This is a genomic window from Allobosea sp. 10N428 (assembly GCF_056394545.1).
Map to the genome: position 1 here is coordinate 113,643 of NZ_JBFTIC010000002.1, position 57,671 is coordinate 171,313.

Consider the following 57,671-nt stretch of genomic DNA (forward strand, 5'->3'; position numbering starts at 1 on the left):
TCGCCAACCCGGCATAGAGCCATTGGCAGAGCGGGCCAGCTTCCAGCCCAACCCGCGAATAGCGGTCGCTACAGAAGGATAGGAACGCGGCGATCGCCTCAGGCGAACTCTCCGCCTTGCCTTCACGGATGATCGTTCCGCCTGCGTCCATCACGCAGACACTCGTCGTCTTCACCGAACCGTCCAAGCCGACAAAGCACTCCATCGCTCTTCTCCCTGATCCGCTGGGCTGGATCGGTGGAGCCTAGATCGCTTCGGCCACCGCCGCATCGCATCCGCGACGCGAGCCCAATGGCCCAACCTTCTTCTTTTCGGTTCAACGCTTCAGCCCCTGGACAGGGCGCGGAGCAATGGCGGGATCGCCTCCGGCAGATCATCCGCGATCAAACCCATGCCGAGCGTTTCTCCAGCGCGGCCATGCAGCCAGACGGCAGCACAAGCCGCCTCGAAGGCGCTCATCCCCTGCGCCAGCAGGCCGGTGATGAGCCCGGCCAGCACATCGCCTGAGCCGGCGGTCGCCAGTGCGGCCGAGCCGGTGGAATTGATCGCCGCCCGCCCGTCAGGCGCGGCGATAACCGTATCCGCTCCCTTGTAGACGAGGATCGCGCCCGAGCGAGCGGCGGCCCTGCGCGCCCGCTCCAGCTTCGAGGCTTCCGTCGCGATCGCAGGTTCACCGCCGAAGAGGCGCTGGAACTCCCCTTCATGCGGCGTGAACACGCGCGCACAGGCGGAGTTCCGGGTCGAGACGTCCTCGCGCAACGAGGTCGCAAGCAAGGTCAGGGCGTCGGCATCGAGCACGACCGGCCTGTCGCTCGCGAGGGCCGAGCGGACCAACGCGACCGCGCGCTCGTCAAGCCCCAGGGCCGGCCCTGCCGCAATCGCAGAGATTCGCCGGTCCAGGAGGAATTCCGAGAACGCCTCGCCATCCGCGACCGGGCGCTGCATCAGCGCATCCGGGCCGCGCGACGCATGGGCTGCCAGAGCCCCGGGAGCGCACAGGATCGTCGCAAGGCCGGCGCCGATCCGCAACGCAGCCCGCGCGCTCAAACGCGGCGCGCCGACACCCGCGACACCGCCTGCGACGACGGCGACCGCTCCGCGCCGGAACTTGTGCGTGTCGAGGCCGTGATGCGGCAAGGCAGCTAGCCACAGCGCCGGCTCATTGTGGAAAGCTCTGGGTGCGATCTCGGACAATGCCGTCGCGGCCGGGATTCCAATATCGGCCACGACGATCCTTCCGCAAAGGGAACGCCCCGGCAGCAGGAGGTGACCCGGTTTGAGCCGAAAGAACGTCACGGTTTCAGTCGCGCGAACAGCGGGGCCTTCGGCCAGGCCGGTATCCCCGGACACGCCGCTGGGGACATCGACGGCGATCACCGGGCGGCCTGCGCGATTCATGAGTGCGACGGCTTCGGCGGCTTCGCCGGCGAGCGGCCGTGCGAGGCCCGCGCCGAACAGCGCGTCGATATAGAGATCGACGGCCCCGTTGGCGAGCGATGCCAGCGGCAGAGCCGGCCCGCTCCATTGCGCGAAGGCGAGCGCGGCGTCGCCCTGGAGGGCGTCCGGCGAGCCCAGCAGCGCGACTTTCACAGTGAGCCCGCGCGCCTGCAGAAGCCGGGCTGCAACGAATCCGTCACCGCCATTGTTGCCAGGACCGCAGGCGATCGCGACCGTGGCGCCCTTCTCGACGCGCCGCAGCGCCGCCTCGGCAACGGCGCTTCCCGCGCGCTCCATCAGAGTGATGCCCGCCATACCGGCGCCAATCGCAACGCCGTCCGCTCGCCGCATCTCGCCGGTCGAAAGCAGGGCGAGATCCGATGGCTGCGTCGCTTCGGCTTGAGAGATCGTCATGCCGCATGATGGGACCGTCTGGCCCTATATCGCAAGACGATGCGGATCAGGTCGATTGCTGCTGAATTAATCATATGACCGATTTTTGTGCTGTTTTTTGCCTCCTACACAGGCGAAGGAATGGGGCCTGCCGCATGGCGGGGCGTTTGCGCCAATGCTATGAGCAGACGTACGGTCGCAATCATCCGAAAGCCGAGGGGCTCCCAGCCCGCGCCGACGGATTTTTGCAGTTCTTTTCCGGCACGCGCCGGAGCCTGAAGCGCAGTGGAGGTCGATCGGCGCATGAAGAAGATCGAAGCGATCATCAAGCCCTTCAAGCTGGACGAGGTGAAGGAGGCGCTTCAGGAGGTCGGTCTGCAGGGGATCACGGTGCTCGAAGCCAAGGGCTTCGGACGCCAGAAGGGCCATACCGAACTCTATCGCGGCGCCGAATACGTCGTCGACTTCCTGCCGAAGGTGAAGATCGAGATCGTCCTGAGCGACGACATGGTCGACCGCGCCATCGAGGCCATCGTCAAGGCTGCCCAGACCGGCCGCATCGGCGATGGCAAGATTTTTGTATCAACGGTCGAGGGGGCGATCCGCATCCGGACCGGCGAGACCGGCGCGGACGCGATCTGAGATCTTTCCCCCGCATCACGGAATCAAAGGCCGCGGCTGGATTGGAGCCAGCGACGGCCCACGAGTTTGAAAACTGCTGGCAAGAGGAATGCTGAAATGAAAAGCGCCAAGGATGTCCTCAAGGCGATCAAGGACAATGACGTCAAATACGTCGACTTCCGCTTCACCGACCCGCGCGGCAAGTGGCAGCACGTGACGTTCGACGTCGGCATGATCGACGAGGACATCTTCGCCGAGGGCACGATGTTCGACGGCTCCTCGATCGCCGGCTGGAAGGCCATCAACGAGTCCGACATGCTGCTGATGCCGGATCCGACGACCGCGACGATGGATCCGTTCTTCTCGGCCGCCACGATGGTCATCAACTGCGACGTGCTCGAGCCCGGCACCGGCGAGCCCTATGGCCGCGACCCGCGCGGCATCGCCAAGAAGGCCGAGGCCTATCTGAAGTCGACCGGCATCGGCGACACCGTCTATGTCGGACCCGAGGCCGAGTTCTTCGTCTTCGACGACGTCAAGATCGCCGCCGACCCGTACCATACCGGCTTCAAGCTCGATAACGTCGAGCTGCCGACCAACGGCTACGCCGATTACGAGGGCGGCAATCTCGGCCACCGCATCGCCACCAAGGGCGGCTACTTCCCGGTCCCGCCGCAGGATTCGGCGCAGGACATGCGCGGCGAGATGCTTGCGGCCATGCAGTCCATGGGCGTGGTCGTCGAGAAGCACCACCACGAGGTCGCTTCGGCCCAGCATGAGCTCGGCATGAAGTTCGACACGCTGACGCACACCGCCGATCTCATGCAGATCTACAAGTACGCGATCCACAACGTGGCCCAGAGCTACGGCAAGACCGCGACCTTCATGCCGAAGCCGATCTATGGCGACAACGGCTCGGGCATGCATGTCCACCAGTCGATCTGGAAGAACGGCAAGCCGGTCTTCGCCGGCAACAAATACGCCGACCTGTCGCAGGAGTGCCTGTGGTACATCGGCGGCATCATCAAGCACGCCAAGTCGCTGAACGCCTTCACCAATCCCTCGACCAACTCCTACAAGCGCCTCGTCCCGGGCTATGAGGCTCCGGTGCTGCTCGCCTACTCGGCGCGCAACCGCTCGGCTTCCTGCCGTATTCCGTGGACGACCTCGCCGAAGGCCAAGCGCGTCGAGGTCCGCTTCCCCGATCCGATGGCGAACCCCTATCTCGCCTTCGCGGCCATGCTGATGGCCGGCCTCGACGGCATCGTGAACAAGATCGATCCCGGCCCGGCGATGGACAAGGACCTCTACGACCTGCCGCCGCGCGAGCTGAAGAAGATCCCGACCGTCTGCGGCTCGCTGCGCGAGGCGCTGGAGTCGCTCAAGAAGGACAACGCCTATCTCAAGGCCGGCGGCGTCTTCAACGACGACTTCATCGAGAGCTATATCGAGCTCAAGATGCAGGATGTGGCGCGCTTCGAGATGACGCCGCACCCGGTCGAGTTCGCGATGTACTACTCGTATTGAGGATTTCGGCCGGCTTCGCAGGGAACCGGCCGCGCGCTTCCTCCCGGCCGCGCTTTGTGGCCAACCTTTGTGAACCGGGGCGGAAACGCCCCGGTTTTTTGTCGGAAACCGCTCGCGCTCAGGCGAGCCGGTTGTGACCGAACGTCACGCTGCCCGCCGTGGTCGCCAGCACGTTGCCATATTCAGCAGTGCCCACACGGTTGAAAGTCGTGCCCGTGAACGAACTGGGCACGATTCCTCCGACGCTGCAGGCTCGGACGACGTTCCCCGAGACGACGATCGACCTGTCAGAGCCAGTGACCGCATCGTTCGATACGCCGATGCCGATCGCCGCGTTGCGCACGAGATTGCCCGTCAGAACTAGGTCACGCGCTCCCGTATTCACACCGGCCTGAATGCCAACGCGGGAAACAGCTTCGATCAGGTTGCCGGACACGACGCAATCCTGCTCGACGGTAATACCGTTGCCGATCGTCGAGGGCGGATAGTAGCCCGCATCCGGAATGGGATTGTTCAGAACGTTCGATATTCTGTTGCCCTCGATCACCACACTTCGTGCGGTTCCGTCGCTGAACTGGCCGGAATTGGCAACATTGATACCGTTTCCTACCGTATCGAGACAGTTGTTCGAGACGACGCAACCTGTCAGATCGATTCCGGCCCCCGGCGCCTCGACGAATATCGCTACCTCACGGGTATTATAGATGTTGTTATTGCAGATATTGTAGAGACCACCACCGTTGCACCGCACGGCCGAATACTTGGTGGCGAAAATCTTGTTGTCCGTCACCGTCACCCCGACCGCCCTGAAAATACTCACGCCATTGCCGTTCTGGCCGGTCCCTCCCGCGGCCGTTTCGATGCCATTGATCAGATTGCCGGAGATCGTTGAACTGTCACCGGTAATAGAATCGCGCCAGACAGCGATGCCGTTGTTCGACATGTTGGCAAGCGAACTCGCAAGGACGCTGATTTTTGCGTTTTCGCTCCAGATTCCGACCGAGTGCGCGGAGAGGCCGCTGCCGCGGACGAGGGCTTCGGCGCCGCTGGAGACGTAGATTCCGATGCCCGGCGAATTGATGATGGTGCAGTTCTCGAACGCCACGTTCCTCGCGTTCGCCGCGACGGCGATCAACGCGGGCCTCTGCGAGACATAGTCGGTCAGAGGCTGGTTCTGACCGTCAAAGATCAATCCGTCAAAACGAACATCGCTTTGCCCTTCGATCCTGAGGAAAATATTGGAGCCGGCAAACCGCAAGGTCACGGACCCCGGCACCGCACGGGCCAGAAGCGGCTTGCCGCCTCCGTTGGTCGCTAGAACGGTCGTCGTTCCAGAGTCATAGATTCCCGGCTGAAAGAACAAGGGGCGCCCCTGGCTTCGCGCTGCATCGAGCACTGTCTGAAGGCTCGTGAAAGCCGTCCAGCCAGCGCTGGCAGCACCGGCGCGGGCGACGACGACATCATCGAAAACGGCATAGGAAGGCATCAGTTCGTTCTCCAAAGGAACATAACATGAACATTCCTAATATAGGCATATCTTCCTGTCAAGCACACTGCCTCCCTTCACCGATTGCTGAGGTTTGGTCGCTAGCCTCTGCGTCGCACAAGGAGCAGCCAGTGAACCTGCAAGCGAACCGACAGCCGTCGCTCTTCATCGACCGAGTGACTGGGCAAGTTACTGCCGGGCGCACCATCGACCGCAGGCTGATAGCCCTTCTGAATCTCTATGCTGCCACCTCCCAGCCGATACGGCAGCGGGGCCTCTACAAGCTCTGCCGCATGATCGGATCGACGGTATGGCGCGGGGGAATGGCGCGGATCGAAATTGACCCGGATGCAGCAGTGACTTTCCCAGCCGACGACCCCTACTGGAACCGGATGTTGCTGACGCGTTACGATCACGAACCGGAACTCGCCCGCTTCCTGAGCGGCATCGCGGCTCAGGACTACAGCTTCGTCGATTGTGGGGCCAATATCGGCTACTGGTCGGTCTTTGCTGCATCCGACCGCGGAGGCCGAAAGCAGGTTCTCGCAGTCGAGGCCTCCAAGTCCACCTATGATATTCTGGCTCGCAACATTGCGCCATACGCGGACCGCGTCATCGGCCTGCACCGGGCTATTCTCGATCGCTCGGGAATCGATGTCGGTCTCACGGATGCAGTTCACGAGGCGCGCGGCATCGCCGAGGACGGTGCCGCGTCGCTAGGCGAGACCGTGGAATCGATCTCGATCGACGATCTGCTGGATATGCACGGCTGGCGCGAGCGCCGCCTGTTGGTCAAGCTCGACGTCGAAGGCGTCGAACGCCAGGCCTTGTTCGGAATGGAGCGAGCGCTGAATCATGATGCTCTCGTGATCTATGAGGATCACGGTGCAGATGCGTCCCACGAACTCACGCGGCACGTGCTCGTCGACCGGGGCCTCCAGGTCCATCTGCTGCTGGAGCATGGGGCAGTGCCGATCACGGATGTTGGACAACTGCACGAGCACAAGCGCGACCGTACAAAAGGCTACAACCTCATTGCCATAAGAAATAATTCTTACTGGCAAGGTACATTCAAGAGCTGACCGCCGCGACGCGTACGGGCTTTTCGAGCAAGCCCGCATAGGCGGAGATGCTGCGCTCGATATGTCGGCTCGTGGTCAGCGGATCGGCCCAGTAGCGGCGGTAGGCGGCGGCCCCCATTGCACGTGCCACGGCATCGTCCTTCAGGCGGCGGAGCGCCGCGGTCAGCCCTCCGGTATCTCCTCCCTCCACCAGGATTCCGTCTTCTCCATCGATGATCCAGCTCGCTGGACCGGTGGTGCGCGACAGGATGACCGGCACACCGAGTGAACGCGCCTCCGCGATCACCAGCGGGCCAGGCTCGTACCAGAGCGAGGGCAGTACGAGACAGCGCGCCTGCGCGATCTCGTCGAAGACCCGCGACGCCGGCACCCAGCCGCGAAACTCGGCATCCTGATTGATGCCTGCGATCTCGGCCGCCAGTGGTCCGTCGCCTACGAAGCGGACCGGAATCTGCGCTTCGCGGGCGGCTCGGGCCAAGAGATCGCCCGCCTTTTCCTGCGTGAAGCGGCCGAGGAACAGCGCATGCCGGCTTTTCGCCACATCGGCCGGCCCGCGCTTTTCCGCCTCCATCATATTTTCGACCACGGCATGCCTTGCCCCGCTCGGCAGGAAGGGTTCGGCGAACCGGCGGGCGAAGTCCGAAACATGGATGAAGAGCGGGGCCTCCAGGGTCCGCAGCGCCTTGTCCGAACGCCATTGCCGGGCGACGCGGACCAGCTTGTGGATATAGGAGGCGCGATCGCAATTGGCGGTGACGCAACCGATCGACATCGGCCTCTTCCGACAGGGCGCTCGGGCCTTGAAGTCGAAATAGCCGCCGACCGGACAGAACGAGAAGTAGTCATGCATCGTGATCGCGACCGGCATCCCGCTCTCGCCTGCGGCTGCGATGGCAGCTGGGCTGAAGGCCTTGGTCCATTGGTGGAGATGGACGAGGGTCTCGCCGCGGGGCTGCTTCGCAAGCAGTTCGCTCAGGAAGGCATGCGCCCGGGCGTTCCAGATGCCCTGACGCGCGGCTGCCACCTTGCTGCCGACCTGCCAGACCTCCTCACCGGCGAAATGCGCGACATCGATCAGCGGGTGATCGAGACGGTCTGAAACCGGACCGATCGCGTAGGCGAAGACGACTTCGACGCCGGCCTCGGCCAAGCCGCGGGCGCTCTCGATCGCCACCTTGGCGGCGCCGCCGTTGATCGAGCCGAAATCGCTGACGATGACCACGCGCATGAAGAACTCCAGAGATCATTCCAGCGGCAAGGATGGCGGGAGCCTCGACGTGGCGCGAGCAGGCTTGTGCGGCCAGGCGGTCTCAACGAGCGATCCAGCGGACAAGGATGAGCAAGGGGTAGGCGCTCATGACGAGCGCGATGGCGAGCGCGGCACCGGTCGCGAGCATGAGGTTGCCCGCGAACCAGATCGTGCAGAGCCAGGACAGTGCGAGCGCGGTGCCCGACAGGGCGATCGGCGGCCAAGGCATGGCGAAGGACTCCAGGCGCAGCATGAACCATCCGAGCGCCAGCGCGGCCGCCGCGCCGGCCGCGGCGCCGGCGACGATCGCCGTGTCGGTGCCGGCAAAGAACCACATCGCGACGAGCGCACCCGCACAGGTCAAAACGCAGTCGAGAGCTGCGAGCCCCAGGATGGCGGTCAAGCGGCGTTGCAGATGCACGGGCGCCGGCAGCACGGTCTGGGCGAGTGCCCGCAGCATCGCCATCAGCATGACGAACGGCGCGGTCCGCAGGAAGGCCTCGCGCAGCCCCACGGGAATGACGAGCTGGGTGGCGAAGCCGAGCACGGCGATGATTCCAGCGGCTCCGATCAGCGAGAGGCCCACCAGCAGCGCGTAATAGCGGCCCAGTTCGGCCTGCATCGCCTTGGGATCGCCCTTGCGATCGAACTGGGCGACCAGTTCGGGAAAGCGGATCGCCTGAAGCGACGAGGTGATCATGATGAAGGGCCGCTGCAACAGATCGAGCGCCAACATGGGCCCCGCAGCGGCCTGGCCGAGCGAGCCGAGCAAGACGGTCTTGAGAGCGAGCGGCATGAGCAGGGTCGCGACGCCGGCGCCGGCCGTGATCCCGCCATAGACCAGATGCCGCGTGGCGATATCGGCCTGCCAATGCATGGCAAGAGGCATCACCCGGCGCGACCGGGCCCAGGCGATGACGCAGTAGATGATGTTGCCGGCCAGCACCCCGGCCAGCACATGGGCGAAATCGGGGCTGATCGCAGCGCCGGCGATCGTTGCCGCGGCCAGGATCGTCGCGCGTGCACCCTGGAGCCAGGAGAACAGCCTGAACTCCTGCCGGAAACGCAGCATGGTCAGATGCAGTTCGCCCGCACCCTGCAGGATCGCCGCCATCGCGCCGAGCAATCCCAGCCAGACCGGAGCGCCGAGGAGCGGGGCAAGGAAGGCTGCGAGCAGGCAGAGGCCCGCGCTTCCCGCGAGCTCGACCATGATGACTCCACGCTCGGCCTGTTCGCTGGTCTTGTCCGGGCCCGGATAGAAGCGGCTGGAGGCGGCGCGGATCCAGTGGAAAAACGCGATATCGGCAAACTGCACGATGGAGGCGAAGAGCGAGTAGGCAGCGTAGTCCGACGCCGGCAGCAGATTGGAGACGACGATGAGAAGGCCGAAAGCCAGGAGCGATTGATAGAAATACGCGCCCAATGCGGTGATCTTGGCCATCAGGCGGCAACTCCGCCTGCGATGCGCGCGGCGGAGCCATCTCGAGTCCCGCCGAAACCGATACCGGAAGCCATGGAAATTCAACCCTCCGGCCAAAGGCCTTAGGGCAAAAAGGTTGATACTTCCGCGCTGTCCGCCTGAAGGATCAGTAGAAATGCAGGGCCGTCAGGCCGGCCGATGCAGCAATCGCAGCGAGCCACCACAACCAGCGGCCCGCATGGCTTTCGGCCTGCGTCAGCGGCGCGCCGATGACGTCCTCATGTCCGAAGCTCTCTCCCGCAAGCCGCGCGGCACGCTGCAGCCCTGCGATTCCCGTAACCGGCACTGAGCGACGCGACACCACGGCCATTTCTTCCCCCTGCCCCGATCATAGCTCATTGCGGCTGTCCGCATAGGCCCGATCTGTTTCCGATCCTCGACGGCGATGGTTAACGCAGACTGAACGCGCCAGTTCCGATGCCCCTTATGCCAGGGCAACGTCACATGCCGATGACGACCGGTGCACCGTTCCAACGAGAGAGTTCCGATGTCTCGGGGGACTGTCTATAAGCGGAGCGACGAGGCGCGACGCCCGACGCCGCTACCGAGCCGGATCGGACTCCGGATGAAACAAGCACATCGCAAAATCCGTCCTTCATGCACTAGAATTGGACGGAACGAATCAGGAAACGTTAGGCAGTGATGGACGAGAACGGCGATCTTTTCGGCGGGGAGCCGGAGCGGCCTCGCGCGGCTGATCCCAAGCCGGAAGCGCGCTCGCCGGCCGCGGCTCCGAAGGCGCCCGCGCCCGCAGGAAACGGCGCGCGCAACGGCACGCTTTCCGAGACCGGCTATGACGCTTCCGCGATCGAAGTGCTCGAGGGGCTGGAACCGGTCCGGCGCCGGCCCGGCATGTATATCGGCGGCACCGATGAGCGCGCACTGCACCACCTCTTCGCCGAGGTGATCGACAACGCCATGGACGAGGCGGTGGCGGGACACGCCACCTTCATCGATGTCGAGTTGTTCGAGGACGGCTCCATCGCGGTGACGGACAATGGCCGCGGCATTCCGGTCGATCCCCATCCGAAATTCCCGGGCAAGTCCGCGCTCGAAGTCATCATGACGATACTGCATGCCGGCGGAAAATTCGATTCCAAGGCCTATGAGACTTCGGGCGGCCTGCACGGCGTCGGCGTCTCCGTCGTCAATGCCCTGTCCGACCGGCTCGAGGTCGAGGTCGCGCGCGGCAAGACGCTCTACCGCCAGATCTTCTCGCGCGGCCTGCCGCAGGGCCCGCTGGAGACCGTCGGCGCCGTCGCCAACCGGCGCGGCACCAAGGTGCGCTTCCATCCCGATCCTCAGATTTTCGGCGAGGGCGCGCATTTCTCGCCCGCTCGCCTGTTCCGCATGGCGCGTTCCAAAGCCTATCTCTTCGGTGGCGTCGAGATCCGCTGGACCTGCGCGCCGTCGCTGCTGAAGCCGGAAGGCGATGTCGCGGCGGAGGCCGTGTTTCGTTTCCCCGGGGGCCTGCGCGACTATCTCGGCCGCGAGATCGAGGGTAAGGACCTCGTCGCCGAGCCGATTTTCTCCGGCAAGATCACCAAGGAAGGCGGCCACGGCTCGCTTGAATGGGCGGTGGCCTGGCTCGCGACCGGCGAGGACGGCTTCTCCTCCTCCTATTGCAACACGATCCCGACGCCCGAGGGCGGCACCCATGAGCAAGGCCTGCGCATCGCCTTGCTGCGCGGACTGCGGGACCATGCCGAGCGCATCGGCCAGTCCAAGCGCATGGCGCAGGTCACCTCCGACGACGTGATGGCAACCTGCGCGGCCATGCTTTCGGTCTTCATCCGCGAGCCGGAATTCCAGGGCCAGACCAAGGACAAGCTGGCGACGCTCGAAGCCTCCCGCATCGTAGAGGGCGCCGTTCGCGACGCTTTCGACCACTGGCTTGCGGCCGCGCCGCAGCAGGCGCTGCGCCTGCTGGACTGGTCGGTGGACCGTGCCGAGGAGCGTCTGCGCCGGCGCCTCGAAAAAGAGGTCTCGCGCAAGACCGCTACGCGCAAGCTGCGCCTGCCCGGCAAGCTCGCCGATTGCTCCAATGCCGGCGCGGCTGGTTCCGAACTCTTCATCGTCGAGGGCGACTCGGCCGGCGGCTCAGCCAAGCAGGCGCGCAACCGTTCCAACCAGGCGATCCTGCCGCTGCGCGGCAAAATCCTCAACGTTGCCAATGCGACGCGCGAGAAGCTTCACGCAAACCAGCAACTCGCCGACCTGATCCTGGCGCTGGGATGCGGTATCGGCGCGCAATTCCGCGAGGACGATCTTCGCTACGAGAAGGTCATCGTGATGACAGACGCGGACGTCGACGGCGCTCATATCGCCTCGCTGCTCGTCACCTTCTTCTGGCGCCAGATGCCGCGCCTGATCGAGAAGGGCCATCTCTACCTCGCCGTCCCGCCGCTCTACCGGCTCCAGCATGGCGGCAAGAGCATCTATGCCCGCAACGATGCTCATAAGGACGAGCTGCTGGAGACGGCGTTCAAAGGCAAGAAGCCGGAGATCTCGCGATTCAAGGGCCTCGGCGAGATGATGCCGGCCCAGCTCAAGGAAACCACCATGGATCCGAGCAAGCGCATCCTGCTCAAGGTCATGGTGGACCATGAGGCGAAGGAAGAAACCTCCGATACGGTCGAGCGGCTGATGGGCAACAAGCCGGAAGCACGCTTCACCTTCATCCAGGAGCGGGCTGCCTTCGCCGGGGAGCTGATCGACCTGTGAGGAGCGAGCCCAGCAACTCTGGGGGGCTGGGCTTCACGGCCGCCGGGCTGTCCGACGCGGCCGTTGCAGGCAGGGTTCGCGCATGCCGAACCCGCCTCACCCAACCGAATGCCATGACCGCAAGCACCGGACCGCGCCCGGCGACTGGCCGCTGACCCTATGGCCGAGCCTTCTCCATCTCCATCTCGACGCGACGGCGATCTGGCGGCAGCCGCCGGGAGCGCCTCCTGGGACGACATCCGGATCTTTCACGCCATCGCCGTCGGCGGGTCGATGGCCGTGGCGGCGGCGCAGCTCGGGCTGAGCGAAGCCACCGTCGCGCGCCGGCTCAAGGCGCTCGAACGCGATCTCGGCCTTCAGCTCTTCACGCGCGAGGCCAATCGCCTCGCCCCGACGGCGATCGGACAGGGGCTTGCCGCTGAAGCCGGCGAGATCGAGGCTGCCGCCCGCCGCTTCGCGATCCGCGCAGAGGCTGCGAAGCCGCTCGCCAATGCTCCGGTGCGCGTGACCGCGACGACGTCGATCAGCCTCCTCCTGACCATGCATGCGACCGCGATTTCGGCCGCGGCCGGCGGCGTCGAGATCGTCATCATCAGCACGCGCAGCAGGCTCGACCTTGCCCGCGGCGAGGCCGATATCGCGCTGCGCATGAGCAAGCCGCCGACCGAGCCGGGCCACTACGCCCAGAAGCTCGGCCGGTTGATGCAGGCACTCTATATCCGGCAGGACATCGATCCCGCCACGGCCCCGATCATCTCGGTCAACCGCGAGACTTCGTCCCGGATCGACGACTACATCATGACCTATGCCGCGGGCCGGCCGATCGCAGCGCGCGTCGGCGACTCGGCGGCGCGCTACGAGAGCATCCGTTCCGCCGGCGCCCTGTCGATGGCGCCCTGCTTTATGGGCGATGCGGATTCAACCCTGCGCCGGCTGGAGCCGCCGCCGGAGCGGACCGGCGACGACATCTATCTTGTCTCGCATGAGATCTCGCGCAGCCGGCCCAGTGTCGTCGCCGTGCTCGGCGCGCTGCGCAAGCTCTTCCGCGAGCAGCGATCGCTCCTGGCGGGCGATGCGATCAAGCCGGCGGGGATCACTCAAATCGAGCGGTTCCCGGCAAGAACCGGCTAACCAAGCTTTTACGGCTCTTCCGTAAGGTCGTCTGCGGTTCTCGTGAGGTCACGAGACGCGGAGAGTGCGCCATGCGCCTGATCGAACTGTTCTGGAAGAACGACCGCGGCACGGTGGTCGCCGATGTCGCCAAGGCCGGCGCGGCCATCGCCTTCCTGTCGGTGATCGCCGCCAACTTCATGTCGAGCCGCATCGAGCCGCTGGACAGGGAGCGCATGGCGGCCGTCAGTCTCGCCGCCTCCAAGCGCCAGCCGGTCGATCCGCTGACCACGGGCTCGATCACGAAGGCGGCCGGCGACACCCGGCTCGATCCCTGCGCCCTGCCCCGCTGAGCTCAATCGAGCCAGCGCAGCAGCTCCGCGGTGACCCCATCGGGCGCTTCCAGCGTCGAGAGGTGGCCACTGCCCGGGATCACGGCCAGTCGCCCGCGCCCGTGGACCAATGCGGCCATTTCACGGGCCTCGGAGAGCGGCGTGATCTCATCCTCCTCGCCAACGAGAACCAGCACCGGGCAGGTCGATCTGGCCAGCGTCGGCCGCGAGTCCGGCCGTTGCATGATCGCCCGCTGCTGGCGAACGAAACCGTCCGCCCCGACATCCTCCGCCATCTGCCGCACGAGGAGCCGCAGCGGCTCGTCGGCGAGCCGCGCCGGCGCCACGAGCTTCTGCCAGAGCAGGGTCGTGACGTTGTCGAAGGCGCCCTTCTCCGCCAACGCGATCATCTGTTCGCGCGGAACGTTGGTCTCAGGCGTTGCCGGCTTGGCGGTGGTGCCGAGCAAGGCAAGGCGCGACACGCGCTCCGGGGCCTGTCGCAGGACCTCGAAAGCGACATAGCCGCCCATCGACAGCCCGCAGAGCGCGAAGCGGGGCGGCGCGGCCGCCAGTAGGCGCTGCGCGATGCCTGAAAGCGCATCGTCCAGACTGTGCTCGGCGACCAGGATCGGGCGACCATCGGCAAGCGCGGGCCATTGCGGAGCATAGAGCGCGGCGTTGGCGCTCAGCCCGGGAACGAGGACAAGCGGTTCCTTCATGAGGCCAAAGCAGTCCCTTCAAGGTTAGATGATTGACTTTGCCGCGTTTTCTTTGCATTCCACACGGGTCCGAAGGCGCGCAGGAAGTGTTGTCGCGCCAACGCGGTGGTCGAGCAGGTCGTCCCACCGCGTTTCACCGACCCTGAAGAAGCGCCATACGCGATGTCATTTGCCGAACTCGGCTTGAGCGAAAAGGTCCTGACGGCTGTCACGGCCGCAGGCTATAGCACGCCGACCCCCATCCAGGCCCAGGCCATTCCGCATGTTCTTGCCCGCAAGGACGTTCTGGGCATCGCCCAGACGGGCACGGGCAAGACCGCAGCCTTCACGCTGCCGATGCTCACCATCCTGGAGAACGGGCGCGCCCGCGCCCGGATGCCGCGCACGCTGATCCTCGAACCGACGCGCGAACTCGCCGCGCAGGTCGAGGAGAACTTCGTCCGCTATGGCGTCAACCAGAAGCTTTCGGTGGCGCTGCTGATCGGCGGCGTCTCCTTCGGCGATCAGGATGCCAAGATCACCCGCGGGGTCGATGTACTGATCGCGACGCCCGGCCGCCTGCTCGACCATGTCGAGCGCGGCAAGCTCCTGCTGACCGGCGTCGAGCTTCTCGTCATCGACGAAGCGGACCGCATGCTCGACATGGGCTTCATCCCGGACATCGAGCGGATCTGCAAACTTGTTCCCTTCACGCGGCAGACCTTGTTCTTCACCGCGACGATGCCGCCCGAGATCACCCGCATCTCCGAGCAGTTCCTGCATAATCCGGTCCGTGTCGAGGTTTCGCGCCCGGCAACGGCGGCAACAACGATCACCCAGCGCCTGATCGCCTCCAATTCGCAGGACTTCGAGAAGCGCGAGACGCTGCGCCGTCTCATCAAGGGCGCGACCGACCTGCAGAACGCGATCGTCTTCTGCAACCGCAAGCGCGACGTCGCCACGCTGCACAAATCGCTGTTGCGCCACGGCTTCCCGGCGGTCGCCCTGCATGGCGATATGGACCAGTACGCCCGCATGGCGGCACTGGAATCCTTCCGCACCGGCGAGAATCCGATCCTCGTCGCCAGCGACGTCGCCGCGCGCGGCCTCGACATCCCGGCCGTCAGCCACGTCTTCAATTTCGACGTGCCGACCCATGCCGAGGACTATGTCCATCGCATCGGTCGTACCGGCCGCGCCGGGCGCGAAGGCGCCTCCTTCACCATCGTCACCCGCCATGACGACAAGCTCGTCGCGGCGATCGAGAAGCTGACCGGCCAGACGATCGCCTTCGAAGGCGGCAGCGTCGCCGACCTGCCTCCCGGCGAGCCGCGCGAGGAACGGCGCGGTCGCCGCGACGACAAGCGCCCAGCGCGCGGACGCGGGCGGCCGGAACGCGGGCCACGCGCTGCCACCGAACCGGCCCCCCGCCCTCAAGCGGCCGAGAAGGCCGAGGACAGCCCGCGCAATGCCGGTCGCCGCCAGCCCGTCAGGCCGGACGCCGAGGTTGCAACTGCGCCCGTCGCTCATCGCGAGCAGGACAGCGCGCGCCGCGGCCGGAATTCTCGCTCGCGCGACGACGATGAAGGGCCTCAGGTCAAGGGGTTGGGCGATCACGTGCCGGCATTTCTGCTCCGCCCGGCCCGCGTCGGATAACCTTGCGTCATCAACCCGATTTTAACGTCGTCTGACTAAGTTGGTCGTCGCTGCTGCGGGAACACCGCAGCGGCGGACGGGCGCATGCCGCCGTATAGACGGACAGGATGTCCCGCTTCGATTGGATCAATCGAAGCTGACGTGGCCGAAAGCCACGACCCGGCTTCATACCGGAATGGCGAAGGCATGGACGACGAAGCTTCGGTTTCCGCCCGCACCAACGATCTCGCCGAGCGCGTCGTCGCCGCAATGCGGCACCACGGCTCGCCGAGCTATCCTCGCGCTTTCGAGGTCTGGTACGCGCATCTGAGCGGCGAGATGCCCGCCGTCAGCATGGCGATGAACGCCATCATCGCCGGCAATGAGGGCAATGTCACCGCTGCCGACATCGACAGCCTGTACGAGCGCTTCATCAGCACGGAACGCTTTTCCCGTCAGGCCGAGCGCACCAGCCTCCAGGTCCTCGGCGAGATCGACGCCATGATGGAGCTGGTCGACAAGGCCCTGGGGTCCAGCGAACTTTTTCACGGCCGCCTGACGGCGATGTCGGAAGACGTGCCGCCGATGACCGACCGGCAGAAGCTGCGCGAATGGGTCGAGGCGCTCGTGCTCTCGACCCGCGAAGAGGTGACGCGCAAGGCCCAGCTCGAAGCCGAGTTGCGCAACAGCTCCAACGAGATCCGCAACCTACGCGAGGCGCTGGAATCGACCCGTGCGGAAGCCTTGACCGACCCGCTGACCGGGCTCGCCAATCGCCGCCATTTCGAGGAGATGCTGCAGAAGTCGATCGATCAGGCGACGCTGCGGCGCGAGCCTTTCGCTCTGGTGATGGCCGATATCGACTTCTTCAAGCGCTTCAACGATGCCCATGGCCATCTCACCGGCGATCAGGTCCTGCGGCTGGTCGCCCGCACCATGAAGGACAAGTTCAAGGAAAAGGCGGTCATCAGCCGGTTCGGGGGCGAGGAATTCGCGATCATCCTGCCGGAGGCCGACCTGATCGCCGGCAAATTCGGCGCCGAAACGGTGCGGCAGGCCTTGTTGACCCGCGAGCTGATCAAGCGCTCGACCAACGAAAATCTCGGCCGCATCACCATCTCGCTCGGCGTATCGACCTATCGACGCGGCGACACCGCAGGTTCGCTGGTCGACAGGGCGGATCAGGCGCTGATGCAGGCCAAGCGCGACGGCCGCAACCGCACCGTCACCGAGGACGTGCTGGAGACGACGAGCCGGGTAGCCTGAGCTTTCCGGCGGCGGCCTCGCGGGCCGTCTCCAGAGCGAACCCGGTCCAGCTGGGGAGGGCTTCGCCGCTCTCGCGCGCGTCGTCCGGCAGCGACCAATAGCTCGTCCGGCGCGGCATGCCCTTGGCTTCGTCGCTGAAGGGCTCGGTTCCAGCGCCCTCGATACGCGGGGTGCTGTCCGGACTCTGATGACTGGCGCAAAGAACCGCCTGACCGCGGCCTCTTCCACCGCTCAAGAAGCCGTGAGTGCGCTCTCGCTGCGCGGCTTGATCTCGACCGACTCGCCGCAGCCGCAGGCCGAAACCTGATTGGGATTGTTGAAGACGAAGGTCGAGGAGAAGCGGTCGGTCTTGAAGTCGAGCTCGGTGCCCAGCAGGAACAGCACCGCCTTGGCGTCGACGACCACGGTCGCGCCCTTCTCGGTCACGACGTCATCGCCCTTGTTGACCGCCCGCGCGATCTCGAAGGTGTACTCCATCCCGGCGCAGCCACCCTTCTTGACGCCGACGCGCAAGCCGAGTGCCGACGCATCGCCATCGGCCGACTGCGCCATGATCTCACGGATGCGGGCAGCCGCGGCGTCGGTCAGCGAGATGACCTTGAGGCCCGGTATCGAAAACATTCCTCGTCCCTCCTCGACCGGGTTCAAGGCCCGGTGAAGCAAGATTGCTGCCCTAACATAGGGATCGCGGCGGCTCGCGTCGAGATGGACGCGCCTAGATCGCCATGCGTCCTTTCGGACGCAAGGTGGCGATCTCGGCCTTGTCCGAGCACAGGATTCTCCGAAAAGGGGAGTCCACTTTTCGGTCCGATGCCAGCCATGCAATCTCCGGCCTCGCGCCCATCGCCAGATGCATTGCGCATCGGGCCGGGGCATGCACTCTGGCTTCCTCATCCGATCTGTCCGCCAAACTCCCGGAAGAACCATGCCTCATCGCCTGCATCGCCCCGAATCGCTGCGCGCCCTCGTCCACGACATGGTGGTGAAGGCCGGCTGGACGGAAGCGGAGGCGCAGGAAACCGCCGAGCATCTCGTGCTCGCCAATCTGAGCGGGCATGACAGCCATGGCGTCGGCATGATCCCGCTCTATTTCCAGTCGCTGGCGGACGGCAATCTCGATCCGAAATCGCAGCCACAGGCCCGGGTCGACGCCGCGCCCTTCCTGATCATCGACGGAGCGGTCGCGCTCGGCCAGCCGAATGCGCGCAAGGCCGTGGACCGCGCTGTCGAGATGGCCAGGGCCGGCGGCGTCGCCATCGTCAACCTGCTCGATTCGCATCATATCGGCCGGATCGGCCACTATGCCGAGGTCGCCGCCGCCGCCGGTCTGATCTCGTTCTTCTGGGTCAATGTCGCCGGCCGGCCGCCGATCGTCGCGCCCTATGCCGCCAAGGAGGCGCGCTTCGGCACGAATCCGCATGCGATCGGCATTCCAGTGCCCGGAGGCGAGCCGCTCATCCTCGATTTCGCGACGAGCCGCATGGCCCATGGCAAGGCCCGCGTCGCTCTCAACAAGGGCGAGCAGGTGCCACCCGGCTACATCATCGATGGCGAGGGACGGCCGACGACCGACCCGGCCCATGTCTTCATCAGCCCGGACCACCCGCTCGGCGCGCTGCTGCCCTTCGGCGACCACAAGGGCGCCGGCCTCTCGCTCATCGCCGAATTGCTCTCGGCCGGGCTGATGGGCGCGGCGCGCATCGACCAGAAGCCGCAGAAGACCTGGATCATCAATTCGCTCTTCGGTGTGATCATCGACCCGGCCCGGCTGGAGCCAGACGCCGAGCTGCGCAGGAGCCGCACCGAAAGCTACCTCGCCTTCGTGCGCGCGGCGAAGCCGCAGGACCCTGCCAATCCGGTGCTGGCGCCGGGAGACAAGGAGCGCAGGGTCCGGGCTGAGCGCGGCGCCGCGGGCATCCCGCTCGACGACGAGACCTGGTCTCAGATCAAGGCCGCAGCGGCGCGCCACGGCATCGACGCCGAGAGTTACTGAGGCCACGATGTCGCCCGACGCCTACAACGCCTTCTGCGCCGCGCTGCCGGCGACGAGCCACGTCGTTCAGTGGGGCGGCGCCGATGTCTGGAAGGTCGGCGAGAAGGTCTTCGCCATCGCTCGGCAGCAGGAGGACGGCGAGATGGCCGTGAGCTTCAAATGCTCGCCGATGGCCTTCGACATCCTCAGGGAGCAGCCGGGCCTCAGGCCCGCGCCCTATCTCGCCTCGCGCGGCATGAAGTGGATCCAGTGGCTCACCGGTGAAAGCATGCCGGACGACGCCTTGCAGGACTATCTGCGCGAGAGCCACCGCCTCGCCGCCGCCGGGCTGACGAAGCGGGTGCGCGCCGAGCTGGGCCTATAGGAGCGCTTCGCCCCGGAACATCTGTGCGCAGGAGCCGCCGACGGTGGCGCGGATACCGTCCTCGCCGCGGCGCGCGGTCAGGTGCAGCAGGCTCGGGCGGCCCATCTCGACGCCCTGCGTCAGCGTGAAGCTCGCATCGTCCTGGCTATTGAGAGAGAGCAACAGGGCCGCGACCGTGGCGCTGGCGCTGCCGGTAGCGGGATCCTCCCATGTGCCGCTGATCGGCGCGAACATCCGGGCGCGGATATCGGCGACGCCGTCCCGGGCATAGAGGAACAGCGAGAAGCGCCCCTCCAGCCCGGGCGTGCTGTCGCGAACCGCCCGGAACCGGCTCAGGTCCGGCGTGGCGCGGGAAAGCGCTTCCACGGTCACTTCGGCGAGGACGAAGAAGACGCCGACCGACGCACGAAGCGGCTGGTGGTTCGTCACCACGATATCCGACGGCGCGAGACCTGCGCAGGCCGCGATCGCGTCGGCCAGAAGCTCGATGCTTTTCGTCAGGGGCCGCGGCGCGGCGATCGTCGCGCCGGTGACGGCACCGGAAGCATCGCGTGCGACCTTGACCTCGACCAGCCCGGCAACTTCCTCGAAGCGCAGCACACCGCCGCGGTCTCGCCCGTGGCGCGCGAGCACGAAAGCCGTTCCGACATTCGGATGTCCGGCAAAAGGCATCTCATGCGTACGCGTGAAAATCCGGACCCTGGCGTCATTGGCTGGATCGTCCGGCGGCAGGACGAAGGTCGTCTCGCTGTAGTTCATCTCCGCAGCGAGCGCCTGCATCTGGGCGTCCGAGAGACCACGCGCATCGGTGAAGACGGCGAGCTGGTTGCCACCGAAGGGGCGGTCGGTGAAGACGTCGACGGTCTCGTAGGGATAGCTGGGCATGGCGGGCTCCGGAAGGCGGCTCAGGCTCCAGATCGCCGGGCGTCCTATCGGACGCGAAGTGGCGATCCAGTCCCTTGTTAAGCATCGGATGTCCTCCGAAAAGTGGATTCCACTTTTCGGTCCGATGCTTCAGCCCTTCCTGCCAGTGCAGCGCGCGGAATGCCAATGAAGCGATGGAATGCGATCCATCACGCCGGCATGCGGCCGGCGCCTCTCACCACATATCGAGCGCGACGCGGGCCTCGTCGGACATGCGCGACTGATCCCAGGGTGGATCGAACGTCATGTTGACCGTCACGCCCGCGATCCCCTGCACGGTACTGACAGCGTTCTCGACCCAGCCCGGCATTTCGCCGGCAACGGGGCAGCCCGGCGCAGTCAGCGTCATGTCGATGGTGACCTGGCGGTCATCGGCGATGTCGACGCGATAGATCAGGCCGAGTTCGTAGATGTCGGCCGGGATCTCGGGATCGTAGACCGTCTTCAGCGCCGCGACGATGTCGTCGGTCAGGCGGTCGATCTCCTCGGGCGGAAGCGACGTGCCGGAGCCGACCTGCGGCTCGTTCGGCTTCAAGCCGTCTTCCTTCAACGCGATGGGCTCGGAGGTGGCCAAGGCTCAAAATCCTCGATTATCAGGCAAAAAGGCTCTCCGCCTTCCGCAGGGCTTCCACCAGCTTGTCGACCTCTTCCAGCGTGTTGTAGAGGCCGAAGGAGGCGCGGCAGGTCGATGTCACCCCATATCGTGCCAAAAGCGGCATGGCGCAATGGGTGCCGGCGCGAACTGCGACACCAGCGCGGTCGATCACCGTCGCGACGTCATGGGCATGGGCGCCCTTCATCTCGAAGGCGACGATTGCGCCCTTCTCCTTCGCTTTGCCGAAGATGCGGATGGAATTCATCTCGCCGAGACGTTCCATCGCATAGGCGCCGAGCCTGGCCTCATGCGCCGCGATGTTCTCGCGGCCGAGCGCCATCATGTAGTCGAGCGCGGCGCCCAGCCCCACCGCCTCGACGATCGCCGGCGTGCCGGCCTCGAAGCGATGCGGCGGGTCATTATAGGTCACCGTATCCTCGGTGACGGTGACGATCATCTCGCCGCCGCCTTCATAGGGCGGCAGCTTGTCGAGCCATTCCTTGCGGCCCCAGAGGATGCCGGAGCCGGTCGGCCCATAGGTCTTGTGGCCGGTGAAGGCGTAGAAGTCGCAGCCCAGGGCCTGCACGTCGACCGGCAGATGAACCGCGCCCTGGCTGCCGTCGACGACGAGCGGAATGCCATGCGCCCGGCAGATCTTCGCGACCTCGGCGATCGGCACGATGGTCCCGGTCGCGTTCGACATATGCGTCAGCGCCACCACCTTGGTGCGCGGCGAGATCAGCTTCTCGAATTCCTCGATGAGGAAATTGCCGTCCTCGTCGATAGCAGCCCATTTCAACACGGCGCCGTGGCGCTCGCGCCAGTAATGCCAGGGCACGATGTTGGAATGGTGCTCGAGGATCGAGACGATGATCTCGTCGCCTTCGCCGAGGTCCAGATGGCGCCCGAGCGAGGATGCGACCGTGTTGAGTGCCCCGGTCGAGGAGCGCGTGAAGATGATCTCTTCGAGATGCCTGGCATTGAGGAAGCGACGGGCACTTTCGCGAGCTGCCTCATAGGCTTCGGTCGAAGCGTTCGCGAGATAGTGCAGCCCGCGATGAACATTGGAATAGTCCTCGCGCATCAGCTTTGTCATCGCCTCGATCACCACCTCGGGCTTCTGCGCCGAGGCGGCATTGTCGAGATAGACGAGCGGCTTGCCATAGACCTCGCGCGACAGGATCGGGAAATCCCGCCTGATGGTCTCGATGTCATAGGGCTTCAGCATGGGCTGGCCGGTAACCGCGTTCATCCTCACGCCTTTCCGGAACCGGGCTGCCGGTCGGCGACGAGCGCGCCGGCATGCCCCCAATCCTCCCGCTCAATCTCCTGGATCACAATATGGGTGTTCTGCGGGTTCTTGCCGAGAACCTTCACGAGCGTCTCGGTGAACTCCTTGACGATCTGCGCCTTCTGGTCGCGCGTCGCGCCCTTGGTGATCTGGAGGTTGATGTAGGGCATCAGACGGTGCTCACCTCGGAAGCGGCCTCGCGGGCCCTGAGCCAAGATTCGACCTCGACCATCACCAGATCGCGCACGTTCTCGTCGGCGATGAATTCGGCCGCCTCGCCGGCGAAGGCCTGCAGCACCAGCGCCTCGGCCTGCGGCCGCGGCAGGCCGCGCGCCATCAGGTAGAAGAGCTGCTCTCCGTCGATCTGCGCGACCGTCGCGCCATGGCCGCAGACCACGTCGTCGGCGAAGATCTCAAGCTCCGGCTTGTTGAACATCGTCGCGCCGTCATTCAGCAGCAGAGCGTTGCTCTTCATGCTGCCATCGGTCTTCTGCGCATGCTGGCGCACGATGACCTTGCCCTGGAAGACGCCGGTCGACTCGCCGCTGGCGATCGTCTTGAACAATTCGCGGCTGGTGCCGTGAGGCACTTCGTGGTCGACGATCAGCGTGACATCGGCATGCTCGGAACCGCGCAACAGGTTGACGCCGCGCAGGCCGATCTCGCTGTGCTCGCCGGCATAGCGGACGAAATGCTGCTGGCGCAGCGTGCCCGCCTCGGCGACGAACGCGAAGGAATCGAACTTGGCATGAGCGCCGACGGTCGCGAGCAGGCTCTGCACCTGCACGCTTGCCGCCGACTGCCGCGTCACCACGCGGACATGCTGGATCTCGCTCTTGTCGCCGGTCTCGAAGACGATGGCGCCGTTGATCTGCTGTGCGGCGGAGCCCGCGGCTTCGCCGACTTCGACGATCGTGCCCTTGGCGCCCTTGCCGGCGAGCACGACCGAACGGTGGAACACCGCCCGCTCCTCCTCGCCCGAGGCGAGCGAGACGATCACCACGGGCTGCTCGAGCTCGACGCCATCGGCCAGCTCGACGAAGACGCCATCGCGCATCAGCGCCGTGTTGAGCATCAGGCCGGTGTCGTCATTGCCGACCGAGGGGCCGGCCAGAATGCCGGTCAGGTCCTCACGCGGCGAAACCAGCGCATCGGCAAGCGACTGCACCGAGACGCCTTCGGGGATCGCGTCGAGCGTGGACAGCTCCGGCGCAAAGGCACCGTCGACCAGCACGAGGCGCAGGCCGCCGAGCTTCAGCGCGGCCAGCCGCGCCTTGACCGCCTCGGTAGCGACCGCGCCGTCAGCGAGCGGACGCGCCTCGCGCAGCAGCGTGCGGAGGTCGGTATAGCGCCAGGATTCGAGCCGGCGATGCGGCAGGCCCTTGGCCTCGAAGCCGGCGAAGGCATCCTCGCGCAGCTTGCGCACGGCCGGGCCGCCCGGCAACTCAGCCTTGCTGTCCGCATATTGCTGGATCAGCGTCTGCTCGGCCGCCGTCTTCAGCGGGGTGACGATGGCCATTACGCCGCCTCCCCATAGGAGGCATAGCCGCTCTTCTCGAGCTCCAGCGCAAGCTCCTTGCCGCCGGTCCTCACGATCTTGCCCTGCGACATGACGTGGACGGTGTCCGGCACGATATGGTCGAGCAGGCGCTGATAATGGGTGATGACGAGGAAACCGCGGCTCTTGTCGCGGAGCGCGTTGACGCCCTCGGCGACGATGCGCAGCGCGTCGATGTCGAGGCCGGAATCGGTCTCGTCGAGGATGCACATCGACGGCGAAAGCAGAGCCATCTGAAGGATTTCCATGCGCTTCTTCTCACCGCCGGAAAAGCCGACATTGAGCGGCCGGCGCAGCATGTCCTTGGCAATGCCGAGCTTGTCGGCGGCGGCGTTCACCTGCTTGATGAAGTCCGGCGTCAGCAGCTCGTCCTGCCCGCGCGCCTTGCGCTGGGCGTTCATCGCCGCCTTCAGGAAGGTCATGGTGGCGACGCCGGGGATCTCCAGCGGGTACTGGAAGGCGAGGAAGATGCCGGCAGCGGCGCGGGCATCGGCCTCCATCCCCAGCACGTTCTGGCCGTTGAGCAGGATCTCGCCGTCGAGAACCTCATAGTCCTCCTTGCCAGCGATGACATAGGACAGGGTCGACTTGCCGGAGCCGTTCGGCCCCATGATGGCGGCGACCTCGCCGTCATTCACGGTGAGGTTGAGGCCATTGAGGATCTGCTTGTCCTCGTCGGCGATCTTGACGACCAGATTGCGGATTTCGAGCATGTTCAGAGTTCCATTCTGCAGGAGATGGTGGGGTCAAGCCCGGCCATGACGCGCTTCATCCTGGCGTCATGCCCGGGCTTGACCCGGGCATCTCGGAAACGACCGGGCGTCAGCCCACGGAGCCTTCAAGGGAAATGGTGATCAGCTTCTGCGCCTCGACGGCGAATTCCATCGGGAGCTGCTGCAGCACCTCCTTGACGAAGCCGTTGACGATGAGCGCCACCGCCTCCTCCTCGGAGAGACCGCGCTGCTGGCAGTAGAACATCTGGTCCTCGCCGATCTTCGAGGTGGTCGCCTCATGCTCGAAGATCGCGGTCGCGGTCTTGGCCTCGATATAGGGGATGGTGTGCGCGCCGCACTGGTCGCCGATCAGCAGCGAGTCGCAATTGGTGAAATTGCGCGCGCCGGTCGCCTTGCGGTGGGCCGAGACCATGCCGCGATAGGTCGAGTCCGACTTGCCGGCCGCGATGCCCTTGGCGATGATCTTGGAGGTCGTGTCCTTGCCGAGATGCAGCATCTTGGTGCCGCTATCGACCTGCTGTGCCCCGTTCGATACGGCGATCGAGTAGAACTCGCCGCGCGAGCCGTCGCCGCGCAGGATGCAGGACGGATATTTCCAGGTGATCGCCGATCCCGTCTCGACCTGCGTCCACGAGATCTTCGAGTTCTTGCCGCGGCAGTCGCCGCGCTTGGTCACGAAGTTGTAGATGCCGCCCTTGCCCTCGGCATCGCCCGGATACCAGTTCTGCACGGTCGAGTATTTGATCTCGGCATCATCAAGCGCGATCAGTTCGACCACGGCGGCGTGGAGCTGGTTCTCGTCGCGCTTCGGCGCCGTGCAGCCTTCGAGATAGCTGACATAGGCGCCTTCGTCGGCGATGATCAGCGTGCGCTCGAACTGGCCGGTATTCTGCTCGTTGATACGGAAATAGGTCGACAGCTCCATCGGGCAGCGCACGCCCTTGGGGATGTAGACGAAGGAGCCGTCGGTGAAGACAGCGCTGTTGAGCGTCGCGAAATAGTTGTCCGTCACCGGCACGACCGTCGCGAGGTACTTCCTCACCAGCTCGGGATGCTCCTGGATCGCCTCCGAGATCGAGCAGAAGATCACGCCGGCCTTGGCGAGCTCCGCCTTGAAGGTCGTCACCACCGAAACGGAATCGAAGACAGCATCGACCGCGACGCGGTTCTCCGGCGCGACGCCGGCCAAGATCTCCTGCTCCCGGAGCGGAATGCCGAGCTTCTTATAGGCATCCAGAATCGCCGGATCGACCTCGTCGAGCGACTTCGGCGAAGCGCCCTTCTTCGGCGCGGCGTAGTAATACAGCGCCTGATAGTCGATCGGCGGGTACTGCACGCGCGACCAAACCGGCTCGGTCATGGTCTTCCAGCGGCGGAAGGCGTCCAGCCGCCATTCGAGCATCCATTCCGGCTCGTTCTTGCGGGCCGAGATGTAGCGGACGGTGTCCTCGGTGAGGCCCTTGGCCGGCTTTTCGACCTCGAGCTCCGTGACGAAGCCGTATTTGTACTCGGTCACGTCAATCGACTTGACCTGATCGATGGTCTCCTGGACCGCTGCCATGTTCAGTCTCCAGTGCGGGTTCAAGGGCCCGCCGGTTCAGTCTTCGTGTTGCGGAACGCTCAGGCGGCAGCCCGGGCGCTCCGATTGGTGTCCGCGGCCACGAGCTTGCCGTAGGCCGCGAGGAAAAGATCGATATCCGCCTCGCAGGTGGTCCATCCGAGCGAGGCCCGCAAGGCCCCGGCGCTCATGGCGGGGTCGACTTTCATCGCGTCGAGCACATGCGAGCGCTTAACCTTGCCCGAGGAGCAGGCCGAACCGGAGGATAGCGCTGCCCCCGCAAGATCGAGCTTGATCAGCAGCGTCTCTGCCTTGAGGCCCGGCGTCGCGAAGGCGCTGGTATTGGGCAGGCGTGGTGCCGCCTGGCCGAAGATCGCCGTCTCCGGCGAGAGAGTCGCAAGCCCCGCTTCCAGCCAGTCCCGCAGTTGCACAAGCCGCTCCGCCTCCTCGGTCAGAAGCTCGCGCGCGACATCAGCCGCTGCGCCGAAGCCAATGATTCCCGGCAGGTTTTCAGTTCCCGCGCGCCAGCCTCGCTCTTGCCCGCCACCGCGCATCGGCTTGTCGGCAAGTTCGAGCGCGCCGGTGCGGAAGACGATCGCGCCGACACCCTTGGGCCCGCCGATCTTGTGTGCCGAGAGCGTCAGCACATCGGCGCCAAGCGTCGCGATGTCTATCGCGATCTTGCCCGCCGCTTGCACGGCGTCGCTGTGCAGCAGGCCGCCATGACGATGCACGATCTCGGCTGCCTGAGCGATCGGCTGGATGACGCCGGTTTCGTTGTTGGCGAGATGGATCGAGACGAGCGCACGCGCGCCGGGATGATCCGCCACGAAGCGGGCGAGCCGTTCGTCGAGCCAGGCGAGATCGACCAGACCGTTCCCGTCGACCGGGATCGCCTCGACTGCGCCAGAGGGGAAGCGATGCCCCTCGCGCACGCAGGCGTGCTCGGTGGCGCTGTAGAGCAGCAGGGAAGCGGGTGTGCGAATGCAATCGCGGCCGCCGTCACAATCCATCAGGCCAGGCGAAAGCACCGTGACATTGGCCTCGGTGCCGCCGCTCGTGAACACGACGTTCGAGGCCTTGGCACCGATGAGCGCCGCGACCTGCTCGCGCGCATGCTCCAGCGCGCCGCGTGCGGCGCGGCCTTCGCCATGGACGGAAGACGGATTGCCGGGCAGCGAAAGCGCATGCGCAACCACCTCCACCACCTCCGGCCGGACCGGGGTTGTGGCGTTGTGGTCGAGATAGGCGCGTCCCGCCGTCACGATCCTGCTTGCTCCATCTTCGTCAATGCTCGGCTCGCCGATACGAAATGCTTGAAATTGCACCTGTGCGCCGTGCTATAGCCGCCCATCCGAACTGGCCGGAACGGTCGAAGCGCGGTTCGCATGAGCGATCCACCGTTTTGTTCTCGACTTGTTCACGGCTGTTAGAACTATTCTAAGCGCTCTTCATCTAGGGCGCGCATGGTGGCGCCGTCAAGGGTGGCCGGGTTTCGAGCGGGCATGCGCCCGCTTTCTGCCCGCCTGCGCCGGCGTCCCCGACAGGAAGCGGTGAGACGATGCCAGAGGTGATTTTCAACGGGCCGGCAGGTCGGATCGAGGGCCGCTACCAGCCCGCCAAGAAGCGCGGCGCGCCGCTGGCGATCATCCTGCACCCGCACCCGCAATTCGGCGGGACGATGAACAACCAGATCGTCTACAACCTGTTCTACACCTTCGTGAACCGCGGCTTCTCGGCGCTGCGCTTCAACTTCCGCGGCGTCGGCCGCAGCCAGGGCCAGTTCGACCACGGTGCCGGCGAGCTTTCGGACGCCGCCGCCGCGCTCGACTGGATGCAGGCGCTCAACCCGGAGGCCAAGAGCTGCTGGATCGCCGGCGTCTCCTTCGGCGCCTGGATCGGCATGCAGCTGCTGATGCGCCGCCCGGAGATCGAGGGCTTCCTCTCGATTGCGGCGATGGCGAACCGCTACGACTTCTCGTTCCTCGCGCCCTGCCCGTCCTCGGGCCTGTTCGTCCATGGCTCGGAGGATCGCGTCGCCCCGGTCAAGGAAGTCATGGCGGTGATCGAGAAGGTGAAGACCCAGAAGGGCATCCAGATCGAGCATGCCGTGGTCGACGGCGCCAACCACTTCTTCGACGGCCGCGTCGAGCAGCTGATGGAGCAGGTCGGCGTCTATCTCGACCGCAAGGTCGGCCCCGAGATCCTCAAATCCGAGCAGGAACAGGCCTGACCCGGACGCTCAGACCGCCGGGACGGCAACGCCCCGGCTTCCGGCGAGAACGGGCAGCTTCATGCAGGCTGCCCGGGCTTCCCCGAGAACCCAGTCGCGGAACAGCCTGATCTTGCGCTCGCGCTGGCGCTCCTGCGGGTAGACGACCCAATAGGAACGCTCGTCGCGAACGGCATGGTCGATGGCGAAGACCAGCCGCCCGGCTGCGATATCGTAGGCGAAGAGTTCCGGTATCGCCATCGCGACACCATGCCCGCGCAGCGCCGCCTGAATGCTCATCGCCTGCATCTGCAGCGCCATCGTCGCGCGCCCACCGAGCTTGGGCACATCGACGCCGACGTCGGCGAACCAGCTCTTCCAGCAGATATCCATCGGACTCAGCATCGGCGCCCGCAGCAGGTCCCGAGGCTCGCGCAGCTGCAGCTGCTCGCGCAGCTCCGGCGTGCATAGCGGCGCGTAATGACAGGCAAACAGCCTTTCCGCCACGAGGCCGGGCCAATCCCCCAGCCCGTAGCGCAGCGCGACATCAACCGATTCCGTCGCAAAATTCACGAGGTGCTCTGTCGTTCCCACCCGCACCTCAAATTGCGGATTCTCGACCTGGAACTGGGCCAGGCGCGGCGACAGCCAGGTGATCGCCATGGTCTGCAGCGAGGAAATCGTCAGGACGGTCTGGTTCTGCTCGCAGATGTCGCGGAACACCGTTCCGATATCGGCGAGCGCCTTGCCTACTGGCCCGGCGAGCCGCTGGCCGATCGCGGTCAGCACGACCTGGCGCGGCTGACGCACGAAGAGCGGCGCCCCGACGCGGTCCTCCAGCAAACGGATCTGATAGCTCACCGCAGCCTGCGTCATCCCGAGTTCCTCGGCCGCGCGGGTGAAGTTCTGATGACGCGCCGCAGCCTCGAAGACGCGGACTGCTGCAAGGGGCGGAAGCTTCGGCGGTGGCGGTTGCACGGGCATATCGAAGCATAAGCCCTCTTTATGGCAGGTGACAATCTTCCGCTTTGTCGCCGCGTTCTGTCTGGCCCAGTTTCATCCGCACAAAGCGGGTGGCAGCGCTCGCCTCCGAGAGGATCACATCATGACCTGCGCCTCCCCTGCGGCGCCGCTGGAGACGTCCGGCGGCTCGTCCCTTCTGCACGGCCTGTTCACGCTCTGGCAGCGCCACGCGGCCGGCATCCGCGCGCAGCACCGCCTGGCCGCACTTGACGATCGCGCGCTCCGCGAACTCGGCCTTCCGCGTGATGTCGTGGACCCGCCCCATCCACGAGACGCCATCGATCCGTGGCTCAATCGCATTCCGGGATAAGGTCGGGAGCGCATTCACAGCAAAAGCGATTTCCACTTTTCGGCCCGATGCTCTAGACGACGGCGGAACGACCTCCATCAGATCGCAAGCCGCCATGACCACCTACAAGTCCGATTTCCTGCGCGTGCTCGACGAGCGCGGCCTCATCCATCAGGTCTCCAATGCGGAGGGCCTCGATGCTCTGTGCCGGCAGGGAACGCAGACGGCCTATGTCGGCTATGACGCGACCGCGACCAGCATTCATATCGGCAACCTGATCTCGCTGACGATGCTCTACTGGTTCCAGGAGACCGGCCACCGCCCGATCACGCTGATGGGCGGCGGCACCTCTATGGTCGGCGACCCCTCTTTCCGCGACGACCAGCGCAAGCTGCTGACGGTCGAGGAGATCGCGACCAATATAGAAAGCATCAAGCGCGTCTTCGGCCGCATCCTTCGTTATGGCGACGGGCCGACCGACGCGATGATGGCCAACAATGCCGACTGGCTGCTGAAGCTGAACTATGTCGAGTTCCTGCGCGATGTCGGCCGGCATTTCTCGGTCAACCGCATGCTCTCATTCGACTCGGTGAAGCTCAGGCTCGACCGCGAGCAGTCGCTATCCTTCCTCGAATTCAACTACATGATCATGCAGGGCTACGACTTCGTCGAGCTCAACCGCCGCTATGGCTGCCGCCTGCAGATGGGCGGCTCCGACCAGTGGGGCAACATCATCAACGGCGTCGATCTCTCGCACCGGATGGGCGGCCCGCAGCTCTATTGCCTGACGACGCCGCTGCTGACGACCTCTTCCGGCGCCAAGATGGGCAAGACCGCGAATGGCGCGGTCTGGCTCAATGCCGATGTCTTCAGCCCCTATGATTTCTGGCAGTATTTCCGCAACACCGAGGACGCCGATGTCGGCCGCTTCCTCAAGGTGTTCACGCGGCTGCCGATGGACGAAATCGCCAAGCTGGCCGCGCTCGGCGGCGCCGAGCTCAACGAAGCGAAGAAGATCCTCGCCACCGAGATCACCGCCATCGTTCACGGTCGCGAGGCCGCTGAAGCCGCTGCCGAGACGGCGCGCAGGACCTTCGAGGAAGGCGAAACGGCCGCCGACTTGCCGAGCGTGGCGATCCCGCGCGGCGAGATCGAGCCGGGACTGGGCGTGCTGACGGCCTTCGTCAAGGCAGGCCTCGTGCCTTCGACCGGCGAGGCCCGCCGCCAGGTGAAGGCCGGCGGCCTGCGCGTCAACGATGCGGTGGTGTCCGATGAGCGTGCGACGCTCGGCCTCGGCGATCTGTCCGCGGATGGCGCGATCAAGCTCTCCTTCGGCAAGAAGAAGCACATCCTGCTGCGGCCCGAATAAGCCTCGGCAGCACTGCGTTCAGCGCGGCGGCGCCTGCCCGGGCTGGACCGGGCGCTGAGCCGGCGCGCCGCCGAGCGGATCGACGAAGCGGCGCAGGATGCCCGGTGCGATCGCCGAGAGCGGGTTGATGGTCATGGTCGGCGCGCTGGCCGGGCCTGAAATCCGGAAGTTCACCGCGAAGAGGCCGCCATACTGGCTGCCGCCACCGAGCAAGGCGCCGACCACCGGCACCTGGGCGAAGGCGTTGTTGAAGGCATAACCCGGCACGAAGGTGCCGCCGATATCGACGCGGTCACGCCCGTAGTCGACATGGCCCTGCAAGGTGAAGCCGACCTGCTGGCCCCAGATCACCATCTCGGAAACGTCGAGCCGGCTGGTCGAGCGAGTGAATTCGGCCTTGAGCTTGGTGAAGGCGACCTCGGAGGTGTCGATACGCTGCTCCTCGGCGCGGTCCCCCGAGAAAGCGCTTGCGGATTGGGCCCCGACCACGCGGCGCAGGGCCGGCTCGTCGCGCACGATGAAATTCCGGAACATCAGATCGCCGCTTTGGCTTGGTCCCGCCCCCATGGTCAGGACGAGATCACCGCCATGGGCCCTGTTGTAGAGATCGAGGAAGCGCAGCAGCGAGCCGCCATTCTCGGATTGCACGACAAGGCGCTCACCCTGTCGGCCCTGGCGCGCCGTCACATCGGCCTTGCCGATCCGGCCCTGGAAGTTTGCCGTCCGGATCTCGCCGCCCCGCCTCGAAAGCTTGAGCGTGCCGTTGGTGATGGCCTCGTTGTTGAAGCCGGTCAGGATCGGCACGTCGAGGTCGACATCGTAGTCGCCATCCCTGGCTCCCGCCTTGTCCCCGCCTTTGGGCGATGGGGCTGCGCCCTGGATATCCTTGATGAAGGGGCGCAGATCCGCGACGGCGCCGCGCACCGAGAGTTTGGTGACGTTGCCGTCCCGCCTCAGGTCGAGCTTCAGATTGTCGCCGGGAGAGATACGGAACTGCGACAGGCTGGCGGCGTCGAGGCCGTTCTGTCTGTTCAGCTCGACGCGCCCCTTGATCAGGGCGGGCGCCGCATCGAGCGTAAAATCCTCCAGATCCGGCCCGTCAGCGTCGTTGACATAGAGGAAGCTCAGCTTGCCCGCGCGGCCGGCCGGCTTGCTCAGGCCGGGAATGACGCCATCGAGCGCCACCTTGGTCAGATCGATCTCGACGCGCGGCGGTCCATCGCCGCCCTTGCCGAGAACCTTCGTGACCTTCACGGGGAGCGTTCCCGAAATGCCGGAATCCGCGCCGAAGCCACGCCTCTGCCGGGCTGCTGCGTCGAGGTTGAGCTGGAGGGTGGCTTCGCCCTGCCCCTTGCCGCTCTGCTTCAGCTCGATGGTGGCCTTGTCGCCGCCGATGCGCGCATCGCCCTTCAGGGCCAGACCGTTGCGATCGACATTGACGGAAAGATTGCCGCCTTCGAGCCTCTCGCTGCCCAGGAGCGTATCCGAGCTGACATTCGTCAGCGTCCCTGTCGCTGCCACCGTAATCTCGTCCGGCTTCAGATCATTTGCGAGCGGCAGGCCGATGGTGACCTTGAGGTCGCTGGTGCCCTTGATGGCGCCAGGGTCGATCTGGCCCAGATTGAAATCCTTCAGGGACGGAAAGGCGAACAGCGCGGCCAGCGAATCCATCGAGCCCTGCGACCGGAAGCCGATCCGGGCCGGGGCCCGGTGCACCGCGTAGTCGGGCATGGCGAAGCTGCCTTCGCTGAGCAGCAGCTGCCGTCCGTTGCCAAGCTCGGCGGTGGCATTGCCGATCGCCAGTTGCACGGTCCGTCCCGTCACCTTGCCGGTGACGGTCGCATCCGCCAGCGGCGGCAGGCCGGGATCGGGCAGATAGCGCACCTGGTCGGCATCGATCAGGACCGAAAGGGCGCCGTCCGGCAGACCATGGCCGCGGATCAGGCGGGCATGATCGGCCGCCGGCAGGTCGAGATCGACCGACAGCGACTTCATCCGGCCAGCGGCGAGCTGATGGTGCAAGGTCTGATGCACATGGGTCGAGGTGAATTCAGGCCAGATCGCGAGGAGCGCCCGCACGTCGGAATCACGCGCCTTGATCGTGAAGCGCTGCTGCGGGGATTCGCCCTGCTTCTGGACAAAGGCGGTCATGTCGACGGTCGCGGCAGGTCCGCGGATCGCCGCCTGCTCGATCGTCACCGTGGCGTTCGCCGGGTCGATTTTCAGCGCTGCCTTCAGGCTGTCGATGCGAACGGCAGGGTCCGTGGCATCGAGGCCAGCGACCTGGCCCCCGGCATCGATCGCAGCGACCCAGGCCCCGTTGTCGGCGCGGAGCGAGCCGGTCCCGATCAACTGCGTCGTACCGGCCTTGAACTCGGCCTTGCGGATGTCGAGCTGCGTGAGGTCGGCGCCGCTCGCCAGTTCGAGATGGACGGAATCGACCGCCATCGGCGGCATCGGGCCATCCGGGAAACGCACCTGGCCGGCGCTGATATCGATCTGCGCGGTAATCGACTTGCGTCCGTCCGGCGTCTGGCGGAGCGTCGCCTTGCCCTGGAGCGGCAGGCCTTCCAGGCTCACCCCGGTGCCCAGGGCCAGCGCCACGATCTCGGCCGGCTCGAAGCGCAGGATGTCGATGTCGGCTCGCTGCGTGCCATCGGCCTCGGTGGACAGATCGACGGCGATGTCCTTCCAGCGCTGGCCAGTGCGTCCCTTCATGGTCAGCCGGGTTCCGCGCTCGCCGGTGCGGGTGAGCCTGATCTCCACATCCTCGAGGCCCGCCTTCTGACGACCGTCGGGATCGACGAGTGCCAGGCGGGCACCATTCATGCCGGCGGTCTCCAGCGAGCCGAGCAGCCCGTCGCCGCGCGCCAGCATCGAGATCGCCCCCATGATACCGGTGAAGGCGTTCCATTGCGCGGCATCCGGCAGCACCGGCGTCGGCGGCGTCTCGGCGGGCGCCGCGTCGGCGTTGACGACGAGAACGCCTTCCTTGTTGACGCCGAGGCGGACATTGACGCCGCGCAGATCGACGGAAACCAGCCGGATATCGCCCTTGAGCAGCGCGAGGGGCTCATAGCCGAGAACGGCTTCAGGCGCGCGGATGATCGCGCCGCTGGCATGCCGGAACAGGACCTGGCGAACCTTGAGCTGGGAATGGCCATCCGTCCGGCTGAGCTCCGCCGATGCAGCCTCGACCGTCCAGCCGGGCCCCAGCCGCTCCTCGATCGCCGCGGAGATGCGCCCCTCCAGCCCCGACAGCGGAATGATCCCGGTCGCCAGAAGCGTGACCGCTGCGCCCGCCAGAACCAGGATGGCCACCGTAATCGCGACACAGATCGTCGCCAGCCCGGCTTTCGCGCCGCGCTTCACGATCTCGACCTCACAGGCTTCGCGTTCGGCCTGCGTTTCAGCACGCCGCGAAGCCGTGGCCCCTACTTCCTCATCCGCCAAGATGCGCGTGGTCCTTTTCGGCGCCGGGCATCGGCCTGCCGCAGAGTGCGTCTGTTCGCCTCTTGCCGCAATCCCGCCAGACGGCATGCATGTCGATGAGGCCAGACGAAGCGATTCGGCAATCCGGAAAGGACATGCCACTTGCTTCGCTGGCCGATAGTATCGCCGGCCTGCCTTATCGTGTTCGGCGGTCCATGCAGCGAGAAGGCGACAAAAGGAAGGCGACGGCCATGACATTGCAGGAAGGTAATCCGGCCCCCGATTTCAGGCTGCCGCGGGACGGTGGCGGCGAGATCAGCCTGTCGGAGCTGCGCGGCCGGAAGGTCGTGCTCTACGCCTATCCGAAAGACAACACCCCGGCCTGCACGCAGGAGGCGATCGCCTTCAACCGCCTGCGGCAGGCCTTCGCGGATTGCGGGACAGAGATTATCGGCGTGTCGCCGGATTCTGTGAAACGTCACGGCAATTTCAAGCGCAAATATGAGCTGGACTTTGCTCTGCTGGCCGACGAGGAGCAGAAGCTCGCTTCCGCCTACGGCATCTGGGTCGAGAAGAGCCTATATGGCCTCAAATTCATGGGGATCGAACGGTCGACCTTCCTGATCGACGCCGAGGGCCGCCTTGCCCGGATCTGGCGCAAGGTCAAGGTCGCCGGCCATGCCGAGGACGTGCTGGCTGCAGCGCGGGACTTGTAAGCCGGCTGCGTCAGAATTTGCGAAAGATTAACCCTAACGATCTCTAATTGCGGCATCGGCAGCGTTCTTTCCGGTTCCGCGTATGCATCATCAGTCACAAACGGGCCCCGCTCTCTCGGCCGTCGGCCTGGTCACCCACAAAACCTACACGATCCGCCGCTCGACGATGCTCGCCGGGCTCGCATGGCTCGCCCTCACCACGGCCTGCTCTGGCGGCGCCGCCTGGTACATCCTCAGCCGGGACGACCTCGCCGCTCGGCTGATAGCCCGCGAAACCACCCGCCAATACGCCTATGAGGACCGGATCGCCGCATTGCGCGCCGATATCGACCGTTATGCCAGCCGCGCCCTGCTCGACCAGGACGGCGTCGAATCACGAGTCGACGAGCTCGCAACCCGGCAGGCCGAACTCGAATCGCGCCAGTCTCTCGTCACCGCCCTCGCCGATTCGCTGCAATCGAACGGCCTCGCGCCGGCCGCGAAGCTGCCGCTGCGCGCGAACGTCATCAAGCCGGCCGAGCCGATCCGCGCTTCCGGCGTCACGAGTTTCGCGCCGATCATGCCGACCAAGCCGATGCCGGCCCCGGAAGCGCCGCCGCTGCGCGGCGCCGAGGCCAATGCCGCCGAGGGCTGGCAATCGGGCGAGGCGCCGGCCGAGCCGCCCGCCAAGCGCGTCGAAGCCACGCTGACCCGGCTCGACAAGGCCATGGCGAGCACGACCGAAGCCCAGATCGCCGCGCTGAAGGACATGGACGAAACGCTGGCCGCGACCCAGAAGCGGCTCCGCACCGCTTTGGCGGAAACCGGCCTCGACGCCGAGCGCCTCTCGCCCCCGGGCAATGCAGGTGGTGTCGGCGGCCCCTTCGTCCCGGTCAAGCTCGACCCTGCCGCCGGCCCGTTCGAGGCGACGCTGACCGCATTGCAGCCGCGCATGGCCTCGGTCATGCGCCTGCGCGGCGTGATCGATCAGCTCCCCCTCGCCCGGCCGATGGCCGGCGACCACGATTTCACGTCGAACTTCGGATACCGGACCGACCCCTTCACCCGCGGGCTCGCCCTGCATACCGGAGTCGATTTCCGGGCCGAGACGGGAGCCTCGATCCTCGCCACCGCGCCCGGCAAGGTTGTCGCCGCCGAGTACAATGGCGGCTACGGCAACATGGTCGAAGTCGAGCACGCCAATGGTCTGAGCACGCGCTACGCCCATATGTCGGCGATCTCGGTCTCTGTCGGCCAAATCGTGAAGACCGGCTCGGTTCTCGGCCGCGTCGGTTCGACCGGCCGCTCGACCGGCCCGCATCTGCACTACGAGACCCGCATCAACGACGAGCCGGTCGATCCCACGCGCTTCCTGCGCGCCGGCGGCAAGCTCCTCGCCAACGCGCTCTGAGCCTCGGCCGAAACGACAAAAGCCGCGCAGGTCGCGCGGCTTTTCTGTTTGGAAGCGGTGGATCGCTCAGTCGATGTCCTCGACCTCGACCTCGGTCCCGTAGACGCGCTGGGCCAGCGATGCCTCCATGAACGGGTCGAGATCGCCGTCGAGCACCGCGGAAGGGTCTGTCGAGGCCACTCCGGTGCGCAGATCCTTCACGAGCTGATAGGGCTGCAGCACATAGGATCGAATCTGATGGCCCCAGCCGATATCGGTCTTCGAGGCCTGCTCGGCATTGGCCTTCTCTTCGCGCTTCTTCAGCTCGACCTCGTAAAGCCGTGCGCGCAGCATGTCCCAGGCCTTGGCCCGGTTCTTGTGCTGCGAGCGCTCCTGCTGGCAGGAGACCGCGATCCCCGTCGGAAGATGCGTGATACGCACGGCCGAATCGGTCGTGTTGATGTGCTGCCCGCCCGCACCCTGCGCGCGATAGGTGTCGATCCGGCAGTCCGACTCCTTCACGTCGATGACGATGCGGTCGTCGACAACCGGATAGACCCAGACCGAGGCAAAGGAAGTCTGACGCCGCGCGTTCGAATCAAAGGGCGAGATGCGCACCAGCCGATGCACGCCGGATTCCGTCTTCAGCCAGCCATAGGCGTTATGCCCCTTGAACTGGAGCGTCGCCGACTTGATGCCGGCGGTGTCGCCGTCCTGATATTCGAGCGTCTCGACCTTGAACTTCCGCCGCTCGCCCCAGCGCCGATACATGCGCAGCAGCATCTCGGCCCAGTCCTGGCTCTCGGTACCGCCCGCGCCGGGATGGATCTCGATATAGGTGTCGAGCATGTCCGCTTCGCCGGAGAGCAGCGTTTCGACCTGAAGGCGCGCCGCTTCGTCCTGAATGGCCTTGATCGCCTGCTCGCCCTCGGTGACGGTGGCCTCGTCCTCCTCCATCTCGCCAAGCTCGATCAGCGTCAGCGCATCGTCGAGCTCGCGTTCGAGCTTGGTGATGCCCTCGATCTGGGTTTCCAGCGAGGTTCGCTCGCGCATCAGCTTCTGCGCGGCTTCGGCATCGTTCCAGAAATCGGGTCCCTCCGAGAGGGCGTTGAGTTCCGCTAGGCGGCGCTGGGCTTGATCCCAGTCAAAGATGCCTCCTCAGCAGTCCGATCGACTGCTTGGCGTTATCGAGTTGCGTCTGGATTTCGGGGCGCATGATTCCGTCGAAACGTCCTTGTGAGCTCTGTGTTCGAGCGTTGAGATAGGGGTGAAAGCCGCGGCTGTAAACGCCCGCCTTGGCCTGAGCCTGCGAGGGCGAATGCATCTCGAATAGCAAAATGCCCGGAGCAGAGCTCCGGGCACCGCAAAACGGTCGTTCGCTCAGTAGAGGCCGCCGGTTCCCGAACCGATGGCGCGGCCGCCGGCGCCGGGGCCGACGGAGAGCGGCGCGCTGCCGTCACCCGCCGCACCGATCACGGAATAGCTGTCCGGCGGCGCAGTGCCGGGCTTGAAGGCTTCGAGAATGCCGCCCTCGCCGCCAGCCCGCATGCCGGTCTTCGGATCAACGCGGATCAGCTTGATGCCGGCCGGCACGCGGAATGGCGTCGCCGGCTTGTCCTTCAGCGCGACCGTCATGAAGTCGCGGAAGATCGGCGCGGCATACTGGCCGGCGGTGGCGGAGGTGCCGAGCGACTTCGGCTTGTCGAAGCCCATATAGACGCCGACCGCAAGGTCCGGCGAGAAGCCGACGAACCAGACGTCCTTGGCGTCGTTGGTCGTGCCGGTCTTGCCGGCGAGCGGCTTGCCGACCGACTTGACCACCGTCGCCGTGCCGGCGTTGACCACGCCTTCGAGGATCGAGACCATCTGGTAGGCCGTCAGCGGATCGAGCACCTGCTCGCGGTTGTCGATCAGGCGCGGCTCCGACTGGTTCGCCCATTTGTCGGCGTTGCAGCCTTCGCAGACGCGCTGGTCATGGCGATAGATGGTCGTGCCCGTGCGGTCCTGGATGCGGTCGATCAGCGTCGGGCGGATGCGCCGGCCGCCATTGACGAGCATCGAATAGCCCGCCGTCATGCGCATCACCGTGGTCTCGCCAGCGCCGAGCGCCATCGAGAGGACGGGCTGCAGATCGTCATAGACGCCGAAGCGGCGGGCATATTCCGCGATCAGCGGCATGCCGACATCCTTGGCGAGGCGCACCGTCATCAGGTTCTTCGAGAACTGGATGCCGTAGCGCAGCGTGCGCGGGCCGGTAAACTTGCCGTCGTAGTTCTCCGGGCGCCACATGCCGAGACCCGGGCCCTGGTCGATCTCGATCGGGGCGTCGAGCACGATGCTCGACGGGGTGTAGCCGTTGTCGAGCGCCGTCGCATAGACGAATGGCTTGAAGGAGGAGCCCGGCTGGCGCAGCGCCTGCGTCGCGCGATTGAATTCCGACTGGTCGTGCGAGAAGCCGCCGACCATGGCGAGCACGCGGCCCGAGAACGGGTCCATCACAACGATGGCGCCATTGACCTCGGGCAGCTGGCGCAGGCGCGCAAAGCCGGGCCGGCTTTCCATCGGCTCGACATAGACGACATCGCCGACCGAAACCGCCTGCGAGACACGCGCCCGGCGCGTCCACTTGATGCCGTCGGCAGCGAGCGTGACGGTCTGGCGCTCCTTGTTGAGGTGGCCGGCATTGTCGCGCAGCGGATGCAGGCCGAGCTTGGCGCTGTCGCCATTGGACTCGAGCACGACCGCAAGCCGCCAGGGCGCGACGTCGCCGAGGACAGGCAGTTCGCCGATGGCGCCGCCCCAGTCCTTGCCGGTGTCGAGCTTCTGGATCGCGCCGCGCCAGCCGCGCGCCTCGTCGAAGCGCACGAGGCCATCGACAAGCGCCTTGCGCGCCATCAGCTGGGTCTTGGGATCGACGGTGGCGCGGACAGACAGGCCGCCCTCAAGCAGCTTCTTCTCGCCGTAGCGGTCCTGAAGCTCGCGCCGGATCTCCTCGGCGAAATAGCCGGCCGCGATCTGGTTCGGCGAAACCGCGCGCGGATTGACGCCGAGCGGTTGCTTCTTCGCTTCCTCGCCGACCTCGCGCTTGACGTAGCCGTTCTCGACCATGCGGTCGATGACGTAGTTGCGGCGCTCGATCGCACGGTCGCGGTTGCGGAAGGGATGCAGATCGGAGGGCGCCTTCGGCAGGGCGGCGAGATAGGCCGCTTCCTGCAGGTTGAGCTCGTGGACCGATTTGCCGAAATAGTTCAGTGCGGCGGCGGCTATGCCATAGCTGCCCTGCCCCGGGGCCGGCGCGCCGAGATAGATCTCGTTCAGATAGAGCTCGAGAATCTTGTCCTTCGAATAGGTCGATTCGAGCTTCAGCGCGACGAGCGCCTCGCGGATCTTGCGCTCGATCGACTGCTCGGGGCTCAGGAAGAAGTTTTTCGCGACCTGCTGGGTGATGGTCGAGGCGCCCTGCGGCCGGCGATTGGCGCTGCGGTTGCGATAGTTGGAGATCGCGGCGCGGATGAGACCTTCGGGGTCGACGCCCATATGCTTGTAGAAATTCTTGTCCTCGGCCGAGATATAGGCGTCGACGACGAGCTTCGGCACAGCCTGGATCGGCAGGTACAGACGCCGCTCGCGGGCATATTCGGCGATCAGACTGCCGTCGCCCGCATGGACGCGCGTCATCACCGGCGGCTCGTAATTCCGAAGTTGGGCGTAGTCGGGCAGGTCCTGCGAATAATGCCAGATCAGGCCGCCGGCCAAGGCAGCAACGATCACAAAGGCGATCGCGCCGGCGGCGAACAACCATCCGAAGATTCGCAGAATGAACCGCATCTCAGGCCTTGGACCCCATCTCTGCCACCCGACGGGCGCCAAATCGGGGCGCGTCGCAAATCAGAGCTATAACATGACGTAGATGGCGGAACCGTGGCCTTGCGACCACATTCGGCATGATCCGACACTGGGTCGGAACGCAGCGGCACCACCGCGATACCGGAGCATCCACCGCGGCTTCTCCGAATCGCCGCGACGCTCCATCTCCCTGTTTGGTCGCATTTTTTTTCGCGTGACCAGTATTCGCCTCACTCGAAGCTACTCTAGTTGCGATTCTCCGCTGCTTTCCCGACGGAGGCGCGCTCCCTGGCGAAATAGTCGTCGACCGCAGCGGAGACCGCCGTCACCGCCTTGCCGCGCCATTCGGGCGAATTCAGCAGTTCGGCGTCCTTTGGGCTCGACATGTAGCCGAGCTCGATCAGCACCGAGGGCACGTCCGGCGCGCTCAGCACCCAGAAGCGAGCCGAGCGCAGCGGAATCTTGTGCATCTTGATCGAGCCACCGAGCTTGTCGACGAGGTTGCGGGCGAACACGCCGGTGAAGGTCCGCGTCTCGCGGCGTGCCAGATCCATCAGGATACCCGCAACATCCTGAACCTCCTCGCGCGTCTCCAAGCCTGCTGCCGCATCCGCCTCGTTTTCCTTGGCGGCGAGCTTGGCTGCCTCGGCGTCGGTCGCCCGCTCGGAGCGGGTATAGACGGTGGCGCCGCGCACATCCTGCGCCTGCATCAGCGAATCGGCATGGATCGAGATGAACAGGTCGGCCTGCTCGTCGCGGCCCGTCTGCACCCGGTCCGAAAGCGAGACGAATCGGTCGTCGTCGCGGGTCATCACGACGCGATAGCGGCCGGAGGCCTCCAACTGCTCCTTGAGCGCCTTGCCGAAGGCGAGCACGACCGATTTCTCGGAGATGGAAGCAACCATAGTGCCGGGGTCGATACCGCCATGGCCGGGATCGATGACGACGACACGGCGCGTCTCGCCGCGGGGCTTGGCGGCGGGAAGTGCCGGCACAGGCGCTTCCTGCACTTTCTTTGCCTTGGCCGCCTCGGCCAGGAAATCGGCACGCGCAACCTTCTTCAGCTCGATCGTGAGCTCGCCGAAGCCGCCGCGCACGGGTTTCACCTCGGTCCTGGCGATCGTGGCCGGCTGCGAAAGATCGATGATGATTCGGGCCTTGTCGGCGGTGAAGAGGCCGTAGCGATAGGCGCTGACGAAGCCGGCAGCCTTTTTCGCGCTGCCCTGGATCTGGAAATTGGTCGACGGCATCTCGACGATGACGCGGTCCGGCGAGGCTTGCACCCAAGCCTCGATCTCGACCATCGAAGACATCGTCATGGTCAGGCGCACGCTGTCGCCGCTCTGCTCGAGGCGCGCATCGGTCGCGACCGGATACTCGTTCTGCGGCTTGCTCTCGCTGCGCGCCGGCACGGAGGCGAATATGAGCCCGCAGGCCAAGGCGATGAAGGCGGCACCCCGCAGGATATTGCGGGACGATCGACCTTCCGGACCCTGAACAGCGTGGCGCATGCGCGGAAACAGCTGGAAAATCCCGTTCGATATTACCAAGGCTTAACCATAACGGGGGTGAAATCTTAAGAGGCGGTTACCACCTCTCAAGGAGGGCGTGAACCGCTCGGGGACCGGGTCGGCGAAATGCGGCTGTCATGTGACTTGCAAATCACCATCACCTGTCTGTAATGGAATTGGCTGCTCGTCAGCCTGCCCATGGGACACACCCGGATCGAGCGATCCGTCGGCGTCCGGTCAGGCTGTGCCACCTTCTCCCTCGGGAGCGGCGGCGGGTAGCCACAACGGATCGTCCGCAGACGATTGGTATGGGGATTGCGAGTGTTCTGCGCCCCACCTTGTCTCGCGAGCGTGCAAACGCGATGGGCCGGCCGCCAGGCAGACGCATCGCAGGTCAGGACAGATGACGGGGCAAAAGACGACGCTAGCACCTGAGGTGAACCGTCCGAACCTGCGGGACCGCGCCGGGCTTCAAGCCCGAGCAGCGCTCCCGAGCCGTATTCCTGTCCAGGCTAGTCTTTCCCACCTCCTGCAACATGCCGGCTCGTTCCGGCCTCAGCGCGGCGCCCCTGGCCGCGGCGGCGGATTCTCATCCGTAGCCGCGCCTGCACAGGCGACCGCGCCAATGGAAGTTTCATATGGCCAACAAGATGCTTATCGATGCCACCCACCCGGAGGAGACCCGGGTCGTGGTGGTCCGCGGATCCCGCGTCGAAGAGTTTGATTTCGAATCAGCCAGCCGCAAGCCGCTGCGGGGGAATATCTATCTCGCCAAGGTGACGCGCGTTGAGCCGTCACTTCAGGCTGCCTTCGTCGAATATGGCGGCAACCGGCACGGATTCCTCGCCTTCTCCGAAATCCACCCGGACTACTATCAGATCCCCGTCGCCGACCGGCAGGCGCTCATCGAGGACGAGGCGCGTGCCGAACGCGACGAGGAGCGCGACGAGGAGCGCCGCGAGAAGCGCGGCCGCCGCGATCGCGGGCGCCGTGGCGACCGTGACCACCGCGCCAAGAAGGCTGCCGCCGACGAGACCGTCTCGGCCGAGGTCGAGGCGAATGGCGAAGACCACGTCGAGACCGACGGCAAGGAAGCCGCCATGGTCAACGAGGGCGCGCCGGCCTTCGGCGAGTACTTCGCCCCGGCGGTTGCCGAATCGACGACCGAGGACGCCGCCGAGAATGCCGCGCCGCTGACTTTCGAGACGGTCGAGGCGACCGCCTCGGCCAATGAGGGCTCGGCTTCCGCGGAAGACGCCGAGGCTTCGGAAGTCGAGGCCCGCAAGCCTTCCGAGGACGAAGGCTCCGAGGATGGCGACGACGAGGAGAACGGCGAGGAGGCCGAAGAGGCTCCCGAGCAGCTCGGCGGCGGCGACGCCCTCGACGACATGCCGGAGCGCCCGCACCGGCAGTCGCGCCGCCAGTACAAGATCCAGGAGGTGATCAAGCGCCGCCAGATCATCCTGGTCCAGGTCGTCAAGGAAGAGCGCGGCAACAAGGGCGCGGCGCTCACCACCTATCTCTCGCTCGCCGGCCGCTACTCGGTGCTGATGCCGAACACCGGCAAGGGCGGCGGCATCTCGCGCAAGATCACCAACGCCGAGGACCGCAAGCGCCTCAAGGAGATCGCCCAGGAGCTCGAGGTTCCCGAGGGGATGGGCCTCATCCTGCGCACGGCCGGCGCCTCGCGCACCAAGGTCGAGATCCGGCGCGACTACGAATATCTGATGCGGATGTGGGAGAGCGTGCGCGAGCTGACGCTAGCCTCTGTCGCCCCGGCGCTGGTCTATGAGGAGGGCAACCTCGTCAAGCGCTCGATCCGCGACCTCTACAACAAGGATATCGACGAGGTTCACGTCGCCGGCGAGGAAGCCTATCGCGAGGCCAAGGACTTCATGCGCATGCTCATGCCGAGCCATGCCAAGAGCGTGAAGCCCTATCGCGACCAGACCCCGCTCTTCGCCAGCTTCGGCGTCGAGAGCCAGCTCGACGCGATGTTCTCGAGCACCGTCACGCTCAGGTCCGGCGGCTATCTCGTGATCAACCAGACGGAAGCGCTGGTCGCGATCGACATCAACTCGGGTCGCTCGACCCGCGAGCACAATATCGAGGACACCGCTCTCAAGACCAACCTCGAAGCGGCAGAGGAAATCTCTCGCCAGCTCCGCCTGCGCGATCTTGCAGGCCTCATCGTGATCGATTTCATCGACATGGAGGAGAACCGGAACAATCGGGCGGTCGAAAAGAAGCTGAAGGAGTGCCTCAAGGACGACCGCGCCCGCATCCAGGTCGGCCGCATCTCGGCCTTCGGCCTGCTGGAGATGTCGCGCCAGCGCATCCGCACCGGCGTGCTCGAAAGCTCCTCCGTCCCGTGCCCGCATTGCGCCGGCGCCGGCATGATCCGTTCGACGTCGTCCGTCGCGCTGCAGATCCTGCGTGCGCTGGAGGAGACGCTGATCAAGAGCGCCTCGCACAATCTCACCGTCCGCACCCGGCCGGAGGTCGCGCTCTACGTCCTCAACCAGAAGCGCGCGCATCTGGCCGATCTCGAGAACCGGTTCGCTATCGCGATCACGATCTCGACCGATCCGAACCTGCTCGGCACCCGCTACTTCGAGGTCGAGCGCGGCGAGTTCGTCGGCAATGAAGGCCGTGTGATCCCGACCAGCTTCAAGGCTGAAGCCATCGCCTCCGATGTCGATGACGAGGCGCTGGATGCTGCGGCCGAGGCTGCCGCGCTCGATGCCGAGACCGGCGACAACGAGACGACTGCCAGCGAAGCCCAGGACGAACGCGGCGAAGGCGACCGCGAGAATCGCCGCCGCCGCCGTCGCCGCCGTCGGCGGCGTGGCGGAGAGCGCGACGACCAGGGCCAGCAGCTCGAAGCGGGTCACGGCGAGGACGCCGAGGGCGATGAGGGCGAGGACGGAGACGACGCGGCCGAAGGCACGGATGTCGAGGTCGTTGCCGAGGCCGTGATCGAGGCTCCTGCCACTGAGGCCGCGCCGGAACCGGCTGCCGAAGAAGCGGCGCCTGCGGAGCCGGCAAAGCCGAAGCGCAGCCGCGCCCGCAAGCCGAAGGCCGAGGCCAAGGAGGTTGAAGCCAAGACGGAGACGGCCACGGCCGAAGCCGCGCCGGCGGAGAAGCCCAAGCGCAGCCGCTCGCGCAAGAAGGTCGTGCCGATCACCGAAGGCGGGGAAGCCGCTGCCGAGACCGCTCCGGCCGCTGCCGAGGCGCAGCCTGAGGCCCCGGCCGCAGTGCCCGAGCCAGTTGCAGCCCCGGCCGAGCCCACTCCGGCGCCTGAGCCGGCTCCCGCTCGGGCCCCCGCGGAAGAGCCCGTTGCGGTCGTGCTGACGGAGCCGGACCCGAACCGCCCGAAGCGCGGCGGCTGGTGGAACAGGCTCGCCGGCCGCTCCTGAGCGCTCGCTTCCGAAACGATCGATGCAAAGCCCGCCGCCACCAGCGGCGGGCTTTGTTTTTCGGCGGCGCTTGGCGGCCGCGTCCCGACCCGGCATTGTGGTCGCCGGCTGATCGCCGGGACGGGAGGAAGCAGATGCCGCCGCCTCGAAACAGGGAACGTGACGTTCTGCTCCTCCTGTGCGCGGTGGGGCTGATCGGTCTGGCCTATCTCGCCTGGCGCGCGGTAGGCTGGTTCGGAGTCGGGCTCGTCGGGCTCTTCGTCGCCTTCCTCGCCGTCAGGATCGAGCTCGAAGGCAATCGGCCGATCGGCCCGCAAATGACGCCCGATCTCCACGCCGAACAGTATCGCTCCGAGGCGGGCTTGCACCACGCCGAGCGCGCGCATCGCAGTGCCGAACGTGGCGCCCTCGCCCATGCCGCGCGCCTCGCCAGCCTGTTCGGCGGCGGGTTGACGGTTATCGGTTTCGGCCTGTTCTTCCTGCTTTAGAAGCGAGACCCGCTCAGCTCGCCGCTGGTGCGAGCGGTGTCGGGGGCGGCACCGTCGCGATCGCCGCTGCCGCGCTGGACTGCGCCCCGCCCTCGCCGCCGCGCACCGTGACCGCGTTGGAAGCGAAGGGAATGTGGGCCTCGTTCAGCGAACGATAGACGCGCTTCAAGGCCTCGCGCTGCAGCATCGACGCCTGATTGGGCTTCCCGGTGAACTTCAGCCGGACCACGATCGCCTGGTCGGTGATATCAGCCACGCCTTGCATCTTGAGCGGCGCGATGAAGTGCGGCCCGTATTCCGGGTCTTCCAGCAGCGCGAGGCCGACCTTCTTGATGGCCTTGCGGGCTTGCTCGATATCGGCGGAGTGATCGAGGCGGACGTTGAACTTCACCGTCGCCCAGTCGCGGCTGGCATTGGTCAGCGACTGCACCTGGCCAAAGGGCACTGTGTGGATCTGGCCGCTCTGATGACGCAGTTGCATCGAGCGCAGCGAAATCTTCTCGACCGTTCCCTTGAGCCGGCCGGTATCGACATACTCGCCGACGCGGAAGGCATCTTCGAGCATGAAGAACACGCCGGATACGATGTCGCGCACCAGGGCCTGCGAGCCGAAGGAAATCGCAAGGCCGAGAATTCCGAAACCCGCCAGCAGCGGGCCGATGTCGACGCCTAACCGCGACAGTACCACCAGAATGGTGAGGCCGAGCACTGCGCCCAGGACGACGCCGCGCAGCACCGGCAGCACCGTCGCAAGCCGGCTCGGCACCCCCTCATCATGGGCTACGTCCTCGTCGGCGGGGCCGACGACACGGCGCTGCGGCGTGTAGGCATCGAAGAAGGCGTGCAGGAAGACGAGCGCAACCCAGCCGGCGAAGGCGAACACGGCGACGCCGACCGTTTGCCGCATGACGGCGGCGAACTGCGCGGAGCTGACTCCGAGAAGAAGTCCGGCCCAAAGCCGTGCGATAATGTAGAAGCCGGCCGCCCAGATCACCCCCAGAGCGGCGGCCCGGACAGCGGCACTGCCGGCGCTCAGGATCGGTGTGACACCGTGCTTTGCCTCACGCCGAGCCGCACGGCACCGAAGCCAGCTGGCAAGCCCGACGGCAACGATAGGGATGATCACGATCGCCACCTGGGTCAGCGCCGAGGCCTCCGCCCAGCGCCCGCCATTCGACATCATCGCCGCGGCGCTGCTGACCATCCACAACAGGACCGTCGTCGCGATATAGAACCACGCTGTCCCGGCCGCGATCAGCCGCCGGATCGGGCCGGGCTCGGAGGAGCCGGACAGGACCAGCACCGCGAGATCATGCCGGCCGTCATAGAACCACCAGATCTTGAAGAGCGTGATGGCGAGCCCTGTCAGCGCGATGAGCCCCGTCACGGGCCGCGGCCCGGAACTGACCTGGTTGGCCAGCAGAATGCCCGTCACGATCAACGGCGTCAGAACGGAATAGACAACCAGCCGGCGGAAATGCCGCTCGGCACGCGGCAGTGGCATGATACGGCGTTCGGGAGCATCGGGCGAAATCAGGAACCGGCCGACGGCAATATAGAGCGCGCCGATCGCGGCGCCGTTTGCGGCCGTCGTCAGGGCCTGCATGGCGAGGTCGTCCGCCGGCAGCCAGGCGTTGCGGGCCGTTCTCGCCACGGCGAGTGCCAGCAGGATCGTCGCGACATCCTGGAGTAGCCCCCATGAGGAGGCGATGAGGCGCGGAGTGAACTCCGGCCCCAAAGGCCGACGCTTGCGCCCGAACCAACGGGCGGTCGCGATCCGGAACGCGAAGGCGATGGCGAGCGCGAGGCAGACGATCCCGACGATCCGCCAACCGGCGGTGGGCCCGTCGCGGCCGTTGAGATTGCGCTGCCAGGAGCGTTCCCAGTCGGCAGGCAGCTCGGTGACCGAGGGAATGGAGGCGCCACTATATTCGACGCCGTCGACGAAACGGTCGACGAGCGCACTGGCCTCGGCCTGGAAACCCTCCTCATCCGCCATCGAGATGGCCGGTGCGGGAGCTGCCGCAGCTGGCTTGGTTTTAGCGGTCGGCGCGGGCGCGGGCGGCGGCGCCGCGGCCGGCACGCCGCCGACCCGGATCTCCACGGGCCGGCCCGACAGCGCATCGACCATCCTGCGGATCGTTTCGGGCGTCTCGTCGCCGCGCAGGTTAAGGACGACCGGGGCCTCGGTCTCGGCGCGCGCCGTCCCCGCCAAGCCGAAGCCGAGCAGAAGAGCGAGCGAAACGAGCGCACTGATCAGGATCGCTGAGGAGAGCGCTGAAAGGCGCCTCGCAGAAGCCCTGCCGGCTGCAGCGACGTCCATGGCCAATCTCCCCCTTCTCCGAAGCGGAGAATGCGGAGCTTCTGCGGATTCTGGCAAGGGGGACGAGGCACTATGCCTCAGCGTATCTTGAGCCAGCCACCGATGCGGGAGACCGCCTCTTCGCATTCCGCCAATGAGCCCGCGAAGGAGAGCCGCACCGTGCGGGCGCCGCGCCCTTCGTCGAAGTCGAGCCCCGGCGTGATCGCGACGCCGGCCTCTTCGAGGACATTGCGGCAGAAGGCCATGGAATCGTTCGAATATCGGCCGATATCGAGATAGATGTAGAAGGCGCCGTCGACCGGCAGGAAGTCGCCGAGCCCGATCTCGGGCAGGGCCTTGAGCAGGAAGGCGCGGTTTTGTGCATAGCCCGCCTTGATCGCCTCGCATTCCTGCGTCGCATCGAAGGCCGCCTCTCCCGCCACCTGGCTGAGATAGGGCACCGAGATCGACAAATTCTGCTGGAGCCGCTCGATGGTGCGCACAAGCCGCTCGGGCACGATGAGCCAGCCGACGCGCCAGCCGGTCATGCAATAGTATTTCGAGAACGAGTTGACGATGATCGCGTCCTGATCGGCCGCGAGCGCCGTCGTGGCGGGCGCGTCATAAGTCAGCCCGTGATAGATCTCATCCGAAATGTACCAGAGCCCGAGCTTGCGGCAGCAGGCCGCGACCTCGGCGATCGCGTCCGGCGCCATCACCACGCCGGTCGGGTTGGCCGGGCTCATCGTCAGCACGCCGGCGAGCCGCTTCTCGCGATGGGCTTGCTCGATCAGCTCGGGCGTCAGCGCAAAGCGCGTCTCGGGCCCAACTTCGATCGCCACCGGCTCAAGCCCGAGCGCGATCAGGATATTGCGATAAGCCGGGTAGCCTGGCGCCGTGATCGCGATCCGCGAGCCCGGCTGGAAGCAGGCGAGGAAGGCGAGAATGAAGCCGCCGGAGGAGCCCGTCGTCACCACGACACGTTCGGCCGCCACGTCGACGCCATAAGCTTCGCGATAATGGCGTGCGATGCGATCCCTCAGCGAATCCGTGCCGAGCGCCTGCGTGTATCCGATCCGCCCATCCTCGAGCGCCCGCGCCGCGGCGGCGCGGATCGAGGCCGGAGTCGGCGCCGAGGGCTGGCCGACCTCCATATGCACCACCGAGCCGCCGCGACGCTCGATCGCGGCCGCCTGGTTCATCACGTCCATGACGATGAAGGGGGCCACGCGCTCGGCGCGCTCGGCGAGGGCAGGCAGCGCAGCGGGCGAAAACGGGGGCTTCTGCATCGACTTGTCCGGTTCATCGAGGGGCCGAGCCCGCGTAGCCGAGGCAGCGCCGGCCCGCAACCGCCACCCTGCTGGCAGAGCTGTGATTTGACCTTCGGGCGGCGAACACACACAAGCTCGCGCATACGAGTGCTTTGTTCCGCTGGATCGTTCTGCGCCCAGCGGCTTTGAAAGGACAACCAGATGGCTTTCCGGACCCTCACCAGCCTGGCGCGCGCCTGCCTGCGGCCTGCCGGCCTCGCGCTTGGCCTCTGGCTCGCGGCCTCCGCCGCGCCCGCCATGGCGCAGGGCCAGCCTCTCTCGCCCGAGCAGCGCAAGGCGGTGACGGACCTGATCCGCGAGACGCTGCTGAAGAATCCCGAGATCATCCAGGATGCTCTGATCGAGCTCGAGCGTCGTAACACCGTCGCCCAGGCCGAGGCGCAGCGCGGTGCCGTCGCCGCCGAGAAGGCGCGGATCAGCGATCCGGCGACCTCCGTCATCATCGGCAACCCCGAGGGCGACATCACCCTCGTCGAGTTCATGGACTACAACTGCGGCTTCTGCAAAAGGGCGATGGAGGATGTGACGGCCCTCGCCAAGAGCGATCCGAAGCTGCGCGTCGTGCTGAAGGACTTCCCGATCCTCGGACCGGATTCGGTCGAGGCGAGCCGCGTCGCCGTCGCCGCCAAGAACCAGCTCCAGGGCCAGAAGTACTTCGATTTCCACAACAAGCTGATGGCCGTGAAGGGCAAGGTCAACGGGGCCAAGGCGCTCGACATCGCCAAGGAGATCGGTGCCGATGTCGCGCAACTGAAGAAGGATATGGAGGCGCCCGCCACCAAGGCCGCGATCGAAGATACTGTCGCGCTCGGCGACAGGCTCGGCCTGACCGGAACGCCGGCCTTCATCGTCGGCGACGAGATCGTCTTCGGCGCCGTCGGACAGGCCGCTCTCAAGCAGAAGATCGACTCCGTGCGCCGCTGCGGCAAGACCGAATGCGCCGGCTGAGGCCGGTCACCGTCCCCCTGCAATGAGACATGCCAGGCTGGCAGGCGCCGTTCAGGCTTCCCCTGCCGGCCCGCAACGTTTATGAGGGCGGCTCCTGCCGCCTGCGCGCGGCGCCGGAATCAACGCCCTTCCATGGTCTCCGTCCGCGTCCTGAACGGACCCCACCCCAATCCGCCTGCACCACGCGGGACGGCTAGCTGCGGCGGCGGGCACGCTGAACCCGTGTTCGACGCCTTAGCTCTGCTGCCGGACGGGCGGGCGGCGAAGGCCATCTGAATCCGAATGAACGGGCTCGCGGCGCAGGCCGCGGCCCATCCGAGAATCTAAAGAAGACGGTGACACCCGCCATGGCGACCAAGAGCCCGATCGATCCCGAACTTGTCCGCGAGCTCGCCGAGCTCCTGAACCAGACCGATCTCACCGAGATCGAGGTCGAGAAGGGCGATCTGCGCGTCCGCGTCGCCCGCAGCATCACCACGACCGTGCAGGTCCCGGCCGCAGCGCCCCTGGCGGTCGCTGCCGCCCCCGTCGCGGCTGCTGCCGTCGAAAGCAAGCCGACCGCCGCCCATCCGGGTGCGGTCAACTCGCCGATGGTCGGAACCGCCTATCGCCGCCCCTCGCCCGAGGCGAAGCCGTTCGTCGAGATCGGCACCGTCGTGAAGCAGGGCGAGCGCATCCTGCTGGTCGAGGCGATGAAGACCTTCAACGACATCGTCGCGCCGCGCGCCGGCAAGGTCACGGCCATCTTCGTCGAGGACGGCCAGCCCGTGGAATACGGCGAGCCGCTGCTGGTGATCGAGTGAGCGTGGCGCCGCTCGCCGCCCGGTCGGATTTGGGTTTCAAGATGTTCGACAAGATCCTGATTGCCAACCGTGGAGAGATCGCGCTGCGCGTCCTGCGCGCGGCCAAGGAGCTCGGAATCGCCACCGTCGCGGTTCACTCCACGGCTGACGCCAACGCCATGCATGTGCGCCTGGCCGACGAGAGTGTCTGCATCGGCCCGCCGCCGGCGCGCGAGAGCTACCTCAACGTCCCCGCCCTGATCGCCGCCTGCGAGATCACCGGCGCCGACGCGGTCCATCCCGGCTACGGCTTCCTGTCCGAGAACGCCCGCTTCGCCGAGATCCTGGACCAGCACAACATCACCTTCATCGGCCCCAAGGCCGAGCATATCCGCGTGATGGGCGACAAGATCGAGGCCAAGCGCACCGCGAAGCGCCTCGGCATCCCCTGCGTTCCCGGCTCGGAAGGCGGCGTCAGCGATGATGGCGACGCCCTGCGCATCGCCAAGGAGATCGGCTTCCCGGTCATCATCAAGGCCGCGGCCGGCGGCGGCGGGCGCGGCATGAAGGTCGCGCGCAGCGAGGAGGAAATCCTCGTCGCGCTCCAGACCGCCCGCACCGAGGCCAAGGCCGCCTTCGGCGACGACGCGGTCTATATCGAGAAATACCTGGAAAAGCCGCGCCATATCGAGATCCAGGTGCTCGGCGACGGCCGGGGCAACGCCATCCATCTCGGCGAGCGTGACTGCTCGCTGCAGCGCCGCCACCAGAAGGTCTGGGAGGAAGGCCCCTCGCCTGCCCTCAATGCCGGCGAGCGCGACCGGATCGGCGATGTCTGCGCCAAGGCGATGTCCGAGCTCGGCTATCTCGGCGCCGGGACGATCGAGTTCCTCTACGAGGACGGGAAGTTCTACTTCATCGAGATGAACACCCGCATCCAGGTCGAGCATCCCGTCACCGAGATGATCACCGGCATCGACCTCGTCAACGAGCAGATCCGCATCGCCGCCGGCGCGCCGCTCTCGCTCAAGCAGTCGGACATCGTCATTGAGGGCCACGCCATCGAGTGCCGGGTCAATGCCGAGCATCCGGCGACCTTCCGGCCCTCGCCCGGCAAGATCGCCTCGTTCCACACGCCGGGCGGCCTCGGTGTGCGCGTCGATTCCGCCGCCTACCAGGGCTATGCCATCCCGCCGCACTACGACTCGCTGGTCGGCAAGCTGATCGTGCACGGCCGGAACCGCGACGAGTGCCTGATGCGCCTGCGCCGTTCGCTCGACGAGTTCGTCGTCGACGGCGTCGACACCACGCTGCCGCTGTTCCGCACGCTGGTCCGCAACCCGGACATCCTCAACGGCGACTACAACATCCACTGGCTCGAGAAATTCCTCGCCGCCGGCGGCATGGGCGAACCGGAAGCCTGAGCGGCGGGTAGGCCCGAAACGACGAATCCCCTCGCATCGCGAGGGGCTTTTGTTTTGACGATCGCGCTCTCCTCAGCGGAACCGCACCGCCATTCCCGGGCGGACCAAAGGCCTGAGCCCGGGAAGTCCCCGAGCCCTCATCCTGCGGAGCGCCACAGGCGCATCTCGAAGGATATTCCGGGAGGCTCCCGAGACATCATCCTTCGAGACGCCGCGTTCCGCAGCTCCTTAGCATGATGGCTCGATTCTCAAACGTCGCTCAGATCGTCTCCAGCAGGCCCTTCATCAGCGCCTGCCGCGGAGCGATCGAGGAGATCAGCGCGTATTCCTGCAACGTATGCGCGCCGTCGCCGTCAATGCCGAGACCGTCGAGGGTCGGCACGCCGAGCGCTGCGGTGAAGTTGCCGTCCGAGCCGCCGCCCGTCATCGGGCAGTCCTGCAGGTCGAATCCGATGCCGGCCGCGACCTTCTGCGCCTGTCCGAACAGCTCCGCCACCATCGCCGATTTCTCATAGGGCGGCCTGTTCATGCCGCCGGTGATGCGCAGCTTCACATCGGGATCGTGCGGCTTGAGGCTGAGGATGCGGTTCTCCATCATCACGCCATCGGCGAGCGTGGTCACGCGGCAATCAACGCTGAACCAGGCGTGCTGCGGGATGACGTTCGCGGCCGTGCCGCCGCCGACCAACGCGACGCTCGTCGTAATGCCGCGGGCATAGTCGGTCATGCCCTCGACGGCGAGGATCTGGTGCGCCGCCTCGCGGATGGCGCTGCGCCCATCGGCATGGCGCGAGCCGGAATGGGCCGGCCGGCCTTCGAGCCTGACATCGAAGCGGCCGACGCCCTTGCGCGCCGTGACGATCCTGCCGCCTTGCCGCGCCGGCTCGGTGACGAGCACCGCTGCCGATTTCCGGCCGATCTCCTCGATCAGCCCGCGGCTGGTCGGCGAGCCGATCTCCTCGTCAGGCGTGAACAGGAAGACCAGCGGCCGTTTGGCGCTGCCGGCGGACGCGACCTGCTTGAAGGCCTGCAAGGCAAGCCAGGCGCCGCCCTTCATGTCGTAGACGCCGGGACCATAGAGCCGGTCGCCCTCGATCCTGACCGGCAGCTCCTTGGCGCTCGTGCCGACCGGATGCACCGTGTCGAGATGCGACATCACCGCGACGGCCGGCTGGCCGTTGTCGAGGCCGGCGCGCAGCATGACCATGTCGCCGAGCCCGTCACGACCCGGGATGCGCTCGACCGCGATCGGCAGCCCTGCCACATCCTTCTGGACGAGGTCCATCATGCCGTTCAGCCCGGCGGGATGGCTCGTTGGGCTCTCGAGCGCGACCCAGACGGAGAGCGCGGCGGCGGCATCGTTCTGATTCATGGGGTCATTCTCTCCAAAGATGCGGTGGCCCGGAAGGCCATCTCCTGCTGGCACCCGGCGCGGCTCAGCGTCCCGCCAGGGCGGCTTCAGCCGCCGCTGCGATTGCAAACAGCGCCGCATCGCCGCCGCCGGCCCGCGCCAGCATCAGCCCGGCCGGCGCCTCGCCCCCACGATGCATCGGCAGCGAGATCGCGCAGCCATCCATCATGTTGATCAGCGTCGGGTTGCGCAGCATCAGCAGGTTGATGCGGGTGAAGGCCTCGTCGTCCTCCACGAGTTCGGCGATGGTCGGCGCGACGGTCGGCACGGTCGGCATCGCCAGCACGTCGAAGCCCGAAATATCCTCGCGCATCGCCGCGACGAAGGCGGCCCGCGCGTGGGTGAGCTCGATATAGTCGGCGCAATCCTGATTGCGGCCGCGCAGCACCCGCGTCCGCACGCGCGGGTCGTAGCCATCGCCCTTCGCCTCGATCAGGTCGCGGTGATGGGCGTAGGCCTCCGAGGCGGCAAAGCCACCCTTGGCGTTGAGCCGCGCAACCTCGGCGAAGCGTTCGAGGGGAGCATCGATCACGGCGGCGCCGGCCTTCGCAAGCAGCTCCAGCGCCCGGTCGAAGCTTGCCGCGACATGCGCGTCGAGCCCGTCGAGCGCGATCGTCTGCGGCACGCCGATGCGCAGCCCCTCGAGGCTGGCCGGGACGTCCTTCGGCAGCTCGGCGCCGCTCATGATCTCGTGCAGCACGCGGCAGCATTCGACGCTGTTGGCGAGCGGGCCGATCGAATCGAGCGTCTGCGACAGCGGGAAGGCGCCCTCGCGCGGCACGCTCGCGGCCGTCGGCTTGTAGCCGACGATGCCGCAGCACGCCGCGGGGATGCGGCAGGAGCCACCGGTGTCCGAGCCGATTCCGGCATAGGCCATACCGTCCGCCACCGACACCGCCGCACCCGAGGAGGAGCCGCCGGGAATGCGGCGCGTCGTGCGGTCATAGGGCGAGGCCGGCGTGCCGTAATGCGGGTTGAGGCCGAGCCCCGAGAAGGCGAACTCGGTCATGTTGGTCCGCCCCATCACGACAAAGCCGGCGCGCCGCAGCCGCGCGATAGCCAGCGCGTCGCGCTCGGCCGGGACCGCATCGGCCAGCACGGTCGAGCCGGCCGTGGTCGGCTCGCCGGCGAGGTCGAACAGATCCTTCACCGAGATCGGGATGCCTGCGAAGGGCGACGGCGCGAGCCCGGCCGTCCGCAGCTTATCCATCGCCTCGGCCGCGGCGAGCGCCGCCTCGCGATGGACCTTGATAAAGGCGAGCTTCCCCTCTCCCTGCGGCGCGTCGATCCGGGCGAGCGCCTCGCGCACGAGGGCAAGCGAGGTGGTCCGGCCGGAGGCGAGATCGTCAGCAAGGGCGGAAAGGGTGCGAGCCATGATGTTGTCGGAACCAGGTCGAGGCGGAGGATGTCGAAGAGCAGGCAGCCTGCCCTTCGGAGGGAAGCAGCGCATGTTTGGCATGCTGCGGACCAACAGCATAGCTATGCGCAGGCAAGGCGGCCCCGCCGCGATCGCGGGCGATCCTCGCGGTGCCGGAGCGCACGACATCTTCCTGTGAACTGTTTCGCAGGCAACGTGAATTCAGCTCTTGCCAAGCCGGACCGCATTGATTAGACCCCGGCTCACCAACGCGGCGCCCCGAAGCGCCCCATCGTTGGGGGATCGTCTAACGGTAGGACCCCAGACTCTGACTCTGGTTGTCTAGGTTCGAATCCTAGTCCCCCAGCCACTTTTAAGTGGCAAGCGTTGGCGCCGAGGGCGCGAGCAGGCAATCCTGGATCCGAACAGGTCACGCCGATAGCCCGATTTGATCCAGCGACGTCCGATGCCTGATAACGCCCGGAATCCGAGGCTGCCGTCTGGCAACCTCGGAATCGAGTCGTCGGATCAGAGGTCCATTCTGAACGAGTAGCTGGCGCCAAGCCCGACCGTGAACTGGTCACGCTGGCCGATCGTGCGGACAAGCGGCGAGCGCGCGGCCTCGTCGATCATCCGGTCATAGCGCGCGAACAGCGTCGTCGACCATTGCTCGGACCAAGTGTATTCGAGCGCCGTCGCGACGCCCAGGCTCTTGGCGCCGCCCGAGGGCCGATATGGCGTCAGATAGCCGTTGATCAGCGCTTCCGGCGCCGTCACGCCGAAATTGGTGCGCATGTAGGACGCGTTACCCAGCGAGAGCCGCGGGCCCGCCGACAGCGTGAAGCGACCCAGGCGCTCGACCCAGTCGGCCGAGAGGTCGGCAACGATGCCGTGGTGCCCGTTGAAGCCCTGGCGAACCTCGATGCGCGTGCGCAGGCGATCGAGTATCGGCCAGAACTCGGCGAAAACGCCGGCCTCGATCGCCCACGGAACGTCTCGCATGCCGAAAAGCTTCGGGCTCGACGACGAATAGCGCCCGCTTTTCCAGCTCCCCGCCACGCCGAAGCTGAAGCGGTTGGTTTCATAGAGCGCGAAATCGAGACTGTCGTCGGGCGCGCTGAAGCCTTCCGGCTCGCCGACGCGGCGCCAGCTGAGCGAGGGCATGAAGGACGGGCCCACGGCATTCGCCCCCTCGTATTTGGGACCCATCTGGAACGATCCGCCGAGCGTCACGATCCAGCCCTTGGCTGGCGTTGCGTCCGTCAAAGCCGGGCTCGGCTCGGCAGCCGCCGCGGACGTCGCCGACAGCAGAACGAGGCAGCCAATCTGTCCAAAACCGATACGCGACACGGTTCCTCCATGCGCGGCAAACGCGCCAAACATCATTCTGGCGCGCTTTCGCGACAGTGCCGCTACATGCCCGCCAATCATTCGATTACCGTCCGACCAACCCGAATATCGAGCTTCTTGATTCTATGCCAGAGGCTGCGTTCGGCAATGCCCAGCATCCTTGCCGCTTTCACCTGCACGCCCTCGCTCCGGCGCAGCGCCTCGACGATGAAATCCCGTTCGATCCGTTCCAGTTCGGCGTCGAGATCGCGCGGCAGCGCGTCGCGGCCGGCCCGGCGCGGCCCCTCGAACAGATCGCGCGGGAGATCCTGGACATCGATCTGTGAAGTCTTGGCAACGATGAGCGCCCGCTCGACGCAATTGTGCAGCTCGCGGATATTGCCCGGCCAGTCATGTCCCGCCATGGCCGCGAGCGCGGCGGGCGAGAAGCCGGCAACCCGCTTGCCGATCGTTTCCGAGAGCGTCGCCAGAAAATGCGTCGCCAGAAGCGGAATGTCTTCAGGGCGCTCGCGCAATGCAGGCAGCTGGATCGGAAAGACATTGAGGCGATAGAACAGGTCTTCCCGGAAGCTGCCCGCAGCGACCGCTTCGCGCATGTCCTTGTGCGTCGCCGCGATCAGACGGACATCGACGCTCTGGCTGCGATTCGCGCCGACCGGCTCGAAGCTGCGCTCCTGGACGACACGCAACAGCTTGGCCTGGATCGCAAGCGGCATGTCACCGATCTCGTCGAGGAAGAGCGTGCCGCCCTCGGCTGCGGCGAAACGGCCGACCCGATTGGCCAGCGCGCCGGTGAAGGCGCCCTTGACGTGGCCGAAGAGCTCGCTCTCCAGCAGAGTTTCCGGAATGGCGGCGCAATTGACGGCGATGAAGGGCCGCCCCCGGCGCGGGCTGTTGAAATGGATCGCGCGGGCGACCAGTTCCTTGCCTGTGCCGCTCTCCCCGTTCAGCATGACGGTCGCCCGGGTCTCGCAGACCTCGGTGACCTGCTCGATCACGCGGCGGAACGACGCGCTGTTGCCGATGAGCGTATCG

General features: G+C 66.1%; 47 protein-coding genes and 1 tRNA gene (2 of these 48 cut by a window edge). 21 read left to right on the plus strand and 27 right to left on the minus strand.

The window, feature by feature from the left end:
* On the minus strand, positions 1–205 hold the 5' portion of the coding sequence (locus AC1DDA_RS07010) for an IS110 family RNA-guided transposase (protein ID WP_476795216.1). Its footprint begins 827 nt before the window's first position; 205 of the gene's 1,032 nt are visible here — the first part of the coding sequence; its start codon is at positions 203–205; its stop codon lies off the left edge, out of view.
* Positions 206–324: 119 nt separating this feature from the next.
* A complete protein-coding gene (locus AC1DDA_RS07015; protein WP_476795217.1) occupies positions 325–1,851 on the minus strand; it encodes an NAD(P)H-hydrate dehydratase in 1,527 nt (508 codons plus the stop codon).
* A 282-nt stretch (positions 1,852–2,133) separates the two neighbouring features.
* On the opposite strand from AC1DDA_RS07015, the gene AC1DDA_RS07020 reads away from it, so the two are divergent.
* On the plus strand, positions 2,134–2,472 hold the full coding sequence (locus AC1DDA_RS07020; RefSeq protein ID WP_441513424.1) for a P-II family nitrogen regulator: 339 nt from the start codon (positions 2,134–2,136) through the stop codon (positions 2,470–2,472).
* 96 nt (positions 2,473–2,568) lie between these two features.
* The gene (gene glnA / locus AC1DDA_RS07025; RefSeq protein WP_441513425.1) at positions 2,569–3,978 is read left to right on the plus strand and encodes a type I glutamate--ammonia ligase; all 1,410 of its coding nucleotides are present in this window, start codon (positions 2,569–2,571) and stop codon (positions 3,976–3,978) included.
* A 118-nt stretch (positions 3,979–4,096) separates the two neighbouring features.
* Here glnA and AC1DDA_RS07030 read toward each other — a convergent pair whose 3' ends face one another.
* Complete coding sequence (locus AC1DDA_RS07030; RefSeq protein ID WP_476795218.1) at positions 4,097–5,464, minus strand: TIGR03808 family TAT-translocated repetitive protein; 1,368 nt, start codon at positions 5,462–5,464, stop codon at positions 4,097–4,099.
* Between the two features lie 131 nt (positions 5,465–5,595).
* On the opposite strand from AC1DDA_RS07030, the gene AC1DDA_RS07035 reads away from it, so the two are divergent.
* On the plus strand, positions 5,596–6,546 hold the full coding sequence (locus tag AC1DDA_RS07035; RefSeq protein WP_476795219.1) for an FkbM family methyltransferase: 951 nt from the start codon (positions 5,596–5,598) through the stop codon (positions 6,544–6,546).
* Here the strand turns inward: AC1DDA_RS07035 and AC1DDA_RS07040 are convergent.
* The 3 genes from AC1DDA_RS07040 to AC1DDA_RS07050 form a co-directional block, all read right to left on the minus strand.
* Positions 6,536–7,774, minus strand: coding sequence for a glycosyltransferase family 4 protein (locus AC1DDA_RS07040; protein WP_476795220.1), 1,239 nt, complete (start codon positions 7,772–7,774; stop codon positions 6,536–6,538). The two genes, AC1DDA_RS07035 and AC1DDA_RS07040, sit on opposite strands and share 11 nt — an antisense overlap.
* 82 nt (positions 7,775–7,856) lie before the next feature.
* The gene (locus AC1DDA_RS07045; protein ID WP_476795221.1) at positions 7,857–9,236 is read right to left on the minus strand and encodes a hypothetical protein; all 1,380 of its coding nucleotides are present in this window, start codon (positions 9,234–9,236) and stop codon (positions 7,857–7,859) included.
* Between the two features lie 145 nt (positions 9,237–9,381).
* On the minus strand, positions 9,382–9,576 hold the full coding sequence (locus AC1DDA_RS07050; RefSeq protein WP_476795222.1) for a hypothetical protein: 195 nt from the start codon (positions 9,574–9,576) through the stop codon (positions 9,382–9,384).
* Between the two features lie 341 nt (positions 9,577–9,917).
* Here AC1DDA_RS07050 and parE point away from each other — a divergent pair, with 341 nt between their 5' ends.
* The 3 genes from parE (at position 9,918) to AC1DDA_RS07065 (ending at position 13,462) form a co-directional block, all read left to right on the plus strand.
* The gene (gene parE, locus AC1DDA_RS07055; RefSeq protein ID WP_476778757.1) at positions 9,918–11,999 is read left to right on the plus strand and encodes a DNA topoisomerase IV subunit B; all 2,082 of its coding nucleotides are present in this window, start codon (positions 9,918–9,920) and stop codon (positions 11,997–11,999) included.
* A gap of 159 nt (positions 12,000–12,158) precedes the next feature.
* The gene (locus AC1DDA_RS07060) at positions 12,159–13,130 is read left to right on the plus strand and encodes a LysR family transcriptional regulator (RefSeq protein ID WP_476795223.1); all 972 of its coding nucleotides are present in this window, start codon (positions 12,159–12,161) and stop codon (positions 13,128–13,130) included.
* A 71-nt stretch (positions 13,131–13,201) separates the two neighbouring features.
* Entirely contained in the window at positions 13,202–13,462 is a 261-nt protein-coding gene (locus tag AC1DDA_RS07065) for a hypothetical protein (RefSeq protein WP_441513431.1), read from the plus strand.
* A 2-nt stretch (positions 13,463–13,464) separates the two neighbouring features.
* On the opposite strand, the gene AC1DDA_RS07070 is transcribed toward AC1DDA_RS07065, so the two are convergent.
* Complete coding sequence (locus tag AC1DDA_RS07070; protein WP_476795224.1) at positions 13,465–14,160, minus strand: alpha/beta fold hydrolase; 696 nt, start codon at positions 14,158–14,160, stop codon at positions 13,465–13,467.
* Positions 14,161–14,322: 162 nt separating this feature from the next.
* Between AC1DDA_RS07070 and AC1DDA_RS07075 the strand changes: the two genes are divergently transcribed.
* Positions 14,323–15,795, plus strand: coding sequence for a DEAD/DEAH box helicase (locus AC1DDA_RS07075; RefSeq protein ID WP_476795225.1), 1,473 nt, complete (start codon positions 14,323–14,325; stop codon positions 15,793–15,795).
* A 186-nt stretch (positions 15,796–15,981) separates the two neighbouring features.
* A complete protein-coding gene (locus tag AC1DDA_RS07080) occupies positions 15,982–17,040 on the plus strand; it encodes a GGDEF domain-containing protein (protein ID WP_441513434.1) in 1,059 nt (352 codons plus the stop codon).
* A 231-nt stretch (positions 17,041–17,271) separates the two neighbouring features.
* Here the strand turns inward: AC1DDA_RS07080 and AC1DDA_RS07085 are convergent, their stop codons facing one another.
* On the minus strand, positions 17,272–17,661 hold the full coding sequence (locus tag AC1DDA_RS07085; RefSeq protein WP_476795226.1) for a HesB/IscA family protein: 390 nt from the start codon (positions 17,659–17,661) through the stop codon (positions 17,272–17,274).
* A gap of 304 nt (positions 17,662–17,965) precedes the next feature.
* On the opposite strand from AC1DDA_RS07085, the gene AC1DDA_RS07090 reads away from it, so the two are divergent.
* Complete coding sequence (locus AC1DDA_RS07090; RefSeq protein WP_476795227.1) at positions 17,966–19,033, plus strand: malate/lactate/ureidoglycolate dehydrogenase; 1,068 nt, start codon at positions 17,966–17,968, stop codon at positions 19,031–19,033.
* Between the two features lie 7 nt (positions 19,034–19,040).
* Positions 19,041–19,397, plus strand: coding sequence for an MmcQ/YjbR family DNA-binding protein (locus tag AC1DDA_RS07095; protein WP_476795228.1), 357 nt, complete (start codon positions 19,041–19,043; stop codon positions 19,395–19,397).
* Here the strand turns inward: AC1DDA_RS07095 and AC1DDA_RS07100 are convergent.
* The 8 genes from AC1DDA_RS07100 to AC1DDA_RS07135 all read right to left on the minus strand — a co-directional run bounded on the left by AC1DDA_RS07100 (position 19,392) and on the right by AC1DDA_RS07135 (position 27,325).
* Positions 19,392–20,282: a PhzF family phenazine biosynthesis protein gene (locus AC1DDA_RS07100; RefSeq protein WP_476795229.1), complete on the minus strand. Its 891-nt coding sequence runs from the start codon at positions 20,280–20,282 to the stop codon at positions 19,392–19,394. The genes AC1DDA_RS07095 and AC1DDA_RS07100 overlap by 6 nt on opposite strands.
* A gap of 214 nt (positions 20,283–20,496) precedes the next feature.
* Positions 20,497–20,856: an SUF system Fe-S cluster assembly protein gene (locus AC1DDA_RS07105; protein ID WP_441471087.1), complete on the minus strand. Its 360-nt coding sequence runs from the start codon at positions 20,854–20,856 to the stop codon at positions 20,497–20,499.
* A 58-nt stretch (positions 20,857–20,914) separates the two neighbouring features.
* On the minus strand, positions 20,915–22,168 hold the full coding sequence (locus AC1DDA_RS07110) for an aminotransferase class V-fold PLP-dependent enzyme (protein ID WP_476795230.1): 1,254 nt from the start codon (positions 22,166–22,168) through the stop codon (positions 20,915–20,917).
* 2 nt (positions 22,169–22,170) lie between these two features.
* Positions 22,171–22,377, minus strand: a complete 207-nt coding sequence (locus AC1DDA_RS07115; protein ID WP_476795231.1) for a tautomerase family protein — start codon at positions 22,375–22,377, stop codon at positions 22,171–22,173.
* Positions 22,377–23,726 (minus strand): Fe-S cluster assembly protein SufD, encoded by a 1,350-nt coding sequence (sufD, locus tag AC1DDA_RS07120; RefSeq protein WP_476795232.1) that lies wholly within the window; start codon positions 23,724–23,726, stop codon positions 22,377–22,379. The genes AC1DDA_RS07115 and sufD overlap by 1 nt, the downstream gene beginning before the upstream one ends.
* A complete protein-coding gene (sufC, locus tag AC1DDA_RS07125) occupies positions 23,726–24,478 on the minus strand; it encodes a Fe-S cluster assembly ATPase SufC (RefSeq protein ID WP_476795233.1) in 753 nt (250 codons plus the stop codon). Before sufC ends, sufD begins: the two co-directional genes overlap by 1 nt.
* 109 nt (positions 24,479–24,587) lie before the next feature.
* A complete protein-coding gene (gene sufB, locus AC1DDA_RS07130) occupies positions 24,588–26,060 on the minus strand; it encodes a Fe-S cluster assembly protein SufB (protein WP_476795234.1) in 1,473 nt (490 codons plus the stop codon).
* 59 nt (positions 26,061–26,119) lie between these two features.
* Positions 26,120–27,325 carry a cysteine desulfurase family protein gene (locus AC1DDA_RS07135; RefSeq protein WP_476795648.1) on the minus strand — a complete coding sequence of 402 codons (1,206 nt, stop codon included), beginning with the start codon at positions 27,323–27,325 and terminating at the stop codon, positions 26,120–26,122.
* Between the two features lie 293 nt (positions 27,326–27,618).
* Here AC1DDA_RS07135 and AC1DDA_RS07140 point away from each other — a divergent pair, with 293 nt between their 5' ends.
* Positions 27,619–28,290, plus strand: coding sequence for an alpha/beta hydrolase (locus tag AC1DDA_RS07140; RefSeq protein WP_149129147.1), 672 nt, complete (start codon positions 27,619–27,621; stop codon positions 28,288–28,290).
* Positions 28,291–28,299: 9 nt separating this feature from the next.
* On the opposite strand, the gene gcvA is transcribed toward AC1DDA_RS07140, so the two are convergent.
* Positions 28,300–29,247: a transcriptional regulator GcvA gene (gene gcvA / locus AC1DDA_RS07145; RefSeq protein ID WP_476778202.1), complete on the minus strand. Its 948-nt coding sequence runs from the start codon at positions 29,245–29,247 to the stop codon at positions 28,300–28,302.
* A gap of 127 nt (positions 29,248–29,374) precedes the next feature.
* On the opposite strand from gcvA, the gene AC1DDA_RS07150 reads away from it, so the two are divergent.
* Positions 29,375–29,602: a hypothetical protein gene (locus AC1DDA_RS07150; protein ID WP_476778201.1), complete on the plus strand. Its 228-nt coding sequence runs from the start codon at positions 29,375–29,377 to the stop codon at positions 29,600–29,602.
* Positions 29,603–29,696: 94 nt separating this feature from the next.
* Positions 29,697–30,950, plus strand: coding sequence for a tyrosine--tRNA ligase (gene tyrS / locus AC1DDA_RS07155; protein WP_441513445.1), 1,254 nt, complete (start codon positions 29,697–29,699; stop codon positions 30,948–30,950).
* An 18-nt stretch (positions 30,951–30,968) separates the two neighbouring features.
* Here the strand turns inward: tyrS and AC1DDA_RS07160 are convergent, their stop codons facing one another.
* Positions 30,969–34,403, minus strand: a complete 3,435-nt coding sequence (locus AC1DDA_RS07160) for a hypothetical protein (protein ID WP_476795235.1) — start codon at positions 34,401–34,403, stop codon at positions 30,969–30,971.
* 230 nt (positions 34,404–34,633) lie between these two features.
* On the opposite strand from AC1DDA_RS07160, the gene AC1DDA_RS07165 reads away from it, so the two are divergent.
* Both AC1DDA_RS07165 and AC1DDA_RS07170 read left to right on the plus strand, forming a co-directional pair.
* Positions 34,634–35,098 carry a peroxiredoxin gene (locus AC1DDA_RS07165; RefSeq protein WP_476778198.1) on the plus strand — a complete coding sequence of 155 codons (465 nt, stop codon included), beginning with the start codon at positions 34,634–34,636 and terminating at the stop codon, positions 35,096–35,098.
* An 82-nt stretch (positions 35,099–35,180) separates the two neighbouring features.
* Positions 35,181–36,488 carry a M23 family metallopeptidase gene (locus tag AC1DDA_RS07170; RefSeq protein ID WP_441513448.1) on the plus strand — a complete coding sequence of 436 codons (1,308 nt, stop codon included), beginning with the start codon at positions 35,181–35,183 and terminating at the stop codon, positions 36,486–36,488.
* Positions 36,489–36,554: 66 nt separating this feature from the next.
* Here the strand turns inward: AC1DDA_RS07170 and prfB are convergent.
* From prfB to AC1DDA_RS07185, 3 genes are all read right to left on the minus strand, one after another.
* Positions 36,555–37,683, minus strand: a protein-coding gene (gene prfB / locus AC1DDA_RS07175; RefSeq protein ID WP_441513449.1) for a peptide chain release factor 2 whose coding sequence is annotated in 2 segments (ribosomal slippage) — positions 36,555–37,613 and positions 37,615–37,683 — 1,128 coding nt in all. Because the reading frame shifts where the segments join, the coding sequence is not laid out codon by codon here.
* Positions 37,684–37,847: 164 nt separating this feature from the next.
* Positions 37,848–40,295 (minus strand): penicillin-binding protein 1A, encoded by a 2,448-nt coding sequence (locus AC1DDA_RS07180; protein WP_476795236.1) that lies wholly within the window; start codon positions 40,293–40,295, stop codon positions 37,848–37,850.
* Positions 40,296–40,558: 263 nt separating this feature from the next.
* Positions 40,559–41,824, minus strand: coding sequence for an N-acetylmuramoyl-L-alanine amidase (locus AC1DDA_RS07185; RefSeq protein WP_476795237.1), 1,266 nt, complete (start codon positions 41,822–41,824; stop codon positions 40,559–40,561).
* 638 nt (positions 41,825–42,462) lie between these two features.
* Here AC1DDA_RS07185 and AC1DDA_RS07190 point away from each other — a divergent pair.
* Both AC1DDA_RS07190 and AC1DDA_RS07195 read left to right on the plus strand, forming a co-directional pair.
* Positions 42,463–45,243, plus strand: a complete 2,781-nt coding sequence (locus tag AC1DDA_RS07190; RefSeq protein WP_476795238.1) for an Rne/Rng family ribonuclease — start codon at positions 42,463–42,465, stop codon at positions 45,241–45,243.
* A gap of 134 nt (positions 45,244–45,377) precedes the next feature.
* On the plus strand, positions 45,378–45,731 hold the full coding sequence (locus tag AC1DDA_RS07195) for a hypothetical protein (RefSeq protein ID WP_476795239.1): 354 nt from the start codon (positions 45,378–45,380) through the stop codon (positions 45,729–45,731).
* Positions 45,732–45,744: 13 nt separating this feature from the next.
* Here the strand turns inward: AC1DDA_RS07195 and AC1DDA_RS07200 are convergent, their stop codons facing one another.
* Positions 45,745–48,054, minus strand: coding sequence for a mechanosensitive ion channel family protein (locus AC1DDA_RS07200; protein WP_476795240.1), 2,310 nt, complete (start codon positions 48,052–48,054; stop codon positions 45,745–45,747).
* 77 nt (positions 48,055–48,131) lie between these two features.
* A complete protein-coding gene (locus AC1DDA_RS07205) occupies positions 48,132–49,322 on the minus strand; it encodes a pyridoxal phosphate-dependent aminotransferase (RefSeq protein ID WP_476795241.1) in 1,191 nt (396 codons plus the stop codon).
* A 183-nt stretch (positions 49,323–49,505) separates the two neighbouring features.
* Between AC1DDA_RS07205 and AC1DDA_RS07210 the strand changes: the two genes are divergently transcribed.
* The 3 genes from AC1DDA_RS07210 (at position 49,506) to accC (ending at position 52,518) form a co-directional block, all read left to right on the plus strand.
* Positions 49,506–50,312, plus strand: coding sequence for a DsbA family protein (locus tag AC1DDA_RS07210; protein ID WP_441513456.1), 807 nt, complete (start codon positions 49,506–49,508; stop codon positions 50,310–50,312).
* Positions 50,313–50,659: 347 nt separating this feature from the next.
* A complete protein-coding gene (gene accB, locus AC1DDA_RS07215; protein WP_476795242.1) occupies positions 50,660–51,115 on the plus strand; it encodes an acetyl-CoA carboxylase biotin carboxyl carrier protein in 456 nt (151 codons plus the stop codon).
* Positions 51,116–51,156: 41 nt separating this feature from the next.
* Positions 51,157–52,518 carry an acetyl-CoA carboxylase biotin carboxylase subunit gene (gene accC / locus AC1DDA_RS07220; RefSeq protein ID WP_441513458.1) on the plus strand — a complete coding sequence of 454 codons (1,362 nt, stop codon included), beginning with the start codon at positions 51,157–51,159 and terminating at the stop codon, positions 52,516–52,518.
* Positions 52,519–52,777: 259 nt separating this feature from the next.
* Here the strand turns inward: accC and AC1DDA_RS07225 are convergent, their stop codons facing one another.
* Both AC1DDA_RS07225 and AC1DDA_RS07230 read right to left on the minus strand, forming a co-directional pair.
* Positions 52,778–53,890, minus strand: coding sequence for a M20 family metallopeptidase (locus AC1DDA_RS07225; RefSeq protein WP_476778190.1), 1,113 nt, complete (start codon positions 53,888–53,890; stop codon positions 52,778–52,780).
* Positions 53,891–53,954: 64 nt separating this feature from the next.
* Positions 53,955–55,304 carry an amidase gene (locus AC1DDA_RS07230; protein WP_476795243.1) on the minus strand — a complete coding sequence of 450 codons (1,350 nt, stop codon included), beginning with the start codon at positions 55,302–55,304 and terminating at the stop codon, positions 53,955–53,957.
* A gap of 278 nt (positions 55,305–55,582) precedes the next feature.
* Between AC1DDA_RS07230 and AC1DDA_RS07235 the strand changes: the two genes are divergently transcribed.
* Positions 55,583–55,656: transfer RNA gene (locus tag AC1DDA_RS07235), tRNA-Gln, on the plus strand.
* A gap of 158 nt (positions 55,657–55,814) precedes the next feature.
* Here AC1DDA_RS07235 and AC1DDA_RS07240 read toward each other — a convergent pair.
* Positions 55,815–56,636 carry a MipA/OmpV family protein gene (locus AC1DDA_RS07240; RefSeq protein WP_441513461.1) on the minus strand — a complete coding sequence of 274 codons (822 nt, stop codon included), beginning with the start codon at positions 56,634–56,636 and terminating at the stop codon, positions 55,815–55,817.
* 77 nt (positions 56,637–56,713) lie between these two features.
* A protein-coding gene (locus tag AC1DDA_RS07245) for a sigma-54-dependent transcriptional regulator (RefSeq protein ID WP_441513462.1) crosses the window boundary here: on the minus strand, positions 56,714–57,671 show its 3' portion. It continues 419 nt past the right edge of the window; only the last 958 of its 1,377 coding nucleotides appear in the window; its start codon lies beyond the right edge, outside the window; its stop codon occupies positions 56,714–56,716.

Bases quoted from the DNA above. Each gene is read 5' to 3' on its own strand.
- AC1DDA_RS07020 (WP_441513424.1), top strand. From the start codon at position 2,134: ATGAAGAAGATCGAAGCGATCATCAAGCCCTTCAAGCTGGACGAGGTG.
- AC1DDA_RS07165 (WP_476778198.1), top strand. From the start codon at position 34,634: ATGACATTGCAGGAAGGTAATCCGGCCCCCGATTTCAGGCTGCCGCGG.
- sufD (WP_476795232.1), bottom strand. From the start codon at position 23,726: ATGGCCATCGTCACCCCGCTGAAGACGGCGGCCGAGCAGACGCTGATC.
- AC1DDA_RS07205 (WP_476795241.1), bottom strand. From the start codon at position 49,322: ATGCAGAAGCCCCCGTTTTCGCCCGCTGCGCTGCCTGCCCTCGCCGAG.
- glnA (WP_441513425.1), top strand. From the start codon at position 2,569: ATGAAAAGCGCCAAGGATGTCCTCAAGGCGATCAAGGACAATGACGTC.
- accC (WP_441513458.1), top strand. From the start codon at position 51,157: ATGTTCGACAAGATCCTGATTGCCAACCGTGGAGAGATCGCGCTGCGC.
- AC1DDA_RS07225 (WP_476778190.1), bottom strand. From the start codon at position 53,890: ATGAATCAGAACGATGCCGCCGCCGCGCTCTCCGTCTGGGTCGCGCTC.
- AC1DDA_RS07070 (WP_476795224.1), bottom strand. From the start codon at position 14,160: ATGAAGGAACCGCTTGTCCTCGTTCCCGGGCTGAGCGCCAACGCCGCG.
- AC1DDA_RS07140 (WP_149129147.1), top strand. From the start codon at position 27,619: ATGCCAGAGGTGATTTTCAACGGGCCGGCAGGTCGGATCGAGGGCCGC.
- AC1DDA_RS07195 (WP_476795239.1), top strand. From the start codon at position 45,378: ATGCCGCCGCCTCGAAACAGGGAACGTGACGTTCTGCTCCTCCTGTGC.
- AC1DDA_RS07210 (WP_441513456.1), top strand. From the start codon at position 49,506: ATGGCTTTCCGGACCCTCACCAGCCTGGCGCGCGCCTGCCTGCGGCCT.
- AC1DDA_RS07065 (WP_441513431.1), top strand. From the start codon at position 13,202: ATGCGCCTGATCGAACTGTTCTGGAAGAACGACCGCGGCACGGTGGTC.
- AC1DDA_RS07015 (WP_476795217.1), bottom strand. From the start codon at position 1,851: ATGACGATCTCTCAAGCCGAAGCGACGCAGCCATCGGATCTCGCCCTG.
- sufB (WP_476795234.1), bottom strand. From the start codon at position 26,060: ATGGCAGCGGTCCAGGAGACCATCGATCAGGTCAAGTCGATTGACGTG.
- AC1DDA_RS07040 (WP_476795220.1), bottom strand. From the start codon at position 7,774: ATGCGCGTGGTCATCGTCAGCGATTTCGGCTCGATCAACGGCGGCGCC.
- AC1DDA_RS07110 (WP_476795230.1), bottom strand. From the start codon at position 22,168: ATGAACGCGGTTACCGGCCAGCCCATGCTGAAGCCCTATGACATCGAG.
- AC1DDA_RS07100 (WP_476795229.1), bottom strand. From the start codon at position 20,282: ATGCCCAGCTATCCCTACGAGACCGTCGACGTCTTCACCGACCGCCCC.
- AC1DDA_RS07075 (WP_476795225.1), top strand. From the start codon at position 14,323: ATGTCATTTGCCGAACTCGGCTTGAGCGAAAAGGTCCTGACGGCTGTC.
- AC1DDA_RS07200 (WP_476795240.1), bottom strand. From the start codon at position 48,054: ATGGACGTCGCTGCAGCCGGCAGGGCTTCTGCGAGGCGCCTTTCAGCG.
- AC1DDA_RS07090 (WP_476795227.1), top strand. From the start codon at position 17,966: ATGCCTCATCGCCTGCATCGCCCCGAATCGCTGCGCGCCCTCGTCCAC.
- parE (WP_476778757.1), top strand. From the start codon at position 9,918: ATGGACGAGAACGGCGATCTTTTCGGCGGGGAGCCGGAGCGGCCTCGC.
- AC1DDA_RS07080 (WP_441513434.1), top strand. From the start codon at position 15,982: ATGGACGACGAAGCTTCGGTTTCCGCCCGCACCAACGATCTCGCCGAG.
- AC1DDA_RS07045 (WP_476795221.1), bottom strand. From the start codon at position 9,236: ATGGCCAAGATCACCGCATTGGGCGCGTATTTCTATCAATCGCTCCTG.
- AC1DDA_RS07095 (WP_476795228.1), top strand. From the start codon at position 19,041: ATGTCGCCCGACGCCTACAACGCCTTCTGCGCCGCGCTGCCGGCGACG.
- AC1DDA_RS07190 (WP_476795238.1), top strand. From the start codon at position 42,463: ATGGCCAACAAGATGCTTATCGATGCCACCCACCCGGAGGAGACCCGG.
- AC1DDA_RS07060 (WP_476795223.1), top strand. From the start codon at position 12,159: ATGGCCGAGCCTTCTCCATCTCCATCTCGACGCGACGGCGATCTGGCG.
- tyrS (WP_441513445.1), top strand. From the start codon at position 29,697: ATGACCACCTACAAGTCCGATTTCCTGCGCGTGCTCGACGAGCGCGGC.
- AC1DDA_RS07230 (WP_476795243.1), bottom strand. From the start codon at position 55,304: ATGGCTCGCACCCTTTCCGCCCTTGCTGACGATCTCGCCTCCGGCCGG.
- AC1DDA_RS07115 (WP_476795231.1), bottom strand. From the start codon at position 22,377: ATGCCCTACATCAACCTCCAGATCACCAAGGGCGCGACGCGCGACCAG.
- accB (WP_476795242.1), top strand. From the start codon at position 50,660: ATGGCGACCAAGAGCCCGATCGATCCCGAACTTGTCCGCGAGCTCGCC.
- AC1DDA_RS07180 (WP_476795236.1), bottom strand. From the start codon at position 40,295: ATGCGGTTCATTCTGCGAATCTTCGGATGGTTGTTCGCCGCCGGCGCG.
- sufC (WP_476795233.1), bottom strand. From the start codon at position 24,478: ATGCTCGAAATCCGCAATCTGGTCGTCAAGATCGCCGACGAGGACAAG.
- AC1DDA_RS07170 (WP_441513448.1), top strand. From the start codon at position 35,181: ATGCATCATCAGTCACAAACGGGCCCCGCTCTCTCGGCCGTCGGCCTG.
- AC1DDA_RS07150 (WP_476778201.1), top strand. From the start codon at position 29,375: ATGACCTGCGCCTCCCCTGCGGCGCCGCTGGAGACGTCCGGCGGCTCG.
- AC1DDA_RS07030 (WP_476795218.1), bottom strand. From the start codon at position 5,464: ATGCCTTCCTATGCCGTTTTCGATGATGTCGTCGTCGCCCGCGCCGGT.
- AC1DDA_RS07185 (WP_476795237.1), bottom strand. From the start codon at position 41,824: ATGCGCCACGCTGTTCAGGGTCCGGAAGGTCGATCGTCCCGCAATATC.
- AC1DDA_RS07085 (WP_476795226.1), bottom strand. From the start codon at position 17,661: ATGTTTTCGATACCGGGCCTCAAGGTCATCTCGCTGACCGACGCCGCG.